This window comes from Chryseobacterium sp. Leaf404 (assembly GCF_001424145.1).
GTDB lineage: Bacteria > Bacteroidota > Bacteroidia > Flavobacteriales > Weeksellaceae > Chryseobacterium.
Genome location: NZ_LMQM01000015.1, coordinates 57672 through 115342 on the forward strand (window position 1 = coordinate 57672; position 57671 = coordinate 115342).

At 35.9% G+C, this 57671-nt stretch carries 55 protein-coding genes (2 of these 55 cut by a window edge); 45 read left to right on the forward strand and 10 right to left on the reverse strand.

Annotated features, from left to right (window positions below; genetic code table 11):
• The 25 genes from rfbA to ASG31_RS16700 form a co-directional block, all read left to right on the forward strand.
• Window positions 1–116, forward strand: partial view of a glucose-1-phosphate thymidylyltransferase RfbA gene (rfbA, locus tag ASG31_RS16580; protein ID WP_056035366.1) — the final stretch only. Its footprint begins 745 nt before the window's first position; 116 of the gene's 861 nt are visible here — the last part of the coding sequence; its start codon lies beyond the left edge, outside the window; it ends in the stop codon at window positions 114–116.
• Between the two features lie 154 nt (window positions 117–270).
• The gene (locus ASG31_RS16585; protein WP_056035369.1) at window positions 271–1128 is read left to right on the forward strand and encodes an ABC transporter permease; all 858 of its coding nucleotides are present in this window, start codon (window positions 271–273) and stop codon (window positions 1126–1128) included.
• 138 nt (window positions 1129–1266) lie between these two features.
• Complete coding sequence (locus tag ASG31_RS16590) at window positions 1267–2532, forward strand: ABC transporter ATP-binding protein (protein ID WP_056035372.1); 1266 nt, start codon at window positions 1267–1269, stop codon at window positions 2530–2532.
• Window positions 2532–3242 carry an FkbM family methyltransferase gene (locus ASG31_RS16595; RefSeq protein WP_056035375.1) on the forward strand — a complete coding sequence of 237 codons (711 nt, stop codon included), beginning with the start codon at window positions 2532–2534 and terminating at the stop codon, window positions 3240–3242. The genes ASG31_RS16590 and ASG31_RS16595 overlap by 1 nt, the downstream gene beginning before the upstream one ends.
• A complete protein-coding gene (locus tag ASG31_RS16600) occupies window positions 3242–3961 on the forward strand; it encodes a DUF268 domain-containing protein (protein WP_056035378.1) in 720 nt (239 codons plus the stop codon). Before ASG31_RS16595 ends, ASG31_RS16600 begins: the two co-directional genes overlap by 1 nt.
• Entirely contained in the window at window positions 3958–4824 is an 867-nt protein-coding gene (locus ASG31_RS16605) for an alpha-1,2-fucosyltransferase (protein WP_056035379.1), read from the forward strand. The genes ASG31_RS16600 and ASG31_RS16605 overlap by 4 nt, the downstream gene beginning before the upstream one ends.
• A 14-nt stretch (window positions 4825–4838) precedes the next feature.
• Window positions 4839–5867: a glycosyltransferase family 2 protein gene (locus tag ASG31_RS16610; RefSeq protein ID WP_082504615.1), complete on the forward strand. Its 1029-nt coding sequence runs from the start codon at window positions 4839–4841 to the stop codon at window positions 5865–5867.
• A 258-nt stretch (window positions 5868–6125) separates the two neighbouring features.
• On the forward strand, window positions 6126–6641 hold the full coding sequence (locus ASG31_RS16615) for a hypothetical protein (RefSeq protein ID WP_231433799.1): 516 nt from the start codon (window positions 6126–6128) through the stop codon (window positions 6639–6641).
• A 365-nt stretch (window positions 6642–7006) separates the two neighbouring features.
• The gene (locus tag ASG31_RS16620; protein WP_056035385.1) at window positions 7007–7834 is read left to right on the forward strand and encodes a glycosyltransferase family 2 protein; all 828 of its coding nucleotides are present in this window, start codon (window positions 7007–7009) and stop codon (window positions 7832–7834) included.
• Between the two features lie 113 nt (window positions 7835–7947).
• Window positions 7948–9639 (forward strand): glycosyltransferase family A protein, encoded by a 1692-nt coding sequence (locus tag ASG31_RS16625; protein ID WP_056035386.1) that lies wholly within the window; start codon window positions 7948–7950, stop codon window positions 9637–9639.
• Window positions 9636–10580 (forward strand): glycosyltransferase, encoded by a 945-nt coding sequence (locus tag ASG31_RS16630; protein WP_056035389.1) that lies wholly within the window; start codon window positions 9636–9638, stop codon window positions 10578–10580. Before ASG31_RS16625 ends, ASG31_RS16630 begins: the two co-directional genes overlap by 4 nt.
• A 16-nt stretch (window positions 10581–10596) precedes the next feature.
• A complete protein-coding gene (locus ASG31_RS16635; RefSeq protein ID WP_056035392.1) occupies window positions 10597–11529 on the forward strand; it encodes a glycosyltransferase family 2 protein in 933 nt (310 codons plus the stop codon).
• A 6-nt stretch (window positions 11530–11535) separates the two neighbouring features.
• Window positions 11536–12219, forward strand: coding sequence for an NAD-dependent epimerase/dehydratase family protein (locus ASG31_RS16640; protein WP_056035395.1), 684 nt, complete (start codon window positions 11536–11538; stop codon window positions 12217–12219).
• 3 nt (window positions 12220–12222) lie between these two features.
• Window positions 12223–13146, forward strand: a complete 924-nt coding sequence (locus ASG31_RS16645) for a glycosyltransferase family 2 protein (RefSeq protein WP_056035398.1) — start codon at window positions 12223–12225, stop codon at window positions 13144–13146.
• Between the two features lie 35 nt (window positions 13147–13181).
• Window positions 13182–14108 carry a glycosyltransferase family 2 protein gene (locus tag ASG31_RS16650; RefSeq protein WP_082504616.1) on the forward strand — a complete coding sequence of 309 codons (927 nt, stop codon included), beginning with the start codon at window positions 13182–13184 and terminating at the stop codon, window positions 14106–14108.
• Between the two features lie 24 nt (window positions 14109–14132).
• Complete coding sequence (locus tag ASG31_RS16655) at window positions 14133–14918, forward strand: class I SAM-dependent methyltransferase (RefSeq protein ID WP_056035401.1); 786 nt, start codon at window positions 14133–14135, stop codon at window positions 14916–14918.
• 5 nt (window positions 14919–14923) lie between these two features.
• Window positions 14924–16510, forward strand: a complete 1587-nt coding sequence (locus ASG31_RS16660) for a hypothetical protein (protein ID WP_056035404.1) — start codon at window positions 14924–14926, stop codon at window positions 16508–16510.
• Between the two features lie 3 nt (window positions 16511–16513).
• A complete protein-coding gene (locus ASG31_RS16665) occupies window positions 16514–17272 on the forward strand; it encodes a class I SAM-dependent methyltransferase (RefSeq protein ID WP_056035406.1) in 759 nt (252 codons plus the stop codon).
• A complete protein-coding gene (locus tag ASG31_RS16670; RefSeq protein WP_056035408.1) occupies window positions 17272–18186 on the forward strand; it encodes a glycosyltransferase family 2 protein in 915 nt (304 codons plus the stop codon). Before ASG31_RS16665 ends, ASG31_RS16670 begins: the two co-directional genes overlap by 1 nt.
• Before the next feature lies 1 nt (window position 18187).
• The gene (asnB, locus tag ASG31_RS16675) at window positions 18188–19990 is read left to right on the forward strand and encodes an asparagine synthase (glutamine-hydrolyzing) (protein ID WP_056035412.1); all 1803 of its coding nucleotides are present in this window, start codon (window positions 18188–18190) and stop codon (window positions 19988–19990) included.
• Between the two features lies 1 nt (window position 19991).
• Complete coding sequence (locus ASG31_RS16680; RefSeq protein ID WP_056035415.1) at window positions 19992–21146, forward strand: glycosyltransferase family 4 protein; 1155 nt, start codon at window positions 19992–19994, stop codon at window positions 21144–21146.
• A gap of 16 nt (window positions 21147–21162) precedes the next feature.
• The gene (locus ASG31_RS16685; protein ID WP_056035419.1) at window positions 21163–22311 is read left to right on the forward strand and encodes a hypothetical protein; all 1149 of its coding nucleotides are present in this window, start codon (window positions 21163–21165) and stop codon (window positions 22309–22311) included.
• The gene (locus ASG31_RS16690) at window positions 22287–23255 is read left to right on the forward strand and encodes a glycosyltransferase family 2 protein (protein WP_231433798.1); all 969 of its coding nucleotides are present in this window, start codon (window positions 22287–22289) and stop codon (window positions 23253–23255) included. The genes ASG31_RS16685 and ASG31_RS16690 overlap by 25 nt, the downstream gene beginning before the upstream one ends.
• Window positions 23255–24259 carry an acyltransferase family protein gene (locus ASG31_RS16695; protein WP_056035422.1) on the forward strand — a complete coding sequence of 335 codons (1005 nt, stop codon included), beginning with the start codon at window positions 23255–23257 and terminating at the stop codon, window positions 24257–24259. The genes ASG31_RS16690 and ASG31_RS16695 overlap by 1 nt, the downstream gene beginning before the upstream one ends.
• Window positions 24260–24265: 6 nt before the next feature.
• The gene (locus ASG31_RS16700) at window positions 24266–25192 is read left to right on the forward strand and encodes a glycosyltransferase family 2 protein (RefSeq protein ID WP_056035424.1); all 927 of its coding nucleotides are present in this window, start codon (window positions 24266–24268) and stop codon (window positions 25190–25192) included.
• Window positions 25193–25212: 20 nt separating this feature from the next.
• Here the strand turns inward: ASG31_RS16700 and ASG31_RS16705 are convergent, their stop codons facing one another.
• The 5 genes from ASG31_RS16705 to ASG31_RS16725 form a co-directional block, all read right to left on the reverse strand.
• The gene (locus ASG31_RS16705; RefSeq protein WP_056035428.1) at window positions 25213–26154 is read right to left on the reverse strand and encodes a hypothetical protein; all 942 of its coding nucleotides are present in this window, start codon (window positions 26152–26154) and stop codon (window positions 25213–25215) included.
• Between the two features lie 8 nt (window positions 26155–26162).
• Entirely contained in the window at window positions 26163–27200 is a 1038-nt protein-coding gene (locus ASG31_RS16710; protein ID WP_157844482.1) for an MBOAT family O-acyltransferase, read from the reverse strand.
• 405 nt (window positions 27201–27605) lie between these two features.
• Entirely contained in the window at window positions 27606–27842 is a 237-nt protein-coding gene (locus ASG31_RS16715) for an acyl carrier protein (protein ID WP_056035432.1), read from the reverse strand.
• A 1-nt stretch (window position 27843) separates the two neighbouring features.
• Window positions 27844–29577, reverse strand: coding sequence for an HAD-IIIC family phosphatase (locus ASG31_RS16720; RefSeq protein WP_206549409.1), 1734 nt, complete (start codon window positions 29575–29577; stop codon window positions 27844–27846).
• Between the two features lie 6 nt (window positions 29578–29583).
• The gene (locus tag ASG31_RS16725; protein ID WP_056035438.1) at window positions 29584–30354 is read right to left on the reverse strand and encodes a class I SAM-dependent methyltransferase; all 771 of its coding nucleotides are present in this window, start codon (window positions 30352–30354) and stop codon (window positions 29584–29586) included.
• A 98-nt stretch (window positions 30355–30452) separates the two neighbouring features.
• On the opposite strand from ASG31_RS16725, the gene ASG31_RS16730 reads away from it, so the two are divergent.
• The 4 genes from ASG31_RS16730 to ASG31_RS16745 are packed head-to-tail and all read left to right on the forward strand — an operon-like array spanning window position 30453 to window position 34561.
• A complete protein-coding gene (locus ASG31_RS16730) occupies window positions 30453–31292 on the forward strand; it encodes a glycosyltransferase family 2 protein (RefSeq protein ID WP_056035441.1) in 840 nt (279 codons plus the stop codon).
• Window positions 31292–32446 carry a glycosyltransferase gene (locus ASG31_RS16735; RefSeq protein ID WP_056035444.1) on the forward strand — a complete coding sequence of 385 codons (1155 nt, stop codon included), beginning with the start codon at window positions 31292–31294 and terminating at the stop codon, window positions 32444–32446. The genes ASG31_RS16730 and ASG31_RS16735 overlap by 1 nt, the downstream gene beginning before the upstream one ends.
• A gap of 37 nt (window positions 32447–32483) precedes the next feature.
• Window positions 32484–33923 (forward strand): AMP-binding protein, encoded by a 1440-nt coding sequence (locus ASG31_RS16740; protein WP_056035447.1) that lies wholly within the window; start codon window positions 32484–32486, stop codon window positions 33921–33923.
• Window positions 33923–34561 (forward strand): GNAT family N-acetyltransferase, encoded by a 639-nt coding sequence (locus tag ASG31_RS16745; RefSeq protein ID WP_056035450.1) that lies wholly within the window; start codon window positions 33923–33925, stop codon window positions 34559–34561. The genes ASG31_RS16740 and ASG31_RS16745 overlap by 1 nt, the downstream gene beginning before the upstream one ends.
• Before the next feature lie 164 nt (window positions 34562–34725).
• On the opposite strand, the gene ASG31_RS16750 is transcribed toward ASG31_RS16745, so the two are convergent.
• A complete protein-coding gene (locus ASG31_RS16750) occupies window positions 34726–34956 on the reverse strand; it encodes an acyl carrier protein (protein WP_082504617.1) in 231 nt (76 codons plus the stop codon).
• 49 nt (window positions 34957–35005) lie between these two features.
• Here ASG31_RS16750 and ASG31_RS16755 point away from each other — a divergent pair, with 49 nt between their 5' ends.
• The 6 genes from ASG31_RS16755 (at window position 35006) to ASG31_RS16780 (ending at window position 40204) form a co-directional block, all read left to right on the forward strand.
• The gene (locus ASG31_RS16755) at window positions 35006–35566 is read left to right on the forward strand and encodes an acyltransferase (protein WP_056035455.1); all 561 of its coding nucleotides are present in this window, start codon (window positions 35006–35008) and stop codon (window positions 35564–35566) included.
• Window positions 35567–35568: 2 nt separating this feature from the next.
• Window positions 35569–36768, forward strand: coding sequence for a glycosyltransferase (locus tag ASG31_RS16760; protein ID WP_056035459.1), 1200 nt, complete (start codon window positions 35569–35571; stop codon window positions 36766–36768).
• 47 nt (window positions 36769–36815) lie between these two features.
• Window positions 36816–37373, forward strand: coding sequence for a serine acetyltransferase (locus ASG31_RS16765; RefSeq protein WP_056035462.1), 558 nt, complete (start codon window positions 36816–36818; stop codon window positions 37371–37373).
• Between the two features lie 135 nt (window positions 37374–37508).
• Complete coding sequence (locus ASG31_RS16770; protein WP_056035465.1) at window positions 37509–38177, forward strand: carbonic anhydrase; 669 nt, start codon at window positions 37509–37511, stop codon at window positions 38175–38177.
• A 14-nt stretch (window positions 38178–38191) separates the two neighbouring features.
• Window positions 38192–38494, forward strand: coding sequence for a hypothetical protein (locus ASG31_RS16775; protein ID WP_056035470.1), 303 nt, complete (start codon window positions 38192–38194; stop codon window positions 38492–38494).
• A gap of 114 nt (window positions 38495–38608) precedes the next feature.
• Window positions 38609–40204, forward strand: a complete 1596-nt coding sequence (locus ASG31_RS16780) for a SulP family inorganic anion transporter (RefSeq protein WP_056035473.1) — start codon at window positions 38609–38611, stop codon at window positions 40202–40204.
• 125 nt (window positions 40205–40329) lie between these two features.
• Here ASG31_RS16780 and pth read toward each other — a convergent pair whose 3' ends face one another.
• From pth to mfd, 4 genes are all read right to left on the reverse strand, one after another.
• Window positions 40330–40893 carry an aminoacyl-tRNA hydrolase gene (gene pth / locus ASG31_RS16785; RefSeq protein WP_056035477.1) on the reverse strand — a complete coding sequence of 188 codons (564 nt, stop codon included), beginning with the start codon at window positions 40891–40893 and terminating at the stop codon, window positions 40330–40332.
• An 87-nt stretch (window positions 40894–40980) separates the two neighbouring features.
• Entirely contained in the window at window positions 40981–41922 is a 942-nt protein-coding gene (locus tag ASG31_RS16790; RefSeq protein WP_056035482.1) for a hypothetical protein, read from the reverse strand.
• 425 nt (window positions 41923–42347) lie between these two features.
• Entirely contained in the window at window positions 42348–43247 is a 900-nt protein-coding gene (locus ASG31_RS16795; protein WP_056035486.1) for a hypothetical protein, read from the reverse strand.
• Between the two features lie 119 nt (window positions 43248–43366).
• Window positions 43367–46750 carry a transcription-repair coupling factor gene (gene mfd / locus ASG31_RS16800; RefSeq protein ID WP_056035489.1) on the reverse strand — a complete coding sequence of 1128 codons (3384 nt, stop codon included), beginning with the start codon at window positions 46748–46750 and terminating at the stop codon, window positions 43367–43369.
• 322 nt (window positions 46751–47072) lie between these two features.
• Between mfd and ASG31_RS16805 the strand changes: the two genes are divergently transcribed.
• The 10 genes from ASG31_RS16805 to dnaB form a co-directional block, all read left to right on the forward strand.
• Window positions 47073–47465: a hypothetical protein gene (locus tag ASG31_RS16805; RefSeq protein WP_056035492.1), complete on the forward strand. Its 393-nt coding sequence runs from the start codon at window positions 47073–47075 to the stop codon at window positions 47463–47465.
• A 133-nt stretch (window positions 47466–47598) separates the two neighbouring features.
• Complete coding sequence (locus ASG31_RS16810; RefSeq protein WP_056035495.1) at window positions 47599–47844, forward strand: hypothetical protein; 246 nt, start codon at window positions 47599–47601, stop codon at window positions 47842–47844.
• Between the two features lie 85 nt (window positions 47845–47929).
• Window positions 47930–49429, forward strand: a complete 1500-nt coding sequence (locus ASG31_RS16815; RefSeq protein ID WP_056035498.1) for a GH3 auxin-responsive promoter family protein — start codon at window positions 47930–47932, stop codon at window positions 49427–49429.
• A gap of 20 nt (window positions 49430–49449) precedes the next feature.
• The gene (locus ASG31_RS16820) at window positions 49450–49827 is read left to right on the forward strand and encodes a hypothetical protein (RefSeq protein WP_056035501.1); all 378 of its coding nucleotides are present in this window, start codon (window positions 49450–49452) and stop codon (window positions 49825–49827) included.
• 145 nt (window positions 49828–49972) lie between these two features.
• Window positions 49973–50335 (forward strand): hypothetical protein, encoded by a 363-nt coding sequence (locus ASG31_RS16825; protein WP_056035504.1) that lies wholly within the window; start codon window positions 49973–49975, stop codon window positions 50333–50335.
• Between the two features lie 70 nt (window positions 50336–50405).
• A complete protein-coding gene (locus tag ASG31_RS16830) occupies window positions 50406–51641 on the forward strand; it encodes an MFS transporter (protein WP_056035507.1) in 1236 nt (411 codons plus the stop codon).
• Window positions 51642–51727: 86 nt separating this feature from the next.
• Window positions 51728–52129: a hypothetical protein gene (locus ASG31_RS16835; RefSeq protein WP_056035509.1), complete on the forward strand. Its 402-nt coding sequence runs from the start codon at window positions 51728–51730 to the stop codon at window positions 52127–52129.
• Between the two features lie 40 nt (window positions 52130–52169).
• The gene (locus ASG31_RS16840; RefSeq protein ID WP_056035513.1) at window positions 52170–54260 is read left to right on the forward strand and encodes a T9SS type B sorting domain-containing protein; all 2091 of its coding nucleotides are present in this window, start codon (window positions 52170–52172) and stop codon (window positions 54258–54260) included.
• Between the two features lie 110 nt (window positions 54261–54370).
• Complete coding sequence (locus ASG31_RS16845) at window positions 54371–56428, forward strand: gliding motility-associated C-terminal domain-containing protein (RefSeq protein ID WP_056035516.1); 2058 nt, start codon at window positions 54371–54373, stop codon at window positions 56426–56428.
• 157 nt (window positions 56429–56585) lie between these two features.
• Window positions 56586–57671, forward strand: partial view of a replicative DNA helicase gene (dnaB, locus tag ASG31_RS16850; RefSeq protein WP_056035517.1) — the 5' portion only. It continues 492 nt past the right edge of the window; only the first 1086 of its 1578 coding nucleotides appear in the window; it begins with the start codon at window positions 56586–56588; its stop codon lies beyond the right edge, outside the window.

A 57671-nucleotide genomic window follows, 5' to 3' on the forward strand; every position in this document is an offset into this window, starting at 1 on the left:
GTATTGAAGAAATTGCTTTCAGAAACGGTTTCATCAATGAAGAAAAACTGCTGGAAACGGCAGCGAAATACGGTAAAAGCGGCTACGGAGAGTATCTGAAGAAACTTATAAGATAAAAAGAATCAGGCGCAAAAGTGGTTTAGTATTTTAGTAGTTCAGTTATTTAGTAACTCCACCTACACTTGCCTCTTTCTCCTTTTGCCCTGGCTCTTTAGCATCCGGCTCTTATACTTTTAAAAACACTAAATTTGCAATAAAAAATTCCCTCAAATGAATGAACCACAACAACAGTGGACAGATGTAATAGAGTCTAAAGATTCTTTATTCCGGCTGAATTTAAAAGAAGTCTGGCAGTATCGGGACCTTGTTTTTATGTTTGTAAAAAGAGATTTTATTTCATCTTTCAAGCAAACGATTTTGGGGCCACTCTGGTTTTTTATTAATCCCATTTTAACAACTATCGTTTTTACACTGGTATTCGGCAACATTGCATCGCTGCCTACAGACGGTATCCCCCCCATTCTCTTTTACTTGGCAGGAAACACACTTTGGGGATACTTCAGTACTACGATGCTCAGTGTTTCAGGCGTTTTCACAGGAAATGCCGGTATATTCGGCAAAGTTTATTTCCCCAGACTTGTAACCCCTATCTCTACAATTATCTCCAGTTTTATGCGATTGAGTATTCAACTGGTATTGTTTTTCGGAGTGTTGGGGTATTTTATTTATCATGGTGAAGCACAGCCCAACCTGTGGGCATTATTCTCTCCGGTTCTTATTATTTTCCTTGCGCTTTTCTCTTTAGGTTTAGGGATGATTTTTTCCTCTCTTACCACAAAATACCGTGATCTTTCACTTCTACTCGGTTTTGGAGTTAGTCTCTTTATGTGGTTTACACCTGTTATTTTACCTACCACACTGGTAAAACAAAAGCTGGGAAGTTATGCGTTTTTAGCAGACCTCAACCCACTGACGCCTATATTTGAATGCTTTAAATACGGCTTTATAGGATCAGGTGATTTTAACATGACAAGGCTCCTGCTCAGTTTTACATTTATTATATTTATACTTTTTTGTGGTCTTATCATTTTCAATAAATCTGAAAAATCATTTATAGACACGGTTTAAAATACAGGAAATGAATGATAGGTAATGAGTAATGAATTATGGGCAGTAAAAATTAACAAAACATAACTAAACTCTTCAACCACTTTTTTTTACACTCTGAATTTTAAATCTTGAATTTTAAATCTAAAATCTAAAAAAATGCTTGCATTAAAAGCGGAAAATATATCTAAGCAGTACAGACTGGGCCAGGTGGGAACGGGAACAATCACCCATGACCTCAATCGGTTCTGGCACAAAGTAAGAGGGAAAGAAGATCCTTATCTGAAAATAGGTGAAGCCAACGACAGAACATCAAAAGGCAGTTCAGATTACGTGTGGTCTCTTCAGGATATCAATTTTGAAATAGAACAGGGAGATGCCGTGGGCATTATCGGAAGAAACGGTGCCGGGAAGTCTACCCTCCTTAAAATCTTAAGCAAAGTTACCCAGCCTACCACAGGAAAAATATATACCAAAGGAAGAATTGCTTCTCTGCTTGAAGTAGGAACCGGCTTCCACCCGGAAATGAGCGGGCGCGAAAACGTTTTTCTGAACGGCGCAATTCTGGGAATGACCAGAAAAGAGATCAGCAGAAAGTTTGACGAGATTGTTGACTTCTCAGGTGTAGAAAGATATATTGATACCCCTGTAAAAAGATACTCTTCAGGAATGTATGTTCGTTTGGCATTTGCCGTTGCCGCTCACTTAGAATCTGAAATTTTGATTGTAGATGAGGTTTTAGCAGTGGGTGATGCGGAGTTTCAGAAGAAATGTTTGGGGAAGATGGGTGATGTTACCAAGGGAGAAGGTAGGACGATTTTGTTTGTGAGCCATAATATGCTTGCAATTAAACAATTATGCAGCAAGGGCATTTTATTGGATAAAGGGCAGATACTGTATAATGGTGATATCCAGCAAACATTTGATAATTACTTAGCAATAGGAAATGTAAACACAAGTACATCTGTATCTTTAGCAGTGGCTGAATCTTTGGAATCCAACATAAAGAAAGTGGAACTCACTGATTTGCTAGGAAATCCAAAAGGAGAATTCTTCATTGGAGAAGAATGGAAAATAAAAGTCACATATATTTTAAAATCAAATATTAAAGATCATATATGTGCTGTTGGAATTAGCAATTTTTATGAAATCCCCATTTTTACAACCTGGAGCGAACCGCAGGAATTATCGCCCGGAACATATTGCTCAGAATTTATTTCTGATAAATCTTTAAAACTTGCAGCTGGAAATTATAAAATTCATATCGGCCTTAGTAAAGGAATAGAAAGCATTCACTTTTTGGAAAGCGTTATAACTTTCGAATATCTGCCTATGACACAAGATAATTTGGGAACTACCATTGACGTCAAAAGCAACTCAGGACTTATACTACACGAATTACAAAATACAACCAAAAAAATATAATGAGTATCTTCAGAAAAAAAACTAAGAACACTTCAGATAATATATATATTAAAAAGTCATTTTCACAGTGCGGAGAAGACATTTTAGTAGATTTTATTTTTAAAAATATATTAGGGAAAAATGACTTTACTTATATGGATGTCGGTGCTCATCATCCATATTACCTAAGCAATACTGCATTATTTTATGAACAAGGTTTCAAAGGTATTTCTATAGAGCCTGATCCAAGCCTGTTTACCGAAATTAAAAAACAAAGACCAAATGAAATTTGTTTAAACGTTGGAGTTTTATTTGATAATGATATTACAGAGTCTGACGTAGCAGACTTTTACATTATGAGTACTCCTACACTCAATACATTCTCTAAAGAGGAGGCTGAAAGGCTTCATACACAAGGAACTTATACTATTGTCGACAAGAAGAAAATACAGATTAAACATTTACACAAAATTTTTGATGAATATTTCCTGCCTGATTTTCTTTCAATTGATGTGGAGGGACTTGACAAGGAAATAATTACATCCATAAACTTTGAGAAATATAGACCAAAAGTAATTTGTATAGAAACTTTGGAGTTTTCTCCCGATGGCTCGGAAAATAATAAGAATATTAATATAATAAATTTTTTATCAGGTAGAAATTATTCTTTGTATGCTGATACAAATATTAACTCCATATTTGTCGACAAAAAACTTTTAAAATATCAATAATGAATATTTTCAAGAAAAAAGATCCTAAAATGGAGAATTTCAAAAAAGAATTCTCTGAATTTTTGAGGAAAGATCAAAACAAAAGATTTGAAATTTCAGAAAATGATTGGTATCCCTGCTTGAATGATAATACTGAGTACACGGGATTTGACTCACATTATGTATATCATCCTGCTTGGGCAGCCAGAGTAGTAAAAGAAATAAACCCAAAATTTCACTTAGATATTTCCTCTACTTTGCATTTTTGTTCAATATTATCTGCATTCATTGACGTTAAGTTTTATGATTACAGACCTGCACAGTTAAACCTTTCTAATCTGGAGTCCGGTAAAATAGATTTGACAAATATTTTTTTTGAAAGCAACTCTATAGAATCTGTATCATGCATGCATACTGTTGAACATATTGGCTTAGGCAGATATGGAGACCCTCTCGACCCAGAAGGTGATCTAAAAGCTATCAACGAGCTTAAACGAATTGTGAAAATTGGTGGCAATCTTCTTTTTGTCACACCGATTGGCAAACCCAAAATAATGTATAATGCCCATAGGATATATTCTTACGAAATGATTATGGATGCTATGACTGGGTTCACATTGAAGGAGTTTTCTATGATTTATGATAATCATGATTTCATTAATAATGCAAATCCCGACGATGTTAAATTACAAAACTACGCTTGCGGATGTTTTTGGTTTGTAAAAAATGATTATCTGTGACAATCACTAAACTCCAAGGCGGCCTTGGAAACCAGATGTTTCAATACGCAGTGGCGAGGAGCAGATGCGTTGATGAAAAAATATATCTCGATTTTTCTTTCCTGCAGAAAAACAATGTCTCCACTGAACACTTTACCAAAAGAGATTTTGAGCTTGGAGTTTTCGGTATTCAATACAAAGAATTCTCAGATCGTGAGAGAAAAATCTGCTTTGGAACCTCAACTAAAGACAAAATACTTAGAAAATTGTTTTACGGTCGTACAGAAACTGTACATCAAATCGAAAACGAATTTGTTATAATTCCAGCTGCACAAAACATCTACTTCGACGGTTACTTTCAGTCTGAAAAATATTTTGCAAGCATACGTAATCAACTTCTTACTGAATTTACATTTCCTGAACTGGATGGCGCTAACATCAGGATACTGGACCAGATTAATTCAGTACAAAATTCCGTTTCTATACACATCCGCAGAGGAGACTATCTGAAACCGGAAGTACTTAAATACCACGGTTCTTTAGGAGAAAATTATTACAAAGCTGGTTTGGAATTACTTAAAGCAAAATTTCCGAATCTTTATTATTTTGTATTTTCTGATGACATCAGCTTTGCGAAAACCCTGTTTAAAGACCTTGAAAACACTTATTTTGTTAATATAAATTCCGGAAAAGACAGCTGGAAAGATATGTTTCTTATGGCGCAGTGCAGGCATCACATTATCGCCAACAGCAGTTTCAGCTGGTGGGGAGCATGGCTTTCTCAAAAACAGGGGATAAACATTGCCCCGGAAAATTGGTTTAATAAAGAAGTTGCCAATTTCGATATCAACAATATTGTTCCATCAGACTGGATAACCATTTAGTTAAAAATTCCAAGATGAGCAACCTACAAATCAGCATCCCAAAAATCTCTGTAATCATGCCTGTATACAATGGCGGAATACATCTTGGGGAAGCTATTGAAAGTATTCTGAATCAAACTTTCTCTGATTTTGAACTCATTATTATTAATGATGGATCAACAGATAATTCTGAACAGATCATTTTAGCTTTTAATGATTCACGAATTAAGTATATAAAAAACAGTGCAAATCTGAGATTAATTAAAACACTGAACATAGGTCTGGATTTAGCAAAAGGAGAATTCATTGCCAGAATGGATCAGGATGATATCGCAAATCCTCAAAGATTTTCAAAACAAGTATCCCTCTTAGAAAACAACCCTGAAATAGGCGTGTGCGGCACGTGGTTTACCGTTTTTGGTAACGGCATAGAAAAAATACTGATCAGCCATCCTGAAAATCATGACTCCATAAAAATACATTTGCTGGGATACTGTACCATAGGTCATCCTACAGTGATGCTGAGAAAATCAATGCTGGCAAGTCAAAGGTATGATGACAACTATCAGGCAGCAGAAGATTATGAGTTTTGGGTAAGGCTTTCGATTAATACAAAAATGTACAACATTCCCGAATCTCTTTTGGATTACCGTATGCACACCACCAACATGACTGTTTTGGAAGACAGTACGCAAACTAAAACCTCAGATAAAATACGTCGGGAACAATTAAGAAGATTAAATATTGAAAAAACTGAAAATGAAATCGTATACTGTGAACTTTTATTCACCCCAAAATATGTAGAATCAATATCCGAATCAGAGTTAAAAAAAATAATTGAATTTGCCAATAAACTGGAACGGGCAAACGAAAAGAAAAGAATTTACGAAAACGGTATTCTACATCTTACATTTTATAAAAGACTTTATTATATGTTTGACAAACTGGAAACCAAAAGCCTCTTTTTAGTAGGTTATATTTTGCTAAACAGAAGGGAACTTTTAAGAAAAAGAGGAATAAGATTCACCCTCAATCTAATAATGAAAACGATTGCCAGTAAATAATCTTTTTCATCTTTCCTAATCTTATATAACAAAAATTAAAAAATTTCACCTGCAGATTATTCAATAAAATCTGAATATTTTTTTCATCTGTTATATCATAATCACATAACGCTAAAAACAGATCAATATAAATATTTTACACCTACATAAACAGCAGAAGCACTGCAACTTAACATAAAATAATATTCCCTAAAACATGATGCACATCGTGTTTTTTTTTATTAGTTTCGGTAAACTAACAATCAAAATATTTTTAATATGGCACTCAACAATTTGCTAAGTGTAATGTTTACGGAAGCCGAACTTGCACAGATGGATCAGGCTTTAACCATTTTTGAAGCTGTTTTAGTGGGCAAAACCATCCACCTTACACCAGACCAGAGACAACAGCACGGGCGTATTGCCGAACAAAACAAACTCTTCGTCAACAAAGCAAAAGGAATTATGGAACAATATCCGCAACACGTTCCTGTTTTCATAGACAAACCGGAGTTTGACAGAGATTTTATTGCCCGCGCACAGCTGGAAGCAAGGTATCAGAGAATGTCTTCTATATTAGAACAATTATCTGATACCAAAACGCTGTTGGATCATGACAACTACCACAATGCTATTACCTTCTACAGAAACATAAAATATCTGTCTGGTGAGAATGTTCCCGGAACGACTTTTCTTTACGAAGATATGCGGCAGTTTTTCGTCAATCCTTCCACAGGAATTGTTACAGAACCTAAAGCCAACAAGGAGAATAACGATAATGAAAAAGAAGAATAACGCTTATCAACAAATTACCTACACACTGCTTCAGAATACTGAGGCAGTTTTTTTTGTCGAATCTTAAAACACCATTTCACCTGCTCATGAAGACCCTTTGCCCACTGCTTAAGGGCAGTCACCCCTTTACTAAAGTACCGCCCCCCTTTTCCGTACCCGTTATACCCCCTTCTGAACGGGGGTGCCTCTGCCTCACAACCCGCCTCAACCCCTTTATCAACAGGCTTACTCCCCTTACAGAAGTCCCGGAAGACCGTCTGAGGAGAGGGCAGACAGTTAATTACAAACCGTAGAGGACGTTAAAACATCGTAACACTCCGCTTCTATGGCAGATTTTTAATATCTTTGCCACTGAAAAACACGATATGCCCCAATCCCTCATTTCTATCATTGTCCCATGCTACAATCAGGCACAGTATCTTGACGAATGTCTGCAGTCTGTGCTCGTACAAACCTACCAAAACTGGGAATGCATTATTGTAAATGACGGATCTCCTGACAATACTGAAGAAGTTTCCCGAAGATGGACAAATAAAGACTCCCGTTTTAAATATCTTAAGAAAGAAAATGGCGGATTGTCATCTGCAAGAAATTTTGGTATTGAAAATTCAAAAGGAGAATGGATACTGCCCTTAGATTCTGATGATAAAATTTCCAAAAACTATTTAAAGCTCGCTTCAGATGTATTTTCTGAAAACTACACCATTATTTACAGCAATGCAGAATACTTTGGTCTGGAAAAAGGAATTTGGGGTCTTCCAGAATACAGTGCATCTGCTTTAGCAACGAACAATATAATATTCTGCTCAGCAATCTTTAAAAAAAACACATGGTATAATGCAGGAGGTTATGATGAATCTATGAAAGTCGCACTTGAAGACTGGGAGTTTTGGATAAGAATTCTCAAAAATGGTGGCGCTGTTCACAAAATAAATCAAACCTGCTTCTATTACAGAATCAAGAATAATTCAATGATTGCTGCACTTGATTGGTCTGTGAAAGAACCCGTTATTAAATATATCGAACAAAAACACATTGATTTTTTTCAAAAACATTTTGGAACCTATCATGAGCTAAGTCAATATAAAAAAAGATATGCTCTTAAAAACACTGAAAACAAAGAAATTAAAAAAAAGTTAGCTTCAAAACGATATATTTTTATTGATAGATTATTATCTTTTTTTAATAAATAATCTTGAAAGTTTAGAAATGGATAAAAGCACTGAAAAGCAGACTAATTTTGATTCTATCCATGCTGTTGTGAAGATTTTTTTTAAAACATGTTGAAATATAAAAATTTGTTGTAATGTCTAAGCTTGCCATAGTGATCCCATATTATAAAATAGATTTCTTTGAAGAAACGCTGAAATCTGTTGCAGCACAAAGCAACAGAGACTTTGTTTTGTATATCGGGAATGATGCCAGCGCAAATAACCCTCTACCCCTCATTCAGAAACATCTTACTGACATATCTTACTTCTATTTTGATTACACAGATAATTTGGGCGCAGAAAATCTCGCTTTGCAGTGGGAGAGAATTCTTGAAAATGTAGAGGAAGAATGGTTTCAGATTTTGGGTGATGATGATATCATATCTGAGAATTTTGTAGAAGAATTTTATTACAACATAAAAAATGCAGAGGAGCAGAGCATTTCTGTTATCAGAGTTTCGCAGGCGTTAATTGATGAAAATGGGATCCAGACAACAGAGTTTACAGTGCATCCCACCATTCTCCCTGCTATTGAAGCATGGAAATCAAAAATTATCGATCATCAGAGATCCAGTTTATCCGAACACATCTTTAATCTGCATCAGTTCCGGAAGATAAAGTTCCGTAAATTTCCTTTAGCATGGTATTCTGATGATATTGCAGTGTATGAAATTTCAGATTTTGAAAATATATATTTTATAGACTCTGCAAAGGTTTTAGTGAGATTTTCCGAAAAAAGTATTTCAGGGAAATCAGATAATGAAACTGAAAAAAGTTTGGCCACATTTCAATTCTTAAATCTTCTTATTGAAAAGTTCCACCATCGTCTTCCGAAAGAGTTTGTACTGAACACTATTGATAAGCTCAACCGTACTGCCCATGAAAATCACAGTACAAAAAACTCAAAATTTAGCCGTGTTTACATGAATTATGGTATGAAAGCTATGGCTTTAGAACAATTCATGACTTCAGTTCCGGTACTGAGACCAATGTATCAGACTTTAAGAAAGGCAGTGGATAAAATTAAGGACTTAAAAAAAAGCCGAATCCTCTCGTACCAAAAAAAACGTCCTTTTCAGATTCCGATTATTATCATCAATTTTAATCAGTTATATTTTCTGCGGACTCAGGTTGAATTTTATATTAAACGTGGATTCAGTAATATTGTTATTGTAGACAATCACTCTACCTATCCCCCTTTGCTGGAATACTACCGATCCATCGAGCATCAGGTAAAAATAGAATATATGTCTCAAAACTATGGTCACCTTGTATTCTTTAAACGTGAAGAGCTATACAGAAAATATGGAAAGGGATATTATGTAATTACAGATGCAGATATTCTGCCCAATGAAAAACTTCCTGAAAATTTTATGTTTAACCTTATCACTTTTTTACATAAATATCAGAAAAAAGTTTTAAAAGTGGGGTTTGCACTTAGACTTGATGATATACCGGAAACTAACAATACAAAGCAAAAGATTATCAACTGGGAACAGAAATTTTGGATAGATGAATGCGAGCCAGACATTTTCTATGCAGATATCGACACCACATTTGCGCTTTATTCAACAGCACCCACAGAAATTAAACTCAAATCTGCGTGGTTTTTTAGGGGATTAAGATTTGCAGGGGATTATGCGGCAAGACACGGCGGCTGGTATATCGATAACAATAATTTGACTGATGAGCAAAACTTCTATGCCGAAAATGCAAATTCTTCCAGCTCATGGCTCGCTAATAAAGAGGGAGAAATACTGGGAGACTACAAAAAATTATACAAATGACAACAACCTCAATTGCCATCTGCACCTACAACGGCGAAAAATATCTTGCTGAACAGCTGGAGAGCATCCTCAGCCAGACTGTGAAAGCAGATGAAATTGTTGTTTGTGATGATGGGTCGAAAGATAAAACCACGGAGATTTTGCAGGAATATCAGCTGAAAAATCCCGGCTTATTTAAAATCATGGTCAATGAGACCAATTTGGGTTATTTCAAAAATTTTGAAAAGGCCATATACGCCTGTAAGGGAGATATTATTATAACCAGTGACCAGGATGACATCTGGGAAATAAATAAAATTGAGGTCACCAAAGATTTTTTTGACAAAAACCCAGATTACGATGGCGTTTTTAATGATCTCGAAATAATTAATAATGATTATCAGATAAATGAACCTTCTTACCTCAACTGGAAGCATATTTCTTATAAATTCTTAGAAGAAAATATCATAAACAATACTCTGTTTGTGCAGCAGCAGATTATGGGAAGCTTCGTTTTGGGTTGTGCACTGGCTGTTAAAAGGTCTGCCTTACAGCAGTACGGATTAAGTAATTTTGAAATTGCCCACGATTATTTTATCGCACAGAAACTTTCTGCCAAAGGCAGACTTGGATTTATCCCTCAAACACTCTCAAAATACAGACAACACGAAGATCAGGTATGCGGCCTTCGGGAAGCCATGGAAAATACTCCGAAAATAAAGGGAGATAATGAAAAGTCTTATTTTCAGAGCCTGGTTGGCCCTTTTCTTTTAGCCATCAGAAAATACAGACTACTGTATCCTGATGAAAATGTACAGAGCACACCTCTTTACAGAATTTTTCTTGAAAACAGAAATACGTATCTGCAGAGTCTCTCTTTTTTAAAAAGAAAAAAATACATACTTCAGTGCATTCGTCACCATTATTTGGATTTACATTTTACCGATTTCTTTAAATACTAAAAAAGACCTGTCACACATGGACGTAAGCATCTGCATCACCACCTACAACCACGAAAAGTACATCGTGAAATGTCTTGAGAGTATTTTTGCACAGGAATTTTCTGGCGAATACGAAATTATCATCGGCAACGATAATTCTTCTGATGCAACTGAAAATGTCATACGTCAAATCTCAGAAACCCATATAAAAGGCGAAACAATCCGTTATTTTAAAAACAATCCGAATTTAGGATATGTAAAAAACACACTGTTTACCTTTTCACAGGCCAGAGGAAAATATATCGCCGTGCTCGATGGTGATGATTACTGGACCGACAGTCTAAAACTTCAGAAGCAGTTTGACCTACTTGAAAACAACAGCCTTCTTTCTGCTGCAGGCAGCAATTCAAGGGTTATTTATGAGGATGTGGATAAGGAAAGCCACAGCTACTCAGACCTACCTGCGAGAATTTTGAAAAAGGAAGGTCTTACAGATTTATCTATTTTCCAGACTTCTACTTTTTTTTTCAGAAAAGAAATCCTGCAGGATGATTTTCCAACCGATATTATTTCCGCTGACCGCGGTCTTTATTTACTTGCAGGATGTTTTGGTGATGTACAATATATGTCAGAAGAAACTGCAGCTTACAGACAGTTTCAGGGCAGCATTTCCAAGAACGTGCCTTATGAAGTGATGAAGAAAGATTTTGCAATTGTACCTTTTATCAAGAAACACAATTCAGAATACAGAACGTCTAAACTTATGGCGTATTTTTACTATACACTCATGGCTTATCCGAAAACAGTGAGCAGGACAAACTTTTACAGGGCTGCCGCTGGCTATGCCTTTTATAATATTTTATCTAAATTTACACTACGCCCTTTCAAACTCTATAATGTTTTAAAATGGACACGTCACACCATGATGCAGAAGTATGATATTAAGAAACAAAATAACGGATTTATATAACAACAAATGATTACAGGCAACGGACTTATCGCAAAATCCCTACAAAGCATCGATTCTGATGGTGTTCTTTTTTTCGCATCAGGTGTTTCCAATTCTCTGGAAACAAGAAGTTCTGAATTTGAACGGGAACACACTCTTCTGAAAAAAAATATAGAAGAAAATCCAGATAAAACCTTTGTTTATTTCTCTACATGCAGCATTTATGATTCATCTAAAAACAATAGTCATTATGTTCTGCATAAGCTCAAAATGGAGCAGATTATTTCAGATCTGTGTGATCATTATTTTATTTTAAGAGTAAGCAATGCTGTAGGAAACGGAGGAAATCCCAATCTTCTGGTCAATTATCTCGTTCGCGAAATTGAGAATCAGAAAAAAATTACCGTTCATACCAAAGCAACCAGAAATCTGATTGACGTAAGTGATGTATGTGCGATCACAAAGGATGTGCTTGAAAATTTCAGCCCGAATCAGATCATCAATATGGCGTATCTTCAGAATTTTTCAATTATTGAAATTACCGAAACCATTTCCGACATTTTAAAAGCCGAACCTAATCTGCAGCTTCAGAATGAAGGTTCAGGATATGCAATTGAAGTTTCGAAAATTGAAAACTATTTCAGGCAGAATAATCTTACCGATAAAGAGCAGTATCTGAGAAATTTAATTTCAAAATACTATCAAAAATAAAATATGCCGAAAATATCCGTCATCATCGTTACCTACAATGCCATGAAATGGGCAGAAAAATGTTTCAGCAGTCTTAGAAGCTCTTCTTTCCCGCTGGATTGCATTGTAATTGACAACGGTTCTTCAGACGGCACCCAGGATTTTTTGAGAAATAATTTTCCTGAAGTAGACTTTATCCAGTCAACGAAAAACTTAGGTTTTGGGAAAGCCAACAATATCGGTATTGAAAAAGCATATAAAAACGGAGCAGATTTTTTTTATCTGATGAATCAGGATGCCTGGCTGCATGAAAACAGCATTCAATGCCTGCTGGATGTCTATGAAAGTTATGATGATAAAAAAGAAATTGGCATCTTAAGTCCTATGCAGACCGATGGTTCAGAGAAATATCTGGATATTTTTCTGGATAAGTACATTGCCATTAATTTCGAAAAAACAAGACTTATTTCTGATCTTTATTTTCAAACTTTAAAATGCTGCTATGAAATCAGTTTTGTAAACGCAGCGCATTGGTTGATTCCCCGGGAGACGATCGTTACAGTAGGCGGATTTAATCCCTATTTTTTTCATTATGGTGAAGACAATGAATATGTAAACAGAGTACATTATCACAAGAAGAAAGTTTTGCTGGTTCCTTCCAGCAAAGTAGTACATGACGGCAAACAATTTTTAGATAAGGTCAATACTTCTTTGCACGAAGATTTAACCATAGAAACAAAAATATTAAATCCAAATATTACATATTCTCTTAAAAATGAAAAGAAAGCACTACGGCAGAGTATCGTAAAAAACATGTTTTCCGGAAACAACACGAATGTTCAAAAATTAAGAAAAAAATACTGCAAGATATTAAATGAAGAGAAAAAATTATCGCAATTACTCCATCAAACAAAACAGAAAGGCTTAACATTTCTTAACATATCATAATATTTACGTATTTTTGGGCACAAAACATTTAAAAGTTGAAAATTACTATTGTAATTCCAGTATATAATTCTTCTCGTTTTCTAGATAAAACACTGAAAGCCGTGGATGATCAGAGAAAGATTTCAGATTGGGATTTAGAATTGATTCTGGTGGAAGACGGCAGTCCTGATAATAGCTTTGAAGTCATTGAAAAGCTATCAGAATATTATTCTTACTTGAAGGCTATTAAGCTATCAAGAAATTTCGGTCATCAGATAGCAGTTAAAACAGGATTAAATTATGCGACAGGAGATTATATAGCAATTATTGATGATGATTTGCAGGATCCCCCTTCATTGCTTCCTCGATTTTTTGCTGAGCTGGATAAGGGTTATGAAGTAGCTTTTGGCATCAGGAAAAAAAGGAAAGAAAGCGAGGCTAAAAAACTTGCGTATACAAGCTTTTACCGTTTACTGAATTCTATTAGTGACACTAAAATCCCCTTGGACTCAGGAGATTTTTGTGTAATGACTAAAAACGTGAAAGACAAAATGCTTTCACTTAACGAACAAAACCCTTACTTAAGAGGGATAAGAGCGTGGGTAGGATTCAAACAGATAGGTTTGGAATACGAAAGAAGCAGCAGAATAGAAGGCGAATCCGGCTATTCATTGAAGAAACTGATCAAGATAGCAAAAGACGGCATTTTTTCATTCTCATCCCTTCCTCTTCAAATCATCGGCATATTAGGAAATATTGGTCTTGCAACCTCTTTATTTTTTACAGCATTCACCATCATCAGATATCTCCTTAATGAAATTGAAGTTGCAGGGTATACTACCATCATTATTATGATTTTATTCTTCAATTCTATCCTGTTAATCAGTTTAGGCATTATTGGTGAGTACATCTACCGCATCTATAATGAAGTAAGGAATAGACCTTACACTATTATAGAAAAAACTATCAACACAGATTCTTAAAATAAAGATTTTATAACATCAAATATGAAAGAGAAAATACAGACAATAATTGACGGAAACTCTAATTATGAATACAAAAATGAAAAATTCGTATTTCTAGAATTTGATGAGGGTATTGTGTCTGATTCTCTTGATAAAATAAAGACATTTTTTAAAAAATATGTCTGGCTGTATGAATTACTGATCTACATCATCGCACCGCTCTATCCTTCAAGATACTTTTATTTAAGAAAGGTGCTGAATGAAACCAAAAACAAAGATAAAATTGTTGTGAATTTGGGCAGCGGTTACACAGATCTTAGAGATGATATCATTAATGTTGATCTTATTCCTTATGCACCGGTGAATGTTGTCTGCGATATTACAAAGCTGCCTTTTAAAGATAATTCTGTTGATCAAATTATTAACATTGCGGTTTTAGAACATGTTCCTGATCCACAGGCAGTAATCGCAGAAATACACAGAGTTTTGAAACCTGGAGGAAAACTATTGTGTGAAATTCCTTTCATGCAGGCTTTTCACGCTTCACCGTATGATTTCCAAAGATTTACTTACGAAGGCATTAAAGTACAATTTAAAAATTTCAATGATCTCAAAATACACTCCATCAGCCCTACAGGTGGTATGCTTTGGCCTCTACAAGAGTGGTTTGTTATGTTATTCTCTTTCGGCATCAAACCTCTGCACAATATTTTATTGATTATTGTAATGTGTCTTACTTTTCCTATTAAATTTCTAGACGTGATATTACAGTATCACCCCTTAAGTAAAAACATAGCTTCTGCATTTATTTTTGAATGTAAAAAATAACAAAGATGAGTAAAATTTTAAATTTTGATGCTAGACTTTCATCTTGGATATTTTTACTGGCATCGCTAATTTTGGCTTTTATTACCTACACTAATCTTGATAAAGGTTTTATCTTTAATGATGAAGCTTACTATCTTTCTTACTACAGAAACCAAGGTGAAAGCTTGAGTTTTGACCGCACAAATTACTTCAGAATATTTAAGTTCTTATATACTCCAAACATCCATCATTTTAGGATTATTTCTATTACATTATTGGTTTTAAGTAATTTCTTACTGTGTTTCGCTACATTCAAATATCTAAATTTTAAGAGAAATATTTTTCTTTTAAGCTCTTTAGGGATTTTTATTGGCTTTGAAACATGGAGCATGAGCAATTTAATCATCCAACAATATATTGGTAATACGATATTAATCAACATTGGAGTTTCTACTATTCTTACTTCATTCCTGCTAAAACGAAATTTCATTCTCATTTTTTCGGGCTTCATCCTGTCATTTGTATTATTTAATGGTAATTCTCACAGCATCATTCTATTGCCAATTATCATTTTTCTCTTTATTCAAAACAAAAAACAATGGAAGTCAGTTTTTGGATATTTTCTTGTGGGCTTTGCAGCAGGATTAATTTATTATTTCACTTTTTTAGACAGTATAAACAATGTCGTTTACCAACTGCAGTTTTTAAAAGAATACCTTACTTTTCACAGAAAACAGCATTCTAAAACCTTCATGGTTTTGTGGGGAGTCTACTTGTTTTTAAACGGAATACTACCCGCAATAATTACTGCTTATTTATTATGGAAATCTAAACTCAGTTTACGACTTTTAGATAAAATTATAGCAATTACAGCGGCACTTTGCCTCTTGCTTTTTGCGGTTGTACCATCATATTACATTTATGTCTTTATCTTAGTGGCTCATCTGATGGTCGTAAGATTTTGTTTTACGAATACTGAATCCAAAAATGCAAAATATTTAGTAATCTTACTGCTGATAATTCCTTACTGTTTGGCATTTGGATCGCAGACATGGTTTCACTTGCGTTTAAATGCCTACAAATTTTATTATTTTGTCCTTATTTTTATTGTCATTCACAAATTGTACAAAAATAAATTTTGGCAGATTGGTTATCTAATTTTTATCATTTTTATGGCGTGTAACTTCCCAAATATCCTAAACGAAAAAGGTTGGAAAGATTTTGTATTTACAGAACAGACAGAAAAGGTTAAAATTAATGGGTATGATCTGTATTTAGATAAGGGAAGAAAAAAAGATCTTGAAGATTTGCGTCCCTATCTTCATAAGCAAAAAAATGTGATTTATTCCAGTAATCATTTGATGGGTTATTTATATATTTTAGACGCCGCACCTCCAATTTATTATTATTTTACCCTGAAAGATTATATCAGTTTTATTATCAAGAAAGTGGGAAAAACTCCGGATGATTTCATCTATGTAGAAAGTAATGACTATCTTTTTAAAGTCACTGATCTGAAACCATTAGAATTTGTCAAAAATCCAAAAAAATACCGTGTTGTAAAATCGGGAAGATTTACATTATATCTACCAGCAAATTTTGAAAAAAAATAAATTATGGGAATCATCAATGCTGTAAAGCATCATATAAAAAAGCTAGAAATAGCAAACCAATTTGTAACCAATAAGCATTATGGAATTTCGAAGGAAAAATTTCTACAAGAAATTAAGAAAACTCCTTTACGAACTGACATCATCAATTATCTCATTGAATATCTAAATCGGGAAACAACCTATTTAGAAATTGGCGTGAGAAATCCAGCAGACAATTTTGTGAAAATTAAATCTGCTCATAAATACAGCGTAGATCCTGGTTACGAAAATTCTGATAACAATGTAGATTTTAAGCTTACAAGTGATGATTTTTTCTCACAGTTAGAAAGCGGCGAAATACTAGACAAAAACATTAAATTTGATGCTATCTTTATTGACGGTTCTCACCTTGCAGAACAAGTTGAAAAGGACATTTTCAACGCACTGAACTATCTTAAAGATGATGGTTTTATAATAATGCATGATTGTAACACTCCTACAGAATTTCATGCCTCAGAATGTTACGATTACCACCTTTCTCCTGCTCGTACAATGTGGAATGGCACCACATGGAAAGCTTTTGCAAAAAATAGAAAACGAAACGACATTTTTGCATGTGTAATTGATACAGACTGGGGAATTGGTGTGATCTCTAAAAAAATAAATCTCGGAAACCCCTCAACAGTTGACAATGAATTTTTTGAATACAGAACTTTTGAAAAATACCGTCAGGAGACACTAAACTTAATCTCTTTCGTAGATTTTAAAAAATTATTACCTTAATGCTTGCCATCATCATACCCTATTATAAGATTAATTTCTTTCAAGAAACGTTGAAGTCTGTGGAAAGCCAAACCGACAGAAGATTTACAGTATACATAGGAAATGATGCAAGCCCAGACAATCCGGAAAGTATTATTAAAGAGACACTTCAAAAGACAGAGTTCAAATACATCCACTACCAAGAAAATTTTGGAGGCAAAAATCTCACAAAACAATGGGATCGAGTAATCAATGAAATTGAAAATGAAGAATGGATTATGATTTTGGGTGATGATGATGTACTAGAACCGAATGTTGTAAAAGAATTTTACAAAAAACTCGATTTGACAGTAGAAAAAAAAATCAGCTTGGTTAAATTTTCTCAAGAATCTATCGACGAATTCGGGCATACAACAAGGTCGGCTACAGAATTACCACAGATATTCTCTTCGAAAAATTTTTTAATAAAACGACTAACAAAATCATTTCCAAGTAGTCTTTCTGAAAATATTTTCAGTAGAAAAATGTATGAAAAATATAATTTTAAAAACTTTCCTTTAGCATGGCATTCAGATGATCTTGCAATGCTGGAGTTTGCAGATTTAAACGATTTCATTTTTATAAATAATGCAAAAATTAAGGTTCGAATCTCCAGCCAAAGCATCTCGGGGCAAGATAACAATACAACTGAAAAACAGTTTGCACATTATTTATTTTGTGAGTACATATTAAAAAATTACATCTACAAGTTCCCGGTAGATTTTATTAGCCTTATCGTCAAAAGGTACAGGGAAAATATTTGGAGAAACGGATTCCCTTTAAATATCGATTTAACAGATGTTTTTTTTAAAACCAAGCAGATTACAATGATGTTTTATTCATTTAAAATAAAATATGATTTGAAGAAAAGGATCAAAATTCTCAAAAAAAAATAATATGTGCGGAATAGCCGGAATCATCACCCCAAATGCCAGAAATTATACTTCGGAAATTAAAAAAATGACCGATGTCATTGCCTACCGCGGTCCCGATTCTGCAGATCACGAGTTTTTCGACCACGCTGCATTGGGACACCGCAGACTGTCGATTATCGATCTTTCTGAAAACGGAAAACAGCCCATGTTTTCGTCCACAAAAAACGAATGCATTGTTCTGAACGGAGAAATTTACGGCTATCTGGACATAAAATCTCAATATTCTGATTATCCTTACAAAGGTGGATCTGATACAGAAGTGATTCTTGCGATGTATCAGAAAAAACAGGAAAATCTCATCCATGAACTTCCGGGAATGTTTGCTTTTGCCATCTGGGACGAAAAAAAACAGGAACTTTTCTGTGCCAGAGACCGTTTTGGCGAAAAACCATTTTACTACGCAACTGGTAAAAACGGAGAATTTATTTTTGCATCAGAAATCAAACAGATTATCGCATCTGGATTGGTAAAACCCGAAATTGACAAGGCTCAGATTGCGTATTACCTGAAAAACGGATACATTCATCCTCATAAAACCATTTATAAAAATATTTTCAATCTAAAGCCTGCCCACACACTAACTCTGAAAAATGGGAAGATTGAAACCCAACCCTACTGGACAATTCCGACGGAAACTTCTCAGTTAAGTTTAGAGGAAAGCATAGAAAAATTCAGATATTTACTGGATAACGCAGTTAAGAAACAGTTGGTTGCAGATGTTCCCGTAGGTTCTTTTCTTTCAGGCGGTTTAGATTCCAGCACGATTGTGGCGGTTGCTTCGAAATATAAAAAGAATCTCAAAACATTGGTCTACGGATATGAAAGCGGAGATCTGAATGAAATGCCTTACGCAAAAGCCATTGCAGATAAATACGAAACCGATCACCATATTCTTTTAGATAAAAAACAAAAAATATCAGAAACCCTACAGGAAGTTTATTCTTACATGGATGAACCGCTTATGGATTCATCATTACTTCCCACCCATCTTATTTTTAAAGAAGCCTCAAAAAATCTTAAAGTGGTTCTTTCCGGCGATGTGGGCGATGAATTGTTTGGTGGATATTCTTTTTACAGATATAACATTGATCTTTCACAAAAAGGATTTTACCCAGCTTATCTTTCACAAATGTTGCTGATGGCGTCAAAATTTAAAAATATAGGAACTGAAAGGCAACATCGTGCTCAGTACAGCGATACTATTGATTTTCATCAAAATAAAGTAAGAAATTACTTCTCTTCAGCCGAAATAAAAAATCTGGGACTTACTGAGAATATACCCACACAGGATTTCAGTTTTGAACCTACCGGAAAAGACTTTAATGACTTAATGAGAATCGATCTGGAAAAATATGTTCCCGGAAATATGCTGCTGAAAGGTGACAGAACCTCGATGTACAATTCTGTGGAAGTAAGAATACCGTTTCTGGACATCGATTTTGCAGAATTCTGTATTCAGCTTCCCTGGCAGTATAAAGTGAATAAAACTGAAGATAAAATCATCTTAAGAAAGGCCTGTTCCCAAATGTGGACCGAAGAAATTGCGAAGCGTGGGAAAAATGGTTTCGCCGCTTCCGTGAATGAATGGTTTAAAGAGACTGAACTTCAGGAACTGAGCATTAATCTGCTTGAAAATCGTGAAAGTTTTATCTTTAATTATTTAGATTTTAATGAAGTTAAGAAAAAACTGAATCAGCAGCTTCAGCACTGGAGTCTGTTGGTTTTGGCGCTTTGGTTTGAAAACAATAAAAAAATTCTGAATTAAGATGAAAATTGGTATCGCAGAAAACGGATATCCGATCAGGCGGAATATTTTAAATAAAATTTCCGGTGCAGAATATGTTGTTTTAAAGAAAAACAACAATTTTTTTCATACATTATCCACACTTAAAAAACTGATTTTCAGAAAGAGATTAAATTTTGAAGGGAAATATTTTTTTTATCAAAAACCCAAAATCGATATTCTTCATCTTTATAACGATATCAATTATTCCTCCCAAAAATGGGTGACTTCATTTGAAACATTAGTTCCCAGATTTGCGGAAACCAAAAATGATCATCAGAAAACAGAGCCTTCACATCAATATAATCAAAAAACCTTAAAAGGTTTTGAGCAGATTGCAAAGAAAAACTGCTTAGGAATTATTGCAATTAGCCAGGCTTCTGCCAATATTCAGTTAGAATTGCTGAAACATTATCCGGAACTTGCAGATCAGGTGAAAAGCAAACTTTCTGTAATTCATCCCTCTCAAAAAATCATTCCAAGGAACAATATTGAAATTTACAATAAAACTGAAACCCTGAAATTTATTTTTGTAGGAACCCAGTTTCACTTGAAAGGCGGCGTTGAAATGGTGGAAGTTTTCAGAAAATTTAAAAAAAATCACCGGCTTACACTTACCATCATTTCATCCTTTAAAACAGATCATTACGTAACTAGAGTCACCGAAAAAGAAGCTTTGGAAACGAAAGAAGCTTTAAAAAAAGAAGACTGGATTGATCTGTATGAAAACATTCCCAATGAGCAGGTTTTAGAATTAATCAAAAAATCCCATGTAGGAATTTTGCCAACCTGGTCTGATACATACGGATTCTCCGTCCTCGAAATGCAGGCTGCAGGAGTTCCCGTGATCACAACAGACATCAGAGCTTTGCCGGAAATTAATAATGAAAATTGTGGCTGGATGATCCATCTGCCACAAAACCGTATGAAACAGGCACTTTATTTTACTGATGAACAAAAGGAAAATTTAAAAACAACCCTGAAAAATCAATTGGAAGAAATTTTAAAGAGTATTTTTGCAAATCCTGAAGAAATGATTATTAAATCTGAAAATTCTGTAAAAAAAATTACAGAGATGCATAATCCTAATGAAGTTGAAAGGAAATTAAAAGAAATTTACAGCAGACCCATCAGATAAACCACTTTGCATCCGTATGAATAGTCAAAAAAACCAAATTTTAAGTAATGACAGATATCAACTGATCTTAAAGCTGATTTACTTTTTGGCGACAGTTTTGTTTATTTACAAATCCCGATTATTTCTGCTTGAACCTAGAATTTGGGCCGAAGAAGGTAGTGTATATCTAAAAGATGCTATACTTAATGGCAGTAAATCACTGCTTAATTTTCATCAGGGTTACTACTCAATTATTCCCACTTTTACTTTCTACGTAAGTACGTTTTTTAATTACAAATACATTCCCTATTTTGCTCTGTTTGCATCCCTCTCAGTCTGGGTTTTATTATTCTTCATAGTGGCAAAACTGATTAATCCATTATTTAAAATCTTTCTGTTTATAAGTCTTTTTGTGCTTCTGAATCAGTATCAGCAATTATTTCTCAACACCATTAATCTGCAGTTTATAACACCACTACTGCTCCTTATTTTTCTACAAAATGACCTTGAAAATATCAGTAAGAAAAAACACATATTTTTACTTGTGCTTATCTTTCTGAATATCTTCAACGGCGTTTTGGGTATTCTTCTGCTACCCTATCTGGTCTACAGGCTTATACTCGTTAAAAAGTTTAAGACGCTTTTCTTCAGTCTTGCATGTGTAGCTCTGTATGCTTTACTTTACATCTGTTTTAAAGAACAATCAGACAATCTATCTTTAAGTGAAAGATTTGTCTGTAACTTTAACATTAAATATCAGTATTGGCAAAAAAACCAAATTTCGCTTCTGAAAATGCATTACTACATCATTCTTCTTGTTTTGTCAATTCTATTTTTACTGTTAAAAAAGTGGGAAATTTCGCTCATATCACTAATTTGTTTTACAAACTTCTGTTTCATTGATATGACCAAATTATGCACCCTGCAAATTACAGAACGATACAGAGTGTATTTGTATGCCTTAACCCTAATCTTCTTTTACGGTTTGATACACAAGCAACTGAGCACAAAACTGCTGCTGTTGCCCACCCTTGTTATTTCTTTCTTTTTTTCAAAATCTTTTTTTGACACAGACCATTCTTACTGCATAGAATGTCCCGACTGGTCATCTGAATATAAAAATCTGGAAGAGAAGAAAAAGGCAAAAATTCATCCTGCCGGATGGGAAATAGACATAACAAAATAGGAATCATGATGAATATTTCTGTGATTATACCGGTTTACAATGCAGCAGCCTTTCTGGAAAAAGCGGTAGAATCGGCACTGTATTTTGATGAGGTAAAAGAAATTCTTCTTATTGACGACTGTTCCACAGACACTTCACTGCAGGTCTGTAATTATCTGGTAAAAAAAGATTCGCGGGTAAAGCTTTATCAACATCCAGACAAAGGAAATCACGGCGCAGCTGCAACGAGAAATTTAGGTTTGGATATGGCTTCGCAAGAATTCGTCGCTTTTTTAGATGCCGATGATTATTATCTACCGAACCGTTTTGATGCTGAGAGAATTATTTTTAAAGATCCTGAAATTGAAGGCGTTTTTGGCGCAATAGGAGTAGAATTTCTTTCTGAGAAAGGAAAAGCAGAATACAATGTGAAATTTAATAATTCGCAACTTACCACGGTCCGTTATTCCGCAGAAGGCAAAGACGTTTTCAGAGGATTATTAAATCTTACCCCAGATTTCTTTGGAACCTTTTTTCATTTAAATACACTTACAATTAGAAAGGCCGCACTGGAAAAATCCAAATTAAAATTTAACAGGAGTCTTAGGGTTCACCAGGATTCAGATTTTATTATAAAACTTGCTTATCACAGTTTTTTAAAATCCGGAATTATAAATCGCGCAGTAGCGATACGTGGCGTGCATGATGACAATAGAATTACAAAAATTAAAATTTACTCCAGAGAATATAATCTTCGTCAGCTTTCACTTTGGCATTCTCTGTATCTCTGGTCAAAAGACAACACGTTGAAACATGATGAGAAAAAACATCTGTTTTTACAGTTTAAGGCCTTTGAAATATCTCAGAAAAAAGGTTTAAAAAAAGTATTTAATATCATCTTATCTGCTTTAAGACATCCTACGATATTAAAAACAAGATATCGATTTACCTACATGCAGAAATAATGAAGCTTAATAACTTACAGATTTTACGTGGGATATCTGCGCTGCTGGTGTGTTGTTTTCACTTCCGTGCAGACATCAACTTCCAAAATTTAAAAATCGGGGAAATCCTCTTCGGTAACGGAAGTATAGGCGTACCCATATTTTTCGTAATCAGCGGTTTTATAATGGCATATACCAACAAAATAAATGGTGTAGAAAATAAAGAAATTCTGTCTGATATCCTGCTTTTTTATAAAAGAAGGGTGATAAGAATTATTCCTTTGTACTATATTCTCACATTTGCATGGATTGTATTGGGAGCCAGTTTGCTTTTGTATTTCACAGATGCATCACTGCGGTCAAGATTATTTCACTCATTACTTTTCTTACCTCATCAAAATCATCCTCCAGTACTCTATCTGGGCTGGTCTCTTAATTACGAAATGTTTTTTTATGCTGTTTTTGGTCTGTCTCTCTTTTTTAAGAAAAAAAAATATATTTTCATAACCCTGTTTTTTTTGACATCTTACAGCGTGGGTAAATTGTTAATTTCAGACAATCCTTTCTTTAAAATGCTCACAAGCAATCTTAACCTCTATTTTGTGATGGGAATTTTTCTCGCCATCATTTTTCGTAAAATAACGATTGCCCGCGATGTTGCTGTTTCAGTATCTGTAATTGGGATCTTGCTTTTCTCGGCGCTTTTTTTTAATTTCATTATCATTAAACAGGAACTATTGATTTTACTTGTAGTAACAGCATTTGTCTTATCATTTCTACTTTTTGACTTTGCTTTAAAAATCAAGGCTAGTAAGATTCTTGTTTTTTTCGGAGATATTTCCTATTCACTATATCTATCTCATCCCTTTACAGATATAGTACTCCGAAGATTTTCAATCGCTGAATCTTACCGCATACCTTTTTTTATCTTTAAAATTATTCTGTCAGTTGCCCTCGCTGCTCTTCTTTATCATTTTATTGAAAAGAAAATAACTGCGTATATGAAAACCAAATTAAACGCTTAAAATCAAATGAAAATATCTGTCATCATACCCGTTTACAATGCTGAAAAATACATTACTCAAGCCGTTGAAACTGCACTTCAGTTTGATGAGGTTTTTGAGGTCATTTTAGTGGAAGATCAATCACCGGATAATGCTTTGGAGGTTTGTGAAAAACTGGAACAGAAATATGAAAGGGTAAAACTGTTCCAGCATCCCGATAAAGCAAATCATGGTGCCGGAGCCAGCAGAAATTTAGGTATAACAAAAGCAACCGGAGAATTTATTGCCTTTTTAGACGCAGATGACTATTATCTTCCCAATCGTTTTGATGCAGAAAAGGAACTATTTAAAAATCCTGATACAGACGGTGTTTATGGAGCTATTGGAGTACACTATTACACCGAAAAAGCGAAGCAGCAATTCTACCATATTTATCAGGATAAACTGGATACAGTATATAAAAAAACTGACCCTAAAGATGTTTGCCCGGGTCAGATGAACCTTCGGGGAAGTTTTGGGTTGATTCACCTTGATACTTTAACCGTAAGAAAATCTGCTATGAAAAAAATCCAAAATCTGTTTGAGCCATCATTACGGTTACATCAGGACACAGAATTTACCATCCGGCTTTCTTACTATCTCAACCTGTACACCGGCATAAACGATAAAGCAGTTGCAATGCGGGGCATACATGAAAATAACAGAATTACTAAAGTAGAAACCAAACAGACTAAACCGGCCACCACCAAAATTCTTTTATGGGAAAAGCTGAAGGCCTGGTCAGATCACGAGCAGAATCTGCCGGAAGAATACAGAAAACATATCATTAGAACACACAGAAGTTTCGAAATTGCAAATGCACCTTTTCCGGGAAAATGGCTGATGATTGCAAAATATTTGATTTCTGATTACAAAAGTATTGCTTCAGGATTATATAATATTAATTTCAGGTAAACAGGATCATCAGACCATATTTAGTGATTTAAAAGCAGCTTTTCCCCCAGATCCTGTGAAAACTTATCCATAGATTCTGATGTGAGATGCACCTCGTCACCATATAAATAATCGTTTTTTAAATTGTTGTAATTAATATACAAAACGTTCTTCTGACTGCTCAAGATGCTAATTTTACTATCGAAATCCGGATAATATTTTTTTTCAATTAAATATGGAGCTGTATTAATTGGCATCCTCACTAAGACCACAGTTCCGTGCTTTTTTAAGAAATCTATAGTTTCTGCAAGATAGCTCAACCTGCGTTCTGAAAATTTCAGATTGATCATCCTGTCTTCAAATTCAGCCATTCTTATCTTATTCTCTTTATTTAGTTTCTCCAGAGATACAGCTTTTAACCTCGTTACTTTTATTTTGCCATTGTCTAATATTTCAGAAGTTCCTATTGCATTTTTCTCCGGCAGAATTTTTCTGTTCAGCACATGGGTAATAGAAAAATTATAATTTTCCAGTAAATACTCAAAATTAGGATTACCTGAAACTGTAGAAGTCATTGCTACAGATTTATCATTCTCATTGTAATTCTCGGGAGAATCCGGCAAATTTTTATCAACCATTAAAGCAGTTGGTTCAACCGTGACAATGAAAAAACCACTTTTTGTCTCCGGCTTAATTTTTTTCTTAACAGATTCCAGATATTTAGGACCATACGGAGAATGCGCCCAGGTAAAGGCATAATTATACAGTTTTACATCCGGGTATTTTGTATTGAGAATGCTGTCTAAGATTGCTGGATTCATTCCGGCAGCTCTGGAACTTCCTAAAATAAGAGAATTCTGTTGTGGTGAACTGAATCTTTTATAAAAATCATCTGTTTTTTTTCCTGTTAAAAAAACAGCATAGCCAATCACCAATAAAGGCAAAATTGAAAAAAGAGCAAGTTTAAATAAAGATTTTTTCATAATTAAATTTAAAACTGTGCATAAATAAAACCTTTAGGAGCAATGTAAAACAGAAACACCAGGAAAACCAAAACATAATAAAATCCCCATCTCAGCACCACATTTTTATTGGCAAAAATATCTTTAATCGCAAATTCTTTATCTCTGAAAATCCACTCAACGGTCATCATAAACACAGTGAGAATCGCTATTTCTTTCTGGAATTTAAAATTCGGAAACTGGAAAAAAGAGGGTGAGAAAATTTCTCTGTAATATCCTGTCGCCATAGTCATATCTTTTACGAAGAAAAGTACCATTAATAATGAAAACATAACGAAAGTCAAAGGAATATTAATCAGTTCATCTTTTGTAGGAATGATGTTATTTGAGGCTTTAATTTTCTTATTCATTTTCCCTTTTAAAATCAATGGAATAAACATAATCCCGCTCACAAGGCCGTGTACAATGTAATGCCATTCTGCGCCATGCCAAAAACCAACCACCAAAAAGTTGATGATAATCGCCATAATCAATCCAGATTTTCCGTAATCCCTGAAATTAATGCAAAGTGGTGTAAAAACATATTCGGTGAGCCAGGAAGTGAGCGAAATGTGCCATCTTCGCCAGTAATCTGCAACGTTTTGTGCAAATAAAGGATAATTAAAATTCGGCTGAACTTTGATTCCCAAGATTTTTGAAATCCCGATCGCCATATCAGAATACCCTGAAAAGTCTGCATACAATTGAATAAAATAAAGAACAGCACCAATAAATAAAGCGCTCCCGTTTAATGTTTCGTAAGATTCGAATAAAGGCGTTGTAATCGTTGCAATGTTTTCTGCAATCACCAGTTTCTTGAAAAGTCCCCACAAAATTTGTTTCAATCCATCTGAAAACTGATCCGGTGAAAAGTCTCTTTTTATTTTTAATTGATTTAAAAAAGCCGTTGCTCTGTCAATTGGCCCTGCAATAATACAAGGGAAAAATGCGATAAATACTGAATAATCTAATAAAGACGGAATTTCTTTAACCTTATTATTTTTAAGATCTAATAAATACCCCAACATTCGGAAGGAGTAAAAACTAATCCCAATCGGCATTAAAATTTTTAATAAACCAAGTTGACTTTTAAAATTAAAAATCTGTAAAAAACCGTTTATATTTTCAATAAAAAAATTGAAGTATTTAAAATACAAAAGCTGAATCAACACAAAAAAAACGCCGAGTCGTAACCAGATCACTTTTTTCCCAGCTTCGGCAGATTTTATTTTGTTTCCAATGAAATAGGTGATTCCTGTAGATGCGATCAACAGAAAAACGAATTCCCAACTCCAGCTGCAATAAAAAACATAACTTCCCAGGAGCAAAAATAGATTTTGCAGTTTCGATGTTTTGCCCAAAAGAAAATAGACAAAAAACAGTGTGATAAAGAAAAATATGAAATTATAAGAGTTGAGAAGCATCGAAAAATTCTATTTCTGTTTAATCGATTCTACCATTTCGCCCACATTATTCCAGCTTTGGATTTCTGATGAAGTAAAACGGATTTTAAATGCTTTTTCTATGGCTACAATCAATTGGATATGAGAAAGCGAATCCCATTCTTCTATGTCTTCTGCTGTGGTTTCTTCGGTTAAAGTAATGCCTTCAACATCCAGTTCTTCCTGAAAAATTGCGTTTAATTTTAATAAAATTTCTGAGTTATTCATTTTAAAATGAGTTTTTTGTAACGATTTGAACTTTTTTCGATTGATAGTTTTCAACCTCAAGAATCCACTGATTATTTTGTTCGGCAAAACCAAGATTTTCATAGTGATTTTTTACCATTTCATTTTTTGCAGTAGCAATATATTCTCCCACGATGTATTTGAAACCGTGTTTTTTAGCGGCTTCTACGATGGTATTGAGTGTAAAATCTTCCATTCCCCTTTTCAAAACCCGGCAGCTCATCAACCAGGTGTTGATGAAAAGTGTTTCTGTATTTTGTTTTTCAAGAATGACCACACAGATTAATCCGTTGTCGCCATATTTATCTTCTAAAGTGAAAGACAAAGTATGATGATTTTCAGAAGAAATTAAATCTTCAATTTCCTGCTCTGTAAAACGAATTGTCCTTAGATTAAACTGATTGGAACGCTGTGTCAACTGGGAAACTCTCGGAGTCGAAAATTTATTGAATTTCTGAACATCAGAAACCATTTTCATGCTTTTCAGGAAATCGTCAACATTTGTAAAACTTTCCAAAGCGACCGCACGTTTTGCTTCAATTTGGTATTGTTTTGTGCGTTCTGCATCATTTTCAGAAACACTTGCGGTTTCAAAAATATTGAGACTATACAGATACTCCAAGTATTCTGCAGGGTCTTCCGGTAATTCTGGAACGCAGACATCGGGTAGATTTTCGCGGACAATATTTCTTTCAAAAGGATTGTCATCCAGGAAAACCATCGAATCAAATCCTATATTCAAAATATTCTGAATTTTTCTGATATTGTCGGCTTTATTATCCCAATTGGCGACAAAAACTGCAATATCGTCCATGTTCAGAACCATATCCGGATGTTTTTCAAAAGGTTCTCTAGCTTTATCCTCATCATTTTTACTGCAGACTGCGATAATAATTCCTCTTCTCTGCAAAGCTTTTACCCAATGCTGAAATTCCGAAAAAGCCTTCCCGATTCCTAAATTTCCGATCTGAATTTTTTCCAAGCCGTCATCACCAATAATTCCTCCCCAAGTTGTGTTATCAAGGTCCAGAATCAGACATTTTCTAAATTTCCCTTCAACCGAAGAAATAATACTTACGATATGATGAGCAACTATTGGAAGAATATCGAGCGACAACACCATTTCGGTATTGATGTAAATATTGGGCGAAAACATAAAATCCCGTCCCCACTTATTCTGAATGGAAGCCAAATCTGCCAGAAAAAGATTGCTGTTTTTCAAAGCCAATTCAGACAGAAGATAATTCAATTTATTTTGTTGAAACACAAAAGACGACTCCACTTTTGTAGAAAAATTCCCGAAAACCTGATTATCAATTCCCGGAAAATTGCAATAAATCACTTTGCTTTTTGTCCTGTTTTGAATAGTATTATAAAGCTCTTCAACAGCATTCACCTTATTTTCAGCGAAATTTAACTGGTCACTGTAAGATTTATAATATTGATTTAAAAGTTTATGAGAAGATTCGAAAATTATGGTATAATCGGCTTCGAATTCATAATATTCTGAAGTTGCGTCTAAAATCTGTCTTGAAATCTGCCCGAAATCTGCTTCGAACATTTTAAGATTAAAACCTTCTTCTGCAGCGGTTCCTTTTAATGCAACATTCAGAAATTGAGTTGCAGTATCGCCTAATAAAGCAACTTTTACCTTTTTAGAATCGCTGTGTTCAAGCTTTGCGAGTTTCTTTAATTCGGAAAATGTTTTGTACATCATTTCTCTTTATTTCACAAAAAGACCTACATATTTTCCTTCAAAATCTACAACCGTTGGCTGAACTTTAATTTCTTCGCAAAAATCCTGAAAAGCCGAATTGTCATTAATGTCATCAGAGATAAACACGCCGCCTTTTCTTAATCTTGGGTAAAGCGTTTCGTAAGCCCACTTCATTCCTTCATAGGATTTGTCTGAATCATAGTGTATCACATCGATCCCGCCGCTTTCTTTTAAAATTTTGGGTAAAGATTCCCGGTCGGCATGGCGGAAGAGCTTCCAGTTTTTTCTCAAATCATCGGGAACGATGCAGCCGACGTATTGATCACCATTCTGACCTAAATAAGGCATATCTGAACTGTACAAAGTTCCGTTTCTTTTTTGTAAAGAAGTGAGTGTGGCGAAAGAACTCCATCCATAAGCAACACCCGTTTCTACAACAGATTTTGCCTGGGTAAATTCACACGCGCTGTAGATTAATTCCAAAGCACCTGCTCCACCCATTTTTATGGGACAGGCATTTTGTTTTCCTAAAGCTTTTCGAAATTCCTGAGGATATTTTTCTGAAAAATCTCGAAATTCAAGATTAAATAATTTCTTGATTGCATCTTCCTGACTTACAGCAATCTTAGCTGCCCAAAGATTGGTTTTGTCTTTTCCTTTGAAAGCTATGTTTCTTTTAAAAATATTTTTGATGATTTTTCTACCTAATTCAGGATAAAGATCTGGTCTTTTGAGGTATCCGATAAGGGTTTTGAAAACCCGTGCTATTTCTCTCACAGTGTTTGTTTTAGTCGTGCAAAAATAAGACTTTTATCTGATTTATTATTTTAAAGAATAATTATCTTTGTCTAAAATTTATTATCAAACCCTCTTATATGAAATTTTCCATTCTTATTGCCAATTTCAACAATGGTAAATTTTTCAGAGACTGTTATGATTCTGTTATTGCTCAGGAATATCAAGACTGGGAAGCCGTAATTGTTGACGACAGATCTACAGACGATTCTGTAAAAATCATCAAGGAAATTATAGAGAATGACAGCAGATTCAAATTTTTTGAAAATGACGAAAATTATGGTGTGGGCGTTACCAAATCTAAACTGATAGAATTGGCCAGCGGCGATGTTTGCGGCTACGTAGATCCGGATGATGCCATTAGACCTGCTGCTTTAAAAAGCGCTGTAGAAGCCTTAAAGAAAAATGCAAATGTGGTTCTTACTTATTCCCGGTTGGCAAAATGCGATGAGTCCCTGAATGTTTTATCAGAATTTAAATCTGCGATGCAGGTTCCCAATGGAAGAAAAACCTTTTTTAACTTCCCTATTCAAATTGCACCTTTTGTGAGCTTCAGAAGAGATATTTACCTGAAAACGGATAGAATGAACCCTGAACTGAAGATTGCTGAAGACCAGGATCTCTACTACAAAATGTACGAAGCCGGCAAAGTAAAATTTATCAACCAAACTGATTATCTGTACCGTGCGCACGCTGGAGGTATATCCCAGAATGAAAACAAAAAAAAATCATACGAATATTACGCAAGAGCTATCTGGGAAGCAATGCAGCGAAGAGGAATAAAGGAGATTAACGGGAAAAATGTTCCTGAAAGCTACACTGCCACTCAAGAGATTTTTGACCTGTTGGAATATCAAAATAAGATACCATACCGGCTCAAAAAGAAGATATTGATATTTTTAGAAAAAATATTCGGGTAATGGCAGGAAAAAAAATAAAAGTTTTGTTCAGACACCGTTCAATGGAGATCGGTGGTGTAGAAAAGGTTGTTCTAAGCATGATGAACAATCTGAACAGAGAAAAATTTGATCTTACCGTCTGTCTAAACATTAATCAGGGTGAACTGAGAAATGATTTCCCTCCTCACGTAAAAAAGGTTTACATTGCTGAAGGAAGAGAGGATATGTCTAAGAATCCTGTTCTTCAAAAAATACAGTTATTAAAAAGAAAATACAGGCTTGGTCTGGCTGAGAAAAATGCTGAAGTTGCTCAAAATCTTCTTCGTGAAAATTATGATGTGGAAATTGCAACTACATACTCTGTTTACAAGACCGTATTAAATTCTACCAATAAAAATTCCAGAAAAATAGCCTGGCTGCATTCTGATCTCACTTTAGAAGGCTTTGATCCTTACCGTGAGGAGATTTTTGCAAATATGCAGCAGTTTGATTATATAATCTACGGCTCTAAGCAATGCAAAGACGCATTGGACGAAAAGTTTCCGCAGGTACAGTTTCCTCCCGGAGAGGTAATCTTAAATGCAATTCCCATCTCTGAAATCAGATCCAAAGCCAACGAATTTCTGCCCGATCAGGAAGATGTTCCTACATTCATTTCGGTAGGCAGACTTCATTTCCGTAAAGGCTATAAAACCCTTCTTGAAGTGCATAAGAAACTCTTGGATTCTGGATATTCACACAAGATCAAAATTATTGGAGACGGGGAAGATTTTGATTTCCTGGTGAAAAGAATAGAGGAACTGAATGTGAAAAAAACCTTCCTTCTGCTGGGCACAAAGATGAATCCCTACCCTTATGTGAAAAACAGCGATTTTTATGTAATGCCCTCAGAGAGTGAAGGCTGGCCTTTAATTATTGCAGAAACATTAATCCTTAAAAAACCAATTCTGGCAACTAACGTAGGCGGCATCCCAGAGATGATTGACCATAACTCAACAGGCTATCTGGTTGAATATTCTGAAGACGGCCTGTATAAAGGAATGGTCAAATTTCTCACAGACGGAAAATTAACAGAAAAAATAAAACATAACCTGGAAAATATTGACGAAAAATTTGATAACAGAAAAATTTTCAATGCTGTGGAAAAAATTATCACAGACATCACCTGTGATTAAAAAATCTTATAAAAAATGCTAAACACAAATAACTCTAATGAACATATTACTTGATAATTTATACCGTACTTTCATCAACAGCCGCAATAACATCTGCGTTGCCATTGATAAAGAGCAACATACATACGGTGAAGTGTTTGACATATCTTGCCAGATAAGACATCAGATTCAGAAGACTTCTTCTCAAAATATTGGGATTTATTTAACGGATGATGTTTTTATGTATGCATCAATTCTGGCAATTTGGCTTGAAGGTAAAACTTATGTGCCTATTCACCCAGAATTCCCATATAATAAAAATAAAAACGTAATTGAGCAGGCTGAAACTGAAACCATCTTATCATCAGTTGAAATAAAAGAGGATTTCGGAGTCAATACGATTAATTCTAATGAAGATTTTGGAAGAGTATGTGTACCGCCAAAAAACATTCCGATGGAAACCAATGCCTACATTCTGTTCACTTCTGGCAGCACAGGAAACCCCAAAGGAGTTCCTATTCAGTTTTCTAACCTCTTTTATTTTTCAGAATCTTTTCATACTACGTTTGGAAATCTAAATACTGACGACAGTGTTCTGCAAATGTTTGAGCTCACTTTTGACTTGTCGGTAATGAGCTACCTTATTCCCTGGCTGAATGGTGCAAAAATCACAGCTCTTCATAAAAATGAAACAAAATATCTACAGATTCTGGATCTTTTGGAAGCCAACGAAATCACCGTAGCATTAATGGTACCAAGTATTTTAAATTTAATTATACCCTATCTCGACAGTGAAATAAATAATGAAAGTCTGAGGCTGAATTTGTTTTGTGGAGAAGCACTTCTGGCAAAACAGATAGAAAACTGGAAAGGATTTGTACCGAATTCCGAAATGTACAATGTTTACGGACCTACAGAAAATACTATTTTCTGCACTTTTTATAAAATTGGAAATCATATTAAAGAAAAAAATGGAATTATCAGCATCGGGAAATCTTTACCAAACAGCTGTATGCGCTTTTTAGATGATTCTTTAAACGAAGGTGAACTCCTGCTCTCCGGAAAACTACTTACTCAGTTTTATTGGAAAAATGAGATTAAAACCCAGGAAACTTTCATAGAAATACAGGGCGAAAAATTATACAGAACAGGAGATTGGTGCATCAAAGATGATGAGGGAGATTTTTATTACACAAATAGAATCGATTTTCAGGCAAAAATAAATGGCTTTCGGGTGGAATTAGCAGAAATTGAATATTTCGCTAATCAAAAATTGGAAAACGCAGTCAGCGTTACCGTTTTACATAAAGACAACAGTGGAAATGATGTATTGATTCTTTTCGTAAATGATTTGAGTGCTTCAGAAGACACAATTTATCAGCATTTAAAGAAAAATCTTCCTGATTACTGTATACCTCAGAAAATAATTAAACTGGAAAAATTTCCTGTAAATACATCTGGAAAAACAGATAGAAATGAACTTAAAAATTTGATTTAATGACCATTAGAAAAGCCAATATCGGAGACATCCCTTTCATTGTGAATGCAATTATGGAAATTGAAAATTTTGGAGACAAAAACACGTTCAATAATTTATTTGGTACCGATACCCAAACCACAAAAAAATACCTCACCGCCTTCTTACAAGATGAAGAAAATTTCGGTACTGAGTTCTCCTTAAACACTTACACCATTGTTGAATATGATGGAGATCTTGCTGCCTGCTGCAGTATTTTCTTCACCAATGCAGAATATTATCAGAATAAAAGCGAATTATTTCCTATCCACCTCGGAAAAGAACACCTTCAAAATTTCATTAAAAACGCTAAAGATCTCCCTGATACCAAAAAAATTTCCTCCAATAAGTATTTTTTAGAATATCTTTTCGTGGCACCATCATTTCGAAGCATGGGAATTTCTAAGCCTTTGATAGAAAATCTTTGTAGCCAAACAGACAGAATGTATCTTATTCCCTTAGAAAACAACCGGTTTGCAATAGAATACTATAGAAGATTAGGATTCACGCAGGACGAAGTGGTAAAAAAATTCCGAATTCATACAGACGAAAATCCCATATATCCCCACAGCTATAAGATAATGCTGTACCGCGACAGCAAAGAGAAAAGAAGCTCTTAAAATAATTCCGAATCTGCAAATTTTAAATCAAGCGTAAATTTTTTGCTGATAATTTCCTGTCTTCCTGAAAAGGCGCAGTTCGCTGAAATTTCATGTTTAACTCCATTCATTACAGGAACAGTAAGAAAAATGCTGTGCTTTTTACAGACAAACAGCAAAATGATCTAGGAAAATTTTTCAGAGCCAATCACATCTACCAAATCCTGAACGGTGGCAATACTTCTGAACCCCCTTGGATTAATTTTTACATTAAAATGTTTTTCAACAAGATCTAGAATTAAAACCGCAGACAGAGATCCATAATTTTCCAGCTCTTTAAAATGGGTTTCCAGTTTCAGAGGTGATTTCTCCTTCATTTCGGATTGCAGTAATCCACAAAAGTCTTCTAAGTTCATAATCGTATTTTTCAAAAGCAAATTTATAAATTATATTTAACTTTGCCCGATGATGATGATTTATAAAATTTTAAATAAACTCTTCACTGCATTTAAAGATTATCAACAACGTATCTACACCAAGATATGCTTAAGTAAAGGATTGAAGCTCGGTAAAAATGTTGTCATACGGAATAATGTATCATTTGGTTCCGAACCATTTTTGATAGAAATTGACGAAGATACAAGAATCGGAGAGGGTACAACTTTTGTGACGCACTCTGGCTTTACAGTTAACCTGAGAAAAATTACAGGATATGAAACTGTAAGAAATTTCGGTCATATCAAAGTGGGGAAAAACTGCGCCATAGGAAACGGCTCCGTCATCCTGCAAAACGTAGAAATAGGAGACAACTGCGTTCTTGGCGCTAACTCTGTTTTGTCAGATTCTATGCCAAGTAACAGTGTATACGGCGGTAATCCTGCAAAATACATCTGTGAAATTGAAGACTATGGTGATGTGCTCTTAAAAACTACGACGCAGTATCCCATCGATTTAGAAAAAGACAAAAAACAGCTCAATCACTGGCTGAGGAAAAATCTTCCAAAAAAATATAAAACAGCAAAATAAAAATGTCTTTTAAGAAAAAAATCCTCATCAGAATCGGTTCCCTACGCCACGGCGGAGCAGAAAAAGTGCTGGTTACTTTTCTTAAAAGTCTGCAGAAAGATAAATATGAGATTGATCTTCTTCTCAATTTGTATTCTGGAAAATATCTGAAAGATGTCCCGGACTGGATTAATATTATCTACCTGAATAAAGGCGAAATGATTACCACCAACCGACTTCAGGATCTTCCAAAAAAGGCGGCGAGAGTAATCTATCAGAAAGCTTTAAACAAATTCCCAAACTTCCTCTACAAAGGAAAACTAAAAAATAAAAAATACGACATTGAGTTTGCGGCCATCCACGGAATGCGGGATGAAATATTAAATTCTCCTTTAAAATCATCCAAAAAAATAGTCTGGATTCACAACGATCTCTCTGAAGTGAAAGGTTATACGAATGATGAAACCAAAAAGTTTTTTGGTTTTGATAAAATTATGGTGATTTCAGAAAAAATTGAGAAGCTTTTCCAGAATTTAGCTGAAAATGAAACTGAAAAACAGAAAATTGTAAAGATTTACAATCCTTTAGACACGGAAGAAATTATTAAGAAGTCGGAAGATGGAAGTCAGAAGCCGGAAGCCGGAATTGCCGATTATCATCAAGACATCCAGCATCCAACATCCAGCTCCTCACATCCAGCCCCGACATTCATTTCCGTAGGAACGGTTTTCCCTCAAAAGGGTTTTGACAGACTTCTGAAAGTGCATAAAAAACTTTTGGATGAGGGTTTTCAACATCAAATCTTAATCGTTGGTGATGGTTACGATTTTGAGAACATCAAACGTCTGAAAACTGAACTTAAAGTTGATGACACAGCTAAAATGCTGGGTTTTACAGACAACCCTTATCCTTATTTTCAGAAGGCAGATTTTTATATCTTAAGTTCGAGGTATGAAGGTTTCCCAACGGTTTTATTTGAAGCAATTACTTTAAAAAAGAAAATTATTGCCACCGATGTTTCCGGTGTGAGAGAAATGCTCAATGATGGTGAATTGGGTTTGATTGTAGAAAATTCTGAAGCCGGAATTTATGAAGGAATGAAAAAAGCCATCACTGATAAATCATTTTTCGATCCGCATCTGGCAAAACTCAGTCAGGCAGAAATGCCTTTTACGCTTGAAAATTCGGTTCAGAAAATTACATCAATTCTTGACAGCTTGTAAAAAAATTGTAATTTTAAAACTGATTCAGATTTTTCTACCTTTGTTGTATGGCAGATCACTACTCTACTATTCAAAAAGATTTTTACAGAGAAAGCGGTAAATGGCTTTCCACTTTTAATATTTGGATTAAATGTCTCAATCCCAACCTACATTTTATTTATATTTTAAGAAAAACTCAGAAATACAGTAAAACACCGGTTTTAAGCCTGTACTGGAGAATAGTTTTAAGACATTTCCAGATCAAATACGGTTTTCAGATTTATCCTGAAACAGAAATTGGAGAAGGTTTTTATCTGGGACACTGGGGAAGTCTTGTGATTAATCCTAAAGCTAAAATCGGGAAAAACTGCAATATTGCTCAGGGTGTAACCATTGGGCAACAGAACAGAGGCAAAAATGAAGGATACCCTGTAATCGGCGATCAGGTTTGGATAGGCCCTAATGCGGTTATTGTAGGAAATGTAAACATCGGAACAAATGTTTTGGTAGCTCCAAACGCTTATGTTAACTTTGATGTACCGGATAATTCTGTAGTGGCGGGAAATCCAGCTAAAATATATCCTAACGATACTGCTACAGAGGGCTATATCAACAATCAGATCTGAAAATATTAAACATTGTTAAAAAAATTTTTATACTGAAACAAAAAAAGTAGATTTGTATAATTATTGATGAAACCTATTAAAACTGAAAATAATTTAAACGAAACAAATAATTATAACCTTTAAATATTTATTTTTATGTCACAATCGTACGAAGTTATTTTCGAAAACAACAGAAAGTGGGTAGAGTCTAAGCTAGGAGATAACCCTGATTTTTTCAGAGAACTGGCAAGCGGTCAGACACCGGAGTATCTCTACATCGGATGTTCAGACAGCAGAGCAACCGCTGAAGAGCTGATGGGAGCTAAGCCAGGGGAAGTTTTTGTACACAGAAACATTGCCAACGTAGTAAATGCTTTGGATATGAGCGCAGCTTCTGTAGTAGAGTATGCGGTATCTCATCTGAAGGTAAAACACATCATTGTTTGCGGTCATTACAACTGTGGTGGTGTGAAAGCGGCGATGACTCCTCAGGATCTTGGGATTCTTAATCCGTGGTTAAGAAACATCCGTGATGTTTACAGAATTCATCAGGCAGAGCTGGACGGTATTGAAGATGCTGAAAAGCGCTATGACAGATTAGTAGAGCTGAATGTGCTGGAGCAGTGCATCAACGTTATTAAAATGGCATGTGTGCAGGAAAGGTACATCGCAGAAGAGTATCCTGTTGTACACGGATGGGTTTTCGACATGAGAACAGGTAACATTATTGATCTTGAAATCGATTTCGAAAAAGAATTGAAAGACATCCAAAAGATCTATAACCTCAGCGAAGATTCCTGGACGATGAGCAGAAGAACTCTCTAAAATCTTAGAAAAGAATGAAAATCTGGAGCATAGTCACATTACTCATTGTATTGAACTTTACAGCATTGCCAAGCATTGCTGCTGTAATGAAATGGGATTTGGCTAAAACCAATGTGGTTCTGAACGAAGAAGAAACTCATTCTCACTATTCATCATTCTTATCTGTTGTAGAAAAGACGCTTCCAAAAACCCTCAGCGTGTATGATCACCTGAAGTTTTTTGAGCCAGACTCTCAGGGCGCACTCTTTGTGCAGACAGATGACCGCAGTCATCTTTCGCCCTATCTCAATAAATTTTCTCCTCCTCCGGAGGCATAGATAAACTTTGCAGTGTATTGATCATCGTTGGTGCACTGCTTTTGCTTTCTATATGCCGCTATTTCAGCGGCTATTCATCTATATTTCAACATTTTTTTAAATATTTTTTCAGTCATGAAAAAAAATAAAAGTTTATCAGGAGGAGTGAAAGAAAATCTGCCTTCAGGTTTAGTGGTTTTCTTAGTTGCCCTTCCATTGTGTCTCGGCATTGCACTGGCTTCGGGAGCGCCACCATTGTCCGGAGTAATTGCAGGTATAGTAGGCGGTATCGTCGTGGGCTCTATAAGTAACTCAAACATTTCAGTTTCGGGACCTGCTGCCGGTCTTACGGCCATCGTTTTAACCGCAATTACAGACCTGGGTACCTTCGAGCTCTTTCTTTGTGCAGGGATTATTGCGGGGATTATACAGCTTTTTTTAGGGTTTGTGCGGGCAGGAAGTATTTCAAACTATTTCCCCAATAATGTGATTGAAGGAATGCTTGCAGCCATTGGAATTATCATCATTTTAAAACAGATTCCGCACGCAGTCGGCTTTGATAAAGATTATGAAGGCCACGAATCTATTTTCGACAACGGAATTAATTTTAATTACTTCTCTGAACTTTTCAGCGCGGTACATCCCGGGGCAATCGTTGTTACTGCTGTTTCACTCTCCGTGCTTCTGTCCTGGGACCGAATTCCGGCTTTAAAAAGACTTAAAGTTCTTCCAGGCGCCTTGGTAGCCGTAGCCTTAGGAATTTTATTAAATGAAATCTTTAAAGCAGTGGGCAGTTCTTTAGCCATCGGGAAAGAACATTTGGTTTCGCTTCCGGTTCCTAAAAATTTAGACGATTTTAAAAATTACGTAACCCTTCCCGATTTTGCAGGTTTTCTCAACTGGAAAGTATGGCTTACAGGAGCTACAATTGCAGTTGTAGCCTCTATTGAAACACTTCTCTGTATAGAGGCATCAGACCGTCTGGATATGCAGAAAAGAATTACAGATACCAATCTTGAACTGAAAGCGCAGGGAATTGGAAATCTTATAAGTTCATTTATAGGAGGCCTTCCAATGACCTCCGTTGTGGTAAGAAGTTCGGCCAATGCCAATGCCGGAGCTACTTCCAAAGCATCAAGTATCATTCACGGTGTGTTGCTTTTAATTTGTGTTCTGTCTATTCCGGTCGTTTTAAATATGATTCCGTTTGCAACTCTGGCAGCGGTTTTACTTCTGGTAGGATATAAACTGGCAAAACCAGCGACATTTAAACACTTCTGGCATCTGGGCAAGTTTCAGTTTCTTCCTTTTGTAGCAACAGTAGTGGCAGTAGTAGCAACAGATTTGCTGAAAGGCGTGGGAATTGGTCTTGCAATTTCAGTTTTCTATATCCTTCAGGGGAACATGAAGCGTGCGTACTATCTGAGCAAAGAAAAACTGGATGACGCTGATGAAATAACGATAAAGCTGGCTGAAGAAGTTTCTTTTCTGAATAAAGCTGCCATCAAAAAGACGCTGAAAAATATTAAACCTAATTCTAAAGTAATTTTTGATGCAAGAACAACAGCATATATTGCTACAGATGTTTTGGAAATGATACAGGAATTTGCAAACATCAGGGCAGTAGAAGAAGATATTGAGGTAGATTTACTTGGTTTTAAAACTTCTTATAAAGATTATGAAGCCAATGAAAATTCTCATATTGTGATTACGCATAAACGGGCAATGTAGTGGGATGCCGGGTGTTGGGTGTTGGATGCTGGATGCTTGATGTTTACATGATTGAGGACATTTCAGATTGCAGATTAGTCTAGTTAAAAAAGACCATTTCACAATTCAGAAATGGTCTTTTTATTTTATTTTCCGTTGAAAGCCGTCATTGTATTGCCAATTCCAGCAAAGACGAATGACAGGGATGCTTTGGCAAATTTTTCTATTCTTTCGGCAAGCTTTTCAGATTCTTCGGCGTTCCAGTTTCCTAAAACATAATCTACCTGTCTGCCTTCCGAAAATTCAGCAGAAATACCGAATCTGAGCCTTGCATAGTTCTGAGTCTGCAACTGTTCCTGAATACTTTTAAGACCGTTATGACCGGCATCAGAACCTTTCATTTTCATCCTTAAAGTCCCGAAAGGAAGAGCAAGATCATCGGTAATGATCAATACATTCTCCAAAGGGATATTTTCTTTCTGCATCCAGTATTTCACGGCATTTCCGGAGAGATTCATGTAAGTATCCGGTTTCAGTATAAAGACTTTCCTGCCCTTATATTTACCATCTGCCATCCATCCAAAATTACTGGTACTAAAAGGGGTGTCTAAAGTCTCTGCAATTTTTTCCGCCACTTTAAAACCGATATTGTGACGGGTATTTTCGTATTCGGCTCCCTTATTTCCTAATCCTACGATAAGGTATTTCATGCTGATTTTTTTACAAAATTAAATTTTTAAAAATAAAAAAAGCCCCGTCTCTAAAAAGACAGGGCTAAATATTGTAAAATGCTGTTTCTATTGCGGCTTATAAATATAATTTACACCGAAACCAACAGTCATATACGTCTGAGGATCATACAGATAATTGGTAGTAAATACAATTGGTGTAGGGATTGGTGGCACCATATCTGTAACCGTATATCTTCTAGGGTTGTTGATAGAAAGACTCTGGCTCTTCTCATCATTTACTCTTGTAGAAAGTAATGCAGAAATTTTATATGCAAACGGCAACAGGGTGTGAGGGTTGATTTGTGTATCGAATGTAGAATACTCGTACTTATACTTTTCTGTAGGTGTCCCGAAGGTTCCTCCTGTAATTGTACCGTAATTTCTGTCTACAGTAGTAACATTGTCACCTGTAAAAGTGTAGTTTGAAACTGAATACATGCTGTAATCAAAAGGCATACCTGTAACTTCCTCACCATTTCTCATGGTAATTTTGCTCAGCTTGTCTGTACCAGCTGCGTACTCAAGATTGTAGATTTTTTTGTACTTTTTATCTACCAGCCATGGCAATGCCGGAACAGTTCCTCCCGGGGGAATTACTTTTTTGTAAGTAGTTCTGTTTTCTGCGATAATCGTTAATCTTCCACCAGCGCCGTAAGTAAGCAGCTGAGTGTAAGCAACACTGTCTGCATCCAAACTTCCGTCTTTGTCTTCATCTAAGAATCCGTAGAATGTAATTTTGCTTATTTTATCACCGCTCCACATCATATCTGTAACAGATCTTGTGGATTTTCCTTTGGTAAGAACTTTAGAAACCAAAAGACCGTTATAACGGTACTCTGCAATGGTATCAGAATTTGTAATTTCTCTGAATAAAGATCTCGGCCCGATAAGACCACTGTTTTCGTTAAGGCCAATCAGCGGATTTCCTTCTTCATCCACCAAATCTTTACAAGAGTGTACAGAAGACAAACCTGCAACCAGCAATATAAAATAGAAGAGTTGTTTCATTTTCAAAGAGATTACTTATATTTTCCACAAATATAATTTTTTTTTACATAAGAAACACTTTCTTATACAGAATGTGACAAAATAATAGTGAAAATTTAACGAATTAATTATAATTCGACTGTCATTTCTTTAAATATTTAAAAATTATGTTCACAAAACAGAAAATACAAATTTCAAGCAGTTATTTTTCATCAGATAAATATTAAATTGCAAACCGATAGTTTTTGATCAGGAAAATACCGGCAAGACCTTCCCCATGGACGTCTCTGAAAAAAGAACTGTATACAACCTGATAAGTTAAGTGTTTACAAAATTAAGATTTTAAAAATCTTAAAATACCTTTTACTACATCTTTTAAAAGCAAAAAAAGCCATCCAATAGAAGAATGACTTTAAGTATCGTGTTTTAATTACTGTTGATATTTCTTACAAAGCTTTATAAATATACTTCTGCATTTGGCTCTGATCTGAAACAGGGTAATTCTGAGAATCGTACAGATAAGTATATGCCCCGGGAATTGATGGCATTGGAGAAGGATTTACCACTGTAAAACTCATTACATTGTTTGCAGAAAGACTGGAAAAATTCAGAGGATGCAACAGACTCCATGTTACAAAAAAAGCTTTTGGCAGTGTAGTGTAAGGATTAATTTTAGTATCGTAGCCATCAAAATTATACGAAGTACTGGCAACCACGGTAGACATATCCGGTACCCCGGTTGCACTTGTCATACCTGTTTCTACAGCAACTTTGCTGATATTATCTCCGGCGTTGGTAATGGTATAATTAGAAAAATGAGTATACGTAGTGCCAGATTTTTTCTTTTCTACAATCTTCGTCATTTTACCGGAACCATCGTACGTATAGGTATATTCGCTGTTAAAACTTGGCATTGTTCCTGCCATCGTTGTGCAGGTGGTATAATTGATCTTCCCATTGGCATCATAAGTAAGATTATATTCGTAAGAAAGGCTGTTTGCAGGCACAGACCCATTTACTTCCTGCTCATATTTAACTTTTGTAACTTTGCCTGATGTGTAAGTAACCCTTCCTATAACAAATGAATTCGGAGCACCAGATTCCAGAAAAACTGCTTTGTCTAAAGTATTTCCGGTGGTAAAAAACTCTTGATTTGTAACATTGTTTACCGTTACTTTATGAAGGATTCTTGGCCCCAGAATCGTGGCACCTCCTCCACTGCTTCCACCGGGATTATTAGGATTGTTAAGGCTGTTATTGATGGGGTCTGCTGTAGTATTATCGCAGGAAAAAAGAAAACCAAGAAGCAACGCAGCCGCTGTAGTAATAAATTTGTTTTTAGTCATACGTTTTTAATTTATAAGTCACAAATATAAATTATTTTCAATAACATGGGATTTTTTTTCCAGTTTCTGCAAAAAAAAAGTCTAAAACACATTTTTAGACTTTTAGATTGTAATGAATGCTATTTCCCAAGAATCGCCTTCAGCAAGCTGTTGACCTCATCCACATTTTTTACTTTATCTTTACGCATCATCAGATTATTTCCTTCTTTTCCTGCCTTTTCTTTCAGTTGTGCCTGAGCCGGATTTTGAGTTAAATACGAAATTATATTTCTGAACTTTTCGGTCTGATAAAATTTATCCTGAGGATTAGACGGGAAATATCCTAAGAAAATCCCGTTTTTCATTACAATTTTTTCGAAACCGATTTCTGCAGCGAGCCATTTCAGAGCTACACTTTTCAGTAGATTGACCACTTCTTCCGGCAATTTACCAAAACGGTCTTTCAGTTCAGCTTCAAATTTTTCAAGATCAGTTTCATTGTCGATATCTGCCAGTTTCTGATAGAGCAACAGCCTTTCTTCTGTGCTTGAAACATAAGAATCCGGCAACATCAGTTCGAGATCAGTTTCTATATTGACTTCTTTTACTGTTTTAAAGAGTTTCTGGCGGTCTTCCTCATTTTCAAACAAACTCCCGAATTCATCATCGTCTTTCAGTTCTTCCAGTGCTTCCTGCATCATTTTCTGATAGGTTTCAAAGCCCATTTCGTTGATGAAACCGCTCTGCTCGCCTCCCAGTAAATCTCCGGCACCGCGAATTTCCAGATCTTTCATCGCAATCTGAAAACCACTTCCCAAATCTGAAAACTGCTCTATTGCTTCCAGCCTTTTTTTAGCATCAGATGTAATCATATCAAACGGAGGTGTGATGAGGTAACAAAACGCTTTTCTGTTGCTGCGCCCCACCCTTCCGCGCATCTGGTGAAGATCTGCCATCCCGAAACGCTGCGCATCATTAATGAAAATAGTGTTGGCATTAGAAACATCCACACCACTTTCTACAATGGTTGTAGATACCAGAACGTCGTATTTTCCGTCCATAAAATCAAGAACGTTCTGCTCAAGCTGTTTGCCTTCCATCTTGCCGTGCCCGGTAATCACTTTAGCATCCGGAACGAGACGCTGAATCAAACCTGCAATATCTTTCAGATTTTCTACTCTGTTGTTGATAAAGTAAACCTGCCCGTCCCGCTGGAGCTCATAAGAAACCGCATCACGGATAATTTCTTCGTCCCAGCTTACAATCTGCGTTTCCACAGGCTGACGGTTTGGCGGTGGCGTTTTAATAACCGACAGATCCCGCGCTGCCATAAGAGAAAACTGCAGCGTACGCGGAATTGGCGTTGCCGTGAGCGTCAGTGTATCAATGTTTGCCTTTAAAGTTTTCAGTTTGTCTTTCACTGCAACACCAAATTTGTGCTCTTCGTCAATAATTAAAAGACCCAGATCTTTGAATTTTACTTTTTCTGAAGCTAACTGGTGTGTGCCGATGACGATATCCACTTTTCCGTCTTTGAGACCGGCGATGGTTTCTGCCTTTTGCTTTGCTGTACGGAATCTGTTTAGATAAGAAACATTTACCGGAAAATCTTTCAGACGTTCCTTAAAACTCCGGTAATGCTGAAACGCCAAAATCGTGGTGGGAACCAGGATAGCTACCTGTTTGCTGTCTGTTGCCGCTTTAAACGCAGCACGGATGGCCACCTCAGTTTTCCCGAAACCTACATCACCGCAAACCAGACGATCCATTACGGTTTCTGCTTCCATGTCGTTTTTCACATCGATGGTTGCTTTTTCCTGATCGGGTGTGTCTTCGTAGATAAAACTCGCTTCCAGTTCGTTCTGAAGATAAGAATCCGGTGCAAAAGAAAATCCTTTCGCTGTTTTCCGCTCGGCGTATAATTTTATCAGATCAAAAGCAATCTGTTTTACTTTGGCTTTTGTTTTCTGTTTTAATGACTTCCAGGCAGGGGAACCGAGTTTGCTTAAAACCACTTCTTTCCCGTCCGGCCCGTTGTATTTTGAAATTTTATGCAGCGAATGAATGCTTACGTACAGAAGGTCACCGTTTTTATAGGTAAGTTTAAAACATTCCTGCACTTTCCCGTCGTTGTTTACCTTTACCAAACCCATAAATTTTCCGATTCCGTGATCAATGTGAGCAATGTAATCACCAACTTTCAGAGACATTAAGTCTTTTAAAGTAAGCTGTTCAGATTTAGCAAAAGTGTTTTTGGTTTTATAACGCTGATACCGGTCAAAAATCTGATGATCTGTGTAGACCATAATTTTGTTATCGGCATCTACAAACCCTTCATGAAGTTCAGATTTAAAACTTTTAAACTTAATTTCCCGTTTTTCAGAGCCTATTCTTCCTACGTCTTCAAAAATAGATTCTAATCTTTCTTTTTGCTTCTCACCTGAAAACGAGATCCACATTTCAAAACCGTCAGCTTCTTTCTCTTCAAGATCTTCTATTAAAAGTTCGAAATTTTTATGGAATGAAGGCTGTGCAGTCTGACTATAAACGATGGATGTCTGATGATCAATGGCGGATGTTGCAATGCTGGAAAAATCAACAGTCTTGAATTTTTTATATTCAAAAAAGAAATCTTCGTGAGATATAAATATTTCCTGCGGGCTTCGGTGGGCAATATCTTTGTTTAGACCGTCATATTTTTCTAAGGCTTTTTCGTAAAAACTTTTGAGTTTCTGCTTTGCCGATTCAAGATTTTTAGAGACAATTAAAGTTTCTTTTGGTAAGATTTCGAGAAGAGAAACTTTAGTTCCTGCCACCGAAAAATTCATGTTTGAAACCAGCTGGAAGCTTTCTACTTTTGAAACCGAAAGCTGAGTCTCGATGTCAAAAGTTTTGATATTTTCCACTTCATTTCCAAAAAAGGTGATTCTGTAAGGTTTTTCGTTGGAAAATGAGAAAACATCTACAATCCCGCCGCGTACTGAAAACTCGCCAGGCTCGGAGACAAAATCGGTTTGATTAAAATGATAATGATTGAGAAGTTCATCCACAAAATCAAAATCAAGCTGATCTCCCACTTTTATGTTATGCGAAATCGCTTTGAAGTCTTCTTTTTTCAGAACTTTTTCAGATAAAGCACCCGCGTAAGCTACAATCATTTTAGGATACTTCCCGGCATTGATTTTATTCAAAACTTCTGTACGGAGAACAAGATTTGCATTCTGAGTTTTTTCCACCTGATAAGGTTCCATGTGTGTGGCAGGGAAGTACAGCACTTTTTCTTTGCCCAGAAGATCCTCCATTTCTGTACTTACATACAGCGCATCTTCTTTGTCATCTATTATATATAAGATGGTTTTTTTCTGAGTAAGAAAAAGTTCTGCCGCAAAAATTGAAACTGCCGAACCTGCAAAGCCTTTTACAGAAACATGATTTTCCTGTTGCAACGTGGCAAAGATGTCTTTTCCAAATTCGTTTTTAAGGAAAGCGGGAAGAAGGGTTTCGCTGATATTTTTTAACTGCATAATAAATGGGATGAAACGACAAAAGCGATTTCAAGAATTGTTCCTGAAATCGTAAAGGCCTGCAAAAATATGAAAATTAATGTTCAGCAAATGGATACAGTCCAATTTTTACTTCGTTTTTTATGATAAAAGAATCAGATTACCACCGAAGAAAATAGCGTGCAGAAAAATTCTTAAAAAATCCAAAAATTATCCAATATCATATTTAACAATCATAAGAAAACCTAAATAGCGCAAATTTTCGTTAAAAATAAGCAATTATGAATTCCTTCGGCACACGATTTGGAAATGACCATAACCTAACCAAAACTATTTAGGTATTATGAAAAATTTAATGAAAATTTTCGGAGCTTTGATGCTTGTAATGTTCACTCTAGTAAGTCTGTCATCATGTAAGGATGATGATGATCCGGCAGACAATGATTTCTTCGCTGGAACTTACAAAGGAAGTATTTCTTTCAATGAAGGCTCTAACAACATCAGTACGAATGACGGAAGCGTTTTTGTAACTAAAATTGCAAGCGGTACGAAGTATAATTTCGCATTCAGCAACGGAATCCCTGATCTTAACGGACTGGAATTTCAGAAACAGGGAGACAATTCTTTAATTTCTGTAGGTTCTACCGCACTTGTTTATGTAAGAATTGACAACAATGACCTTAAAATTGCTTACAACAAAGACGGAAAAACGTGGACAGCTAACTGTACGCGATAAGATTTCAGAAATTCACTTGACAACCTGCATCGATAACGTGCAGGTTTTTTTATTAAAAGAAACTTAAACTTTAAACCTGCTTCCTGTGTGACAAATATTTATTTATCTTTGATTTGAATTTAAAAATAGACACATGAAAAAATTGATCACAGCAGTTTTTCTGATCATCGGATTAGGAATTGCCCAGGCACAGCAAGTAGCTCCCGTAACAAAAGCCGCTCCTAAGACAACTAAAACCGTAAAAACCGTTGAAGCTAAGCCCTCAGCAAAACCGGCAGCAAAACTTAAAAAAGACGGAACTCCCGACAGAAGGTATAAAGAAAACCAAAAATTAAAAAAAGACGGCACGCCAGACAAAAGATTTAAGGTAAACAAATAATTTTTGTTTTAAAAATATAACAGAACCGATGATATTCATCGGTTTTTTTGATTGTGCAAAACTGCTTTATTTATAAATTTGAACCATGCTAAATTTCCTGAAGAAAAATATTGCTGTAATGTGGGCGAAAAAACATGTCGCCCAAACTGAAAGTTTCAAAAAAAACGGACCTCAGCTGCAGGAAAAACTCCTGCTCTCTCTGGTTAAAACTGCTGAAAAAACACTTTTCGGCAGGACTTTTAACTTTGAAGACATCAAAACAGTAAAAGATTTTCAGGAAAAAGTAAAGGTTAATGATTATGAAGACCTTAAACCTTACATCGAGAAAGTAAAAAAAGGGCAGCGCAGCATTCTCTGGCCTGAAGTTCCCGAATATTTTGCCAAAACATCAGGCACTACATCAGGCTCAAAATACATCCCGATTTCCAAAGAAGGAATGCCTTTTCAGGTGAAGGGGGCTCAGAGCGCACTTTTCCATTACATTGCAAAAAAAAACAATGCCGATTTCGTTAACGGAAAAATGATTTTCCTACAGGGAAGTCCGGAACTGGAAGAGGTTTTTGGGATTAAAACCGGCAGACTTTCCGGTATTGTAGCACATCACATCCCAAATTACCTTCAGAAAAACAGACTGCCAAGCTGGGAAACCAATCTGATTGAAGACTGGGAAACCAAAGTGGATAAAATTGTGGAAGAAACCGAGCGCGAAAACATGACTTTAATCTCAGGAATTCCGCCGTGGCTGGTGATGTACTTTGAAAAACTGACCGAGAAGCACGGAAAAAAAATTAAACAGATTTTCCCAAACCTTCAACTGATTGTCACGGGTGGCGTAAACTACGAACCTTACAAAGATAAAATGGAATTTCTTTTGGGAGGAAAAGCAGATATCGTGCAGACATTTCCTGCATCCGAAGGATTCTTTGCCTTTCAGGATGATTATACCAAAGACGGACTTTTACTTTTGACCAATCACGGCATTTTCTACGAATTTATTCCATTGGAACAATATGGAAAACCGGATGCCGAAAGAATTACTTTAAAAGATGTGGAATTGAATAAAGATTATGCATTAATTTTAACCACCAATTCAGGTCTTTGGGCGTATTCCATCGGCGATGTTGTCAGGTTTATTGATAAAAACCCACACAGAATTCTGGTGAGCGGAAGAACAAAACATTTTACTTCAGCTTTTGGTGAACACGTTATTGCTTTTGAAGTAGAAGAAGCGCTGAAATCTACCGTTCTGAAATACCCTGCGAAAATTACAGAATTCCATCTCGCTCCACAGGTGAATGCAGGGAGCGAACTCCCTTACCATGAATGGTTTATAGAGTTTGAGGAAGAGCCTGAAAATTTAGAATTATTCAAAGAAGAACTCGACAGTCAGCTCAGAAGCAGAAATTCTTATTATGATGATTTGATTTCCGGAAATATTTTACAGAAACTTAAAATTTCAAAACTTAAAAAGAGTGCTTTTAATGAATATGCCAAATCTCAGGGCAAACTGGGTGGACAAAATAAAATTCCGCGACTTGCGAATGAAAGAAAACTGGCAGAGATGTTAGAAATTTACAGGAAATAAAACCAACAAATCAATTAGATATGAAAAATACAATCCTTTTTTCAGTTTTTATTTTCTGCGGATCATGTACTTCGTTAAAATACAGCGCAGCAGAAAATCCTGACGGTTATAAAAATGTAAAAGCAGGAAATAAATATATCTTTCATCAGAATAATGGCAACAAAGCAACAATGACAGTTACTTCTATTGCAAGAGACAGCATTATCGGAACCAGCAGGAAAGACAGAATTTCTATCGCAAAGAATAACATCAAAGAAATAAGAAAAGACAATTCCGGTTTAGCTATAATTATTGCAGCCGGCGGAATTGCGGGAGCTGCGGTGATTATTTCTGCTACCGTTAAAGCCTCGGAAGATCTGGCAGATACTTTTGCTGCTGTAGGAAGCGGAACAAACTAATTCTGTAAAAAAACTTTTGAATATTGTTTTTAAAATATAGAATTTATTGATATTCGATTAAATATTTCAAAAAATATGATATTTTCGCTTTAATGAAAAGATATATTCGAAAAAAATTATAAATTTGGAAAACTAAAAAATTAAAATGAGAGCATCTGTACTAATAAAATCTTCTCTGCTTACATCATTATTCGTGATTTCGTCATGTGCGACGACAAAGTATAGCGAAGATATTTCTCAAAACAATTATTCTAATCTTAAAACCGGTAAAATCTACATCGTAGAGAAAAAAGACGGTTCGAAAAAAGAAAAAATCCTTTTTAAAAACATTGTTGGGGATAACATCGTAGGTACGAAAGGTAAAAAAGACAGTACAGAAGTTACAATCCCGAAAAGTGCGATTGCATCTGTAAAAGACCGTTCTGTAGCAAGAGTAACGGGTGGTGCCGTAGTAATTGGCGCAGCAGCAGTGGCCGCAATTGTGATCAGCTCAAACAGAGCAGACTAAAATCTGCTTAAATTTTACTTAAAATATTGCATAAGTAGCTCTAAATTAATTTTTAGGGCTATTTTTGTATATGATTTCTCTTTCTCCGCTGCAGACATTGAAAAATGTTGAATTCAGAAATCTTCTTACAGGAAGATTTTTTATCGTTTTGGCCTTCAGGATGCTTGCAACCCTTTTAGGCTGGTGGGTTTACCACTTGACGAAAGATCCCTTTTCCATTGGTCTTATCGGGCTTTCTGAGGTGATTCCCGCCGTAAGCTGTGCTTTGTATGCCGGCCATGTGATTGATACGAACGAAAAAAAGAAACTTTTGCTCATCTGTACTTACGCGTATGTTTTTCTGATCGCACTTTTATTAATTCCTGCATTTTTTAATGATCAGCTCCATCTTACAGGCCATGAGATTACCTATTTTATATATGCTGTAATCTTTGTTACGGGGATTGCCCGTGCATTCATAGGCCCCATCGTCCCGTCAATGATTCCAAAAATAGTGAAACAAATTAATCTTCCGAATGCAATTACTTTAAATCAGGCAACATTTTTGATATCATCAGTTTGCGGGCACGCAGCAGGTGGTTTTTTAATTGAATTTTACGGGATTAAATGGACAGTTTTAACCGTTGTTATTTTAATTTCCATTTCATCAATATTCTTCTGGCAGCTGAATAAACAGTTTTCTGAACAAAGCAAAGGAAGTGTAAAAGTAATGGAAAGCATTAGGGAGGGCGTATCTTACATTTATAAAACCAAAGAAATTCTCGGAGCTTTATATCTGGATATGTTTGCAGTACTTTTTGGAGGTGCTGTTGCGATGATTCCTGTTTTTGCAACCGATATTCTGAAATCAGGGGCGGACGGTTTAGGATTATTAAATGCTGCTTCAGATATCGGCTCTATGATTATTATTACGACTTTGGCAATGGTTCCGCTAAAGAAAAATCAGGGAAAAATACTGTTGGTTGCCGTGGCGGGATTCGGTTTGTGTATCATTGGTTTCGGACTTTCAAATTATTACTGGCTTTCGTTTATGTTTTTGGTAATGAGCGGCGTGCTGGATGGAATTTCGGTTGTTATCCGCGGAACGATTGTGCAGCTGAAAACTCCTGATCACATCCGAGGAAGGGTTTTAAGTGTGAATTCAATCTTCATCATGTCCAGCAACGAAATGGGACAATTTGAAAGCGGACTGGCCGCCAAGCTGCTTGGAGCCGTAAAATCTGTGGTTATAGGCGGAAGTCTCACGGTTTTTATTGCTGTATTGGTGGGAACTACAAATCCGAGATTAAGAAAAATGCAATATTAATTGTTTTTTAGCGTTTTTTATAAATAATCATCAAAAAAATATTTACTCTTTAATAATTCATTATATTTGTTTTTAAATTTTTTAGTATGAAAAAAAATATTTTTACTGTTTTCATGCTTCTTTTCGGACTTTTGGTTTCGGCTCAGAGCACCTACGAAAAAACCGTTCAGGAGAAAGCAAAAAGCATTTCTGCTGCCAAAACAGCAACAGATTATGATAAACTTTTCAACGAATTTTCTGTACTTACAAGATCAAAAGATTCTTACAAATGGAAAGCTTATTACTATGCAGGCTATGCAATGTATAAAAAAACGGAGCTCAACCTGAGTAAAAATCCTTCTTCTGACGAAAGAAACAACAACGGTATTGCAGAAAAATATGCAGCTGGAGCACTTGCTTTTAAGCAGGATGACAAAGAAAGCAAAGATCTACTGAATCTTATTATGGAACAGAGAAGTAAAATGGAAAAAAAGACGGCTACAAACTAGCTCATTTCTTTTTTATTTCTGTCTAATTAAATTTTTGAGTATGAAAAAAGCACTACTTCTTTTATCTTTTTTACTTTCACATCTGTTCTTTGCGCAGAATAATGACTGCTCTACGGCAATCCCTATCTGCAGCAACGCCAATATTACACTTACGCCATCCGGAAGCGGAAACAGCGACGAAGGTACGGGCTGTATGAGCGGAGGAGAGCACAATTCTATTTGGTTTACCTTCAGTACTCTTACTGCCGGCACACTTACTTTTGTAATTACACCCGCTCTAAATGTAGATTATGACTGGGCTTTATACGGCCCCAATCAAACATGTACACAGATACAGACTGTAGATCCCATCAGATGTTCTTATGACGCGCCGGGACCTGGACAGTACGCAACAGGACTGAATCTTACTTCTCTGGATACCTCCGAAGGCGCTGGTATCGACAATCTTGGAAACTCCTCAGACGGTATGGTAAAATATATTGATGTACTTCCGGGACAGATTTATTATTTGCTGATTGACCAGTTTTCCGGAACAAGCTCACAGTTTTCTCTTACATTTGGAGGATCTGCGGGATTGCTTACTCCTTTCGGAGATCCTGTACTTCAGCCTTATCCTTTCATTGCTCCCGGCCCAAATCAGGACGGAAAAATCGACGTTTGCGGAAATCCTTTTCTATTTGACTTTTCAACTTTAACAGCGGGAATCGTGAACGGTAACCCAAATTTTATTGTGCGTTACTATCTTTCTGCACAAAACGCTTTGGACAATGTGGGCGCTATTACAGCACCCGTTCTTGTAAATCCTACAGCTACTTACCATTATGCAATAAGCTATTCAGACCCTACAAGCCCTGCAAGTTTTCTCAATAACTGTAAACAGTTTGGAACAATTAAGTTTTTTGACCGGTCATTTACAACCAATAACGCAACGCTCACCGAATGCAGCAATAACAATTCCGGAACTGCAACGTACAACCTCACGACAGCTAACATTGGCCTGGTAACTGGTCTTACTGCCAAATATTATCCAACGCAGTCTGACGCGAATAACAACACAAACGAAATCACCAACCCGTATGTCTACGTTTCCGGGGCTGGTAAAGTTTTCGCTAAAGTCACCAACCAGTACAACTGTATCAGAATTTCTGAAATTACACTTAATTTCAACCCACTGGTAGTAGTAAATCCTGCCTCATTAAGATCCTGCTTTATTGAAGGCACGCCATCTTTAGGCAGTTTTAACCTGATAAATGCTACGGTAAATTCTCAGACAGGAACAACGAAAGAATATTATCCGTCTGAAACAGATGCGATAAATCAGACCAATCCTATACCCAACCCAGGTGCATACATTGCTCCAACGGGGGTTATCTACATTAGAGTAATGAATGCCACTAACTGCTATGCTGTTGCAAAGGTAACGCTTGAAGTGCTGCCACCTGTTTACTCTTCTGTACTGATTGATAAAGCAGTTTGTATGGAAGACAAAACTACATTAGATGCAGGAACAGGCTTCGACGGTTATGAGTGGAGTAACGGAGAAACCACACAGGTAATCTCTGGAGTAGGCGTAGGTACTTATTGGGTAAGATTGAAAACAGGCGACTGCTGGACCAAGCAGGAAGTAAAAATATTCCCTTCTGAGCAACCTGTACTTTCCAATATTGAAATTACAAACAATACTATCACTGTTTTTGTAACAGGTGGAACTCCGGCGTACAGTTACTCTTTAGATAACAATAACTGGCAGGAGTCTAATATCTTCAAAGACATCAGCAGAGGTGATCATACAGTTTACATTAAAGATGCTTTCGACTGTGAACCTATTGCAGTAGACGTAGTTGTACCAAACATCATCAATGTAATTACGCCAAACGGAGATGGTGTAAATGATGTGATTGACTACTCTGCCCTTTCAAATAAAAAGAATTTAATTCTGAATATCTACGACAGATACGGAACTAAAATTCACCAGGCAGACAAAATGAATAACTACAAATGGGACGGAACTGTAGGTGGCAAAAAAGTACCTACCGGAACTTACTGGTATTCTGTAACCTGGAACGAAAACAATAAAAACAGTACCCCAATCAAATTCTCAGGATGGGTGATGCTTAAAAACAGAGATTAAATTATCAATTCTAAATAAAAAGCCGCATATTTGGTGCGGCTTTTATTTAGAATACCTATTCATAATTCTTTATCTAAAAATTAATTAACTTTTTTAAAACTTAATTAAAAATGAAAAAACTACTACTCTTTTTTATTTTAATAAGCTCACAGCTGATGTATTCGCAATCAGACTGTATCAATGCAATTCCTATCTGTGGTAATCTCAACATAAACTATACCCCTTTTGGTCACGGAAATCAGGAATTACCTACCACGAATGTTCCCCAATCCCTTTGCCTGAAGAGTGGTGAGCATTATTCTGTGTGGTACAAATTTAAAATAGCTACCTCAGGGACATTAAACTTTGTGATTGATGCAAATGTAAATTCTGATGATTATGATTTTGCTGTATATGGTCCGAATCCAAGCTGTACCGCGGCATCACTTCTTACACCAATCAGATGTAATTATGCCGGAGCATCGCCTACCGGAAACACAGGTCTTTCTGCTACAACAGGAACATATTTCGAAGCAGAACTTAACGTAATCGCAGGAGAAGAGTATATATTACTGGTAGATAATTTCGTAAGTTCAGCAAACGGGTTTTCTCTCTCGTTCGGTGGAACTGCAACCCTGCTCACCCCTTTCGACAACCAATTTGCACATCAGTATCAGCCAAATCCTTTTATAGCGCCATTACCGATTAAAATTTGTGAAAACCCTACACTATATAACTTCAATACACTTTCACCAGGAATCATTAACGGCAATCCTAATTTTGTTGTAAAATACTATTTAAACTCGTCCAATGCTTTGGATGATATAAATGCGATTAACGGCCCTATAATGGTAAATGCGAATAATACTTATTTTTATGCGATTACCTATATTGACCCGGTGAATCCTACAAGTTTCCTTAATCTCTGCAGAGAATTCGGTACGGTAAATTTTATAGACAGATCTTTCAAACTGAATAACGCGACACTTACCGAATGTAACAATAACAATGTTGGCACGGCGACATATAACTTGACGGCGGCGGCAATCAACCCTACCTCAATCCCCAATCTGACGATAAAGTATTATGCTTCTATGGCAGATTTAAATAACAATATTCCTATTGCAAATCCTGGGAACTACGTGTCAGCAGAAAAAACAGTTTATGCTAAAGCCTCGAATCAGTATGATTGTACATACACCGCACAGATTCAGCTGAAATTCTATCCCACAATTATACTTACACCAGCAAAACTTGAATCCTGCTTTATTGAAACAGACGTAACAAGAGCAAAATTTGATCTTACCTCAGCAGTAGTTACCTCTATGTCTCCGGTTACTAAAAAGTTTTACAGAACTTTAGCCGATGCAACAAGTGGTGTAAACGAGATTCTTCCCGCAAATGAATATATCACAACAAGTACGGATGTATACGTGAGGGTTTTCGATGCCAATGGATGCTGGGCAATCACAAAGATTACGCTCGTAGTACTTCCACCAGTAAAATCTGCTATCCTGAAAGATAAAACAATCTGTATAGAAGACAGAACGACATTAGACGCAGGACCTGGATTCTTAAGTTATGAATGGAGCACAGGAGCCACCACTGCAAGCATAAGCGGTGTAGCTGTAGGTGCTTACTGGGTAAAACTTCAGACAGGGAAATGCTACACAACGCAATATGTAAATGTCTATCCAAGCAATCAACCTGTAATTTCTACGCTCGACATCACCAATAACAATATTACCATTACTGCAAATGGCGGAGTGCCAGCTTACCAATACTCCATAGACGGAATCAACTGGCAGACTTCAAACGTATTTTCAGGACTGCCAAGGGGTGAAAACACAGTGTACGTAAAAGATTCTTACGATTGTGACCCTGTAAGCGTGACGGTAACTGTTCCAAACCTTGTAAATGCAATCACACCAAATGGAGATAACGTTAATGATATGGTAGACTACTCTGCCCTGGCTTACAAAAAAGATTTAGTATTCACTGTTTATAACAGATACGGAAACAAAATCTATGTAAGTGATAAAATCCGAAACTACAAATGGGACGGAACTTCCGGAGGCAAGAAAATAGAAACCGGAACCTACTGGTACACGATTACATGGACTGAAAACGACAAAAACGCTACCCAGACAAAATACAGCGGGTGGATCCTTGTGAAAAACAGAGAATAAATTTCTGAAATAAATTTTAAAATCACCTTCAAGTTTTTGAGGGTGATTTTTTTTATCAACAACAAAAACACGATAACAAAAGACTTTTTGAATATTAAGATGTTAAATTGGGGATTAGTATTTTCCGTTTCATTATTAAAAAAATTATCTTTGCACTATGGCGCAAAAAGAAACATTATCATCACTTACCCAGGGCAACTTTGCCAGAGAGCTTTCCATTTCAGATGGGAAAATGCCTCCCAATGCAGTAGAATTTGAGAGATTGGTAATAGGAACTTTCCTTATTGATAAAAAAGGATTGGATCACTCGATCGATCTTCTTACGCCCGAAGTTTTTTATGACCCAAGACATCAGGTGATATTCAGAATCATCCTCAAACTTTATGAAGGCAACCATCCTGTAGATATCATGACCGTAATTCAGGAGCTGAAAAAAGAGGAAAAACTGAATCTTGCCGGCGGAGATCATTATATCATCGAACTGACGATGGGAGTGAGCTCAAGCGCACATATTGAATATCACGTAAGAGTAATTCTCGAAAAATATATCCTCAGAAGCCTCATCAACGTCTCAGCAAACGTGATCGACTCTTCCTATAAAGAATCTACCGATGTTTTTGAACTTTTAGATAAAGCAGAACAGTCTTTTTTCGAGATTACCAACGGAACCATTAAAAAAGGATTTGATACGGCAAATACTTTGGTAAAAGAAGCCATTGAAATTATTAAGGCCTTAAAAGATAAAGAAGGAATATCCGGTGTACCGTCAGGCTTCCGTGATATAGACAAAGAAACCGGAGGCTGGCAAAATTCTGACCTCATTATTATTGCGGCACGTCCGGCGATGGGGAAAACGGCTTTTATTCTTTCAATGGCAAGAAATATTGCTGTAGGTTACAAAATTCCGATGGCATTGTTTTCTCTGGAGATGGCATCTGTACAGCTCATTACCAGAATGATTGCGTCTGAGACCAAAATTTCTTCAGAAAAATTAAGAAAAGGAACTTTAGATGATGAAGAATGGCAAAGATTATTTTCAAACGTTTCAGAACTTGAAAACGCTCCACTTTACATTGACGAAACTCCTTCTCTTTCCATATTCGATTTCCGTGCAAAATGCCGGAGACTGGTCATGCAACATGGCGTGAGAATGATCATGGTCGACTACCTTCAGCTGATGACAGCCGGTGGCGGAAGTGGAAAAGGAAGCGGAAACCGTGAGCAGGAAATTTCAATGATTTCG

What these genes read in the sequence shown, in the direction of transcription:
- ASG31_RS16585 (WP_056035369.1), top strand. Translation starts at nt 271, where the DNA reads ATGAATGAACCACAACAACAGTGGACAGATGTAATAGAGTCTAAAGAT.
- ASG31_RS16590 (WP_056035372.1), top strand. Translation starts at nt 1,267, where the DNA reads ATGCTTGCATTAAAAGCGGAAAATATATCTAAGCAGTACAGACTGGGC.
- ASG31_RS16595 (WP_056035375.1), top strand. Translation starts at nt 2,532, where the DNA reads ATGAGTATCTTCAGAAAAAAAACTAAGAACACTTCAGATAATATATAT.
- ASG31_RS16600 (WP_056035378.1), top strand. Translation starts at nt 3,242, where the DNA reads ATGAATATTTTCAAGAAAAAAGATCCTAAAATGGAGAATTTCAAAAAA.
- ASG31_RS16610 (WP_082504615.1), top strand. Translation starts at nt 4,839, where the DNA reads ATGAGCAACCTACAAATCAGCATCCCAAAAATCTCTGTAATCATGCCT.
- ASG31_RS16615 (WP_231433799.1), top strand. Translation starts at nt 6,126, where the DNA reads ATGGCACTCAACAATTTGCTAAGTGTAATGTTTACGGAAGCCGAACTT.
- ASG31_RS16620 (WP_056035385.1), top strand. Translation starts at nt 7,007, where the DNA reads ATGCCCCAATCCCTCATTTCTATCATTGTCCCATGCTACAATCAGGCA.
- ASG31_RS16625 (WP_056035386.1), top strand. Translation starts at nt 7,948, where the DNA reads ATGTCTAAGCTTGCCATAGTGATCCCATATTATAAAATAGATTTCTTT.
- ASG31_RS16630 (WP_056035389.1), top strand. Translation starts at nt 9,636, where the DNA reads ATGACAACAACCTCAATTGCCATCTGCACCTACAACGGCGAAAAATAT.
- ASG31_RS16635 (WP_056035392.1), top strand. Translation starts at nt 10,597, where the DNA reads ATGGACGTAAGCATCTGCATCACCACCTACAACCACGAAAAGTACATC.
- ASG31_RS16640 (WP_056035395.1), top strand. Translation starts at nt 11,536, where the DNA reads ATGATTACAGGCAACGGACTTATCGCAAAATCCCTACAAAGCATCGAT.
- ASG31_RS16645 (WP_056035398.1), top strand. Translation starts at nt 12,223, where the DNA reads ATGCCGAAAATATCCGTCATCATCGTTACCTACAATGCCATGAAATGG.
- ASG31_RS16655 (WP_056035401.1), top strand. Translation starts at nt 14,133, where the DNA reads ATGAAAGAGAAAATACAGACAATAATTGACGGAAACTCTAATTATGAA.
- ASG31_RS16660 (WP_056035404.1), top strand. Translation starts at nt 14,924, where the DNA reads ATGAGTAAAATTTTAAATTTTGATGCTAGACTTTCATCTTGGATATTT.
- ASG31_RS16665 (WP_056035406.1), top strand. Translation starts at nt 16,514, where the DNA reads ATGGGAATCATCAATGCTGTAAAGCATCATATAAAAAAGCTAGAAATA.
- ASG31_RS16670 (WP_056035408.1), top strand. Translation starts at nt 17,272, where the DNA reads ATGCTTGCCATCATCATACCCTATTATAAGATTAATTTCTTTCAAGAA.
- asnB (WP_056035412.1), top strand. Translation starts at nt 18,188, where the DNA reads ATGTGCGGAATAGCCGGAATCATCACCCCAAATGCCAGAAATTATACT.
- ASG31_RS16680 (WP_056035415.1), top strand. Translation starts at nt 19,992, where the DNA reads ATGAAAATTGGTATCGCAGAAAACGGATATCCGATCAGGCGGAATATT.
- ASG31_RS16685 (WP_056035419.1), top strand. Translation starts at nt 21,163, where the DNA reads ATGAATAGTCAAAAAAACCAAATTTTAAGTAATGACAGATATCAACTG.
- ASG31_RS16690 (WP_231433798.1), top strand. Translation starts at nt 22,287, where the DNA reads ATGGGAAATAGACATAACAAAATAGGAATCATGATGAATATTTCTGTG.
- ASG31_RS16695 (WP_056035422.1), top strand. Translation starts at nt 23,255, where the DNA reads ATGAAGCTTAATAACTTACAGATTTTACGTGGGATATCTGCGCTGCTG.
- ASG31_RS16700 (WP_056035424.1), top strand. Translation starts at nt 24,266, where the DNA reads ATGAAAATATCTGTCATCATACCCGTTTACAATGCTGAAAAATACATT.
- ASG31_RS16705 (WP_056035428.1), bottom strand. Translation starts at nt 26,154, where the DNA reads ATGAAAAAATCTTTATTTAAACTTGCTCTTTTTTCAATTTTGCCTTTA.
- ASG31_RS16710 (WP_157844482.1), bottom strand. Translation starts at nt 27,200, where the DNA reads ATGTTGGGGTATTTATTAGATCTTAAAAATAATAAGGTTAAAGAAATT.
- ASG31_RS16715 (WP_056035432.1), bottom strand. Translation starts at nt 27,842, where the DNA reads ATGAATAACTCAGAAATTTTATTAAAATTAAACGCAATTTTTCAGGAA.
- ASG31_RS16720 (WP_206549409.1), bottom strand. Translation starts at nt 29,577, where the DNA reads ATGATGTACAAAACATTTTCCGAATTAAAGAAACTCGCAAAGCTTGAA.
- ASG31_RS16730 (WP_056035441.1), top strand. Translation starts at nt 30,453, where the DNA reads ATGAAATTTTCCATTCTTATTGCCAATTTCAACAATGGTAAATTTTTC.
- ASG31_RS16735 (WP_056035444.1), top strand. Translation starts at nt 31,292, where the DNA reads ATGGCAGGAAAAAAAATAAAAGTTTTGTTCAGACACCGTTCAATGGAG.
- ASG31_RS16740 (WP_056035447.1), top strand. Translation starts at nt 32,484, where the DNA reads ATGAACATATTACTTGATAATTTATACCGTACTTTCATCAACAGCCGC.
- ASG31_RS16745 (WP_056035450.1), top strand. Translation starts at nt 33,923, where the DNA reads ATGACCATTAGAAAAGCCAATATCGGAGACATCCCTTTCATTGTGAAT.
- ASG31_RS16750 (WP_082504617.1), bottom strand. Translation starts at nt 34,956, where the DNA reads ATGAACTTAGAAGACTTTTGTGGATTACTGCAATCCGAAATGAAGGAG.
- ASG31_RS16755 (WP_056035455.1), top strand. Translation starts at nt 35,006, where the DNA reads ATGATGATGATTTATAAAATTTTAAATAAACTCTTCACTGCATTTAAA.
- ASG31_RS16760 (WP_056035459.1), top strand. Translation starts at nt 35,569, where the DNA reads ATGTCTTTTAAGAAAAAAATCCTCATCAGAATCGGTTCCCTACGCCAC.
- ASG31_RS16765 (WP_056035462.1), top strand. Translation starts at nt 36,816, where the DNA reads ATGGCAGATCACTACTCTACTATTCAAAAAGATTTTTACAGAGAAAGC.
- ASG31_RS16770 (WP_056035465.1), top strand. Translation starts at nt 37,509, where the DNA reads ATGTCACAATCGTACGAAGTTATTTTCGAAAACAACAGAAAGTGGGTA.
- ASG31_RS16775 (WP_056035470.1), top strand. Translation starts at nt 38,192, where the DNA reads ATGAAAATCTGGAGCATAGTCACATTACTCATTGTATTGAACTTTACA.
- ASG31_RS16780 (WP_056035473.1), top strand. Translation starts at nt 38,609, where the DNA reads ATGAAAAAAAATAAAAGTTTATCAGGAGGAGTGAAAGAAAATCTGCCT.
- pth (WP_056035477.1), bottom strand. Translation starts at nt 40,893, where the DNA reads ATGAAATACCTTATCGTAGGATTAGGAAATAAGGGAGCCGAATACGAA.
- ASG31_RS16790 (WP_056035482.1), bottom strand. Translation starts at nt 41,922, where the DNA reads ATGAAACAACTCTTCTATTTTATATTGCTGGTTGCAGGTTTGTCTTCT.
- ASG31_RS16795 (WP_056035486.1), bottom strand. Translation starts at nt 43,247, where the DNA reads ATGACTAAAAACAAATTTATTACTACAGCGGCTGCGTTGCTTCTTGGT.
- mfd (WP_056035489.1), bottom strand. Translation starts at nt 46,750, where the DNA reads ATGCAGTTAAAAAATATCAGCGAAACCCTTCTTCCCGCTTTCCTTAAA.
- ASG31_RS16805 (WP_056035492.1), top strand. Translation starts at nt 47,073, where the DNA reads ATGAAAAATTTAATGAAAATTTTCGGAGCTTTGATGCTTGTAATGTTC.
- ASG31_RS16810 (WP_056035495.1), top strand. Translation starts at nt 47,599, where the DNA reads ATGAAAAAATTGATCACAGCAGTTTTTCTGATCATCGGATTAGGAATT.
- ASG31_RS16815 (WP_056035498.1), top strand. Translation starts at nt 47,930, where the DNA reads ATGCTAAATTTCCTGAAGAAAAATATTGCTGTAATGTGGGCGAAAAAA.
- ASG31_RS16820 (WP_056035501.1), top strand. Translation starts at nt 49,450, where the DNA reads ATGAAAAATACAATCCTTTTTTCAGTTTTTATTTTCTGCGGATCATGT.
- ASG31_RS16825 (WP_056035504.1), top strand. Translation starts at nt 49,973, where the DNA reads ATGAGAGCATCTGTACTAATAAAATCTTCTCTGCTTACATCATTATTC.
- ASG31_RS16830 (WP_056035507.1), top strand. Translation starts at nt 50,406, where the DNA reads ATGATTTCTCTTTCTCCGCTGCAGACATTGAAAAATGTTGAATTCAGA.
- ASG31_RS16835 (WP_056035509.1), top strand. Translation starts at nt 51,728, where the DNA reads ATGAAAAAAAATATTTTTACTGTTTTCATGCTTCTTTTCGGACTTTTG.
- ASG31_RS16840 (WP_056035513.1), top strand. Translation starts at nt 52,170, where the DNA reads ATGAAAAAAGCACTACTTCTTTTATCTTTTTTACTTTCACATCTGTTC.
- ASG31_RS16845 (WP_056035516.1), top strand. Translation starts at nt 54,371, where the DNA reads ATGAAAAAACTACTACTCTTTTTTATTTTAATAAGCTCACAGCTGATG.